This is a genomic window from Microbacterium sp. CSI-V, assembly GCF_001984105.1.
In the GTDB taxonomy this organism is placed as follows: Bacteria; Actinomycetota; Actinomycetes; order Actinomycetales; family Microbacteriaceae; genus Microbacterium.
The window spans coordinates 110,557-168,227 of sequence record NZ_MTQM01000006.1 but is presented as its reverse complement, the minus strand read 5'-3'; the positions used below and the strand labels follow the sequence as shown (position 1 = coordinate 168,227).

Here is a 57,671-nt window from a genome sequence, read left to right as displayed (position 1 = left end):
TCGGCGAAGTCGAGATCGATGCCGGGCCGCGGCGGGGTGTAACCGGTGTCGCCGATCTCGACCGCACGGGTCAGGGCGGCGGTGATCGCCGGCGCGAGCGGGAAGTCCGTCTCGGCCACGAACATCGGGATCACGTCGTCCCCGTACGATCGCCACTTCGTACTCGAACGCTGACGCAGCAGTTCGAGCGGCAGGGCTTGGAGAGGGGGGACGCTCATCCCGAAAGCCTAATGAGAGCCCCGGATGCCGGGGAATCCGGGCGTCAGAGAGGGAAACACGAACGCCCACCCCGTGTCGGGATGGGCGTTCAAGAAGTGTCAGATCGCGAAGCCGAGGGCGCGCATCATGTCGCGTCCGTCGTCGGTGATCCGCTCCGGACCCCACGGCGGCATCCAGACCCAGTTGATGCGGAACCGGTCCACGACGTTGTCGAGTGCCTGAGCGGTCTGCTCCTCGAGCACGTCGGTGAGGGGGCACCCCGCCGACGTCAGGGTCATGTGGATGACGAGCGCGTCGTTCTCGTCGTCCCACGCGAGGTCATAGATCAGCCCCAGGTCGACGACGTTGATCCCCAGCTCGGGGTCCATGACGTCTTTCAGGGCCTCGGTGACCTCGTCGTACTTCTCGGGCGCGAGCGTTGCGGTCATGTAACGATCTTACGCGTCGACCGGCGTACCGGCCTCGAGGAAGCGGTCGTAACCCTCTTCTTCGAGCCGGTCGGCGAGTTCGGGGCCGCCCTCTTCTACGATCCGGCCCTTGACCACGACGTGGACGAAGTCGGGGCGGATGTAGCGGAGGATGCGCGTGTAGTGCGTGATGAGCAGCACGCCGAGATCGGTGGTCTCCTTGGCGCGGTTGACGCCCTCCGACACGATCTTCAGCGCGTCGACGTCCAGCCCCGAGTCGGTCTCGTCGAGCACGGCGATCTTCGGCTTGAGCAGCTCGAGCTGGAGGATCTCGTGACGCTTCTTCTCGCCGCCCGAGAATCCCTCGTTGACGTTGCGCGACGCGAACTTGGCATCCATCCGCAGGTTCTCCATGGCGCCCTTGACGTCCTTGGTCCACGAACGGATCGCCGGCGCCTCGCCGTCGATCGCCGTCTTGGCGGTGCGGAGGAAGTTCGTCACGGTGACGCCGGGGATCTCGACCGGGTACTGCATCGCGAGGAAGAGTCCGGCGCGGGCGCGCTCGTCGACGCTCATCTCGAGGACGTCCTCACCGTCGAGGGTGATGGAGCCGCTGGTCACGGTGTACTTCGGGTGACCGGCGATCGTGTACGCCAGGGTCGACTTGCCGGACCCGTTGGGGCCCATGATGGCGTGGGTCTCGCCGGTGCGCAGCGTCAGCGTCACGCCGTTGAGGATCGGGGTCGTGCCGGCATCCGTCTCGACCGTCACGTAGAGGTCGCGGATCTCGAGGACAGACATGGTGTTCCTTACTCGGTAGTTCGGGGAGTCGATGGTGGCGCGGCGGTCAGGCCGACGCCTTGGTGACGGCGGGGTCGATGAGCACGTCGTCGCCGTCGATCACGACCTCGTACACGGGGACCGGCTCGAAGGCCGGCAGGTTCAGGGGGTGGCCGGTCTTCAGCGAGAACGCGGATCCGTGCGCCCAGCACTCGAGCGTGTCGCCCTCGACGAAACCGTCGGAGAGCGAGATGTCGCCGTGCGTGCAGACGTCGCCGATGGCGTGGACCTCGCCGTTGCCGTCGAGCACGACAGCCATGGCGATGCCGTCGACCTCGACCCGGCGGGCTTCGTCCTGCACGAGCTCGCTGAGGCCGCACACGCGGGACGCGCTCACGCCGCGGCCCCCTCGGCCAGCTCGCGCTCGATCGCCTCGATGAGCTCGGTCTCGAGCTCGGGGATGCCGATGCGCTGGACGATCTCGCTGAGGAACCCGAGCACGACGAGACGCCGCGCCTCGTCCTCGGCGATGCCGCGGGCCTGCAGGTAGAAGAGCTGCTCGTCGTCGAAGCGACCGGTCGCGCTCGCGTGCCCGGCGCCCTGGATGTCGCCGGTCTCGATCTCGAGGTTCGGGATCGAGTCGGCGCGGGCGCCGTCGGTCAGCACGAGGTTGCGGTTCGCCTCGTACGAGTCGGTCCCGGTGGCATCCGATCCGATGAGCACGTCGCCGATCCAGACGCTGCGGGCGCTCGCACCCTGCAGCGCGCCCTTGTAGAGGACGTCGCCGACGGTGTGGGGACCCTTGTGGTGCAGGTAGACCTGCGACTCCAGGTGCTGGCCGGCGTCGGCGAACGACAGGCCGTACAGCCGACCCTCGGCGCCGGATCCGGCGAGCTCCACCGACGGGTTCACGCGGACGACGCCGCCGCCGAAGCTCACCACCACGTGGGTCAGCTTCGCGTCGCGGTCGACCCGCGCCTGGTGCGACGCCGCGTGGATCGCGTCGTCGTCCCAGCGCTGCACCGACACGACCGTCAGCTCGGCGCCGTCGCGGACGAGGATCTCGACGTTCTGCGCGTGCTGCGCGCTGCCCTCGTGCCGCAGCACCACGGTGCCGCGGGAGTTCGGCTGCGCCTCGATGACGACGTGGGCGTGCGCGAGGCCGCCCGTGCCGGTCAACCGCACGACGATCGGCTCATCGAGCTCGACGTTCGCGGGGATGCGCAGCAGCGGCGCCTCGGGCTCGTGCACCCATGCCAGCGCTGCCGGGAGGTCTTCCGGTCGGAAGTGCTCGCCGCGCGGGGCGTCGCCGACGGCCAGGCGCAGCTGCTCGACCGCGTCGGGCGCGCTCACTTCGACGCGCATGATGCCCTCCGCGCCCGCCTCGTCCACGAAGAGCGGTGCGAGCCGGTCGACCGGGCTCAGCTTCCAGTTGACCTCGCGGCCGGTCGGGGTGCCGAAATCCTTCGGGTCGAACGACGTCGGACGCTCCGACCGCGTCTGGACGGGAACGACGGATGCCACGAGGGCGGCAGGATCGATGTGACCCTCCGCCGTGCCGGCGGGGGTCTGGGTCGCAGTCGTCATTTAACCGACGGATCCTTCCATGCCCATCTCGATGAGCTTGTTCAGTTCGAGGGCGTACTCCATGGGCAGCTCGCGGGCGATCGGCTCGATGAAGCCGCGCACGATCATGGCCATGGCCTCGTCCTCGGGCAGGCCGCGGGACTGCAGGTAGAACAGCTGCTCCTCGCTGACCTTCGAGACGGTGGCTTCGTGGCCGAGCTGCACGTCATCGACGCGGATGTCGATCGCCGGGTACGTGTCCGAGCGCGAGATGGTGTCCACCAGCAGCGCGTCGCACCGCACGGTGTTCGCGGAGTGGTGGGCATTGGCATCCACGCGGACCTCGCCGCGGTAGCCCGCGCGACCGCCGCCGCGGGCGATGGACTTCGACACGATCGAGGACTGCGTGTACGGAGCCATGTGGATCATCTTCGCGCCGGCGTCCTGGTGCTGACCGGGACCCGCGAAGGCGACCGAGAGCGTCTCGCCCTTGGCGTGCTCGCCCATGAGGTAGATCGACGGGTACTTCATCGTCACCTTGGAGCCGATGTTGCCGTCGACCCACTCCATCGTCGCGCCCTCGTGGGCCACTGCGCGCTTGGTGACGAGGTTGTAGACGTTGTTCGACCAGTTCTGGATCGTCGTGTAGCGTACGCGCGCGTTCTTCTTCACGATGATCTCGACCACGGCCGAGTGGAGCGAGTCGCTCTTGTAGATCGGGGCCGTGCAGCCCTCGATGTAGTGCACGTAGCTGTCTTCGTCCGCGATGATCAGGGTCCGCTCGAACTGGCCCATGTTCTCGGTGTTGATGCGGAAGTACGCCTGCAGCGGGATCTCGACGTGCACACCCTTGGGCACGTACACGAACGAGCCGCCCGACCACACGGCCGTGTTCAGCGCCGCGAACTTGTTGTCACCGGCCGGGATGACCGTGCCGAAGTACTCCTCGAAGAACTCGGGGTGCTCGCGCAGCGCCGTGTCGGTGTCCATGAAGATGACACCCTGCTGCTCGAGGTCCTCGCGGATCTGGTGGTAGACCACCTCGGACTCGTACTGCGCGGCGACACCGGCGACGAGACGCTGACGCTCAGCCTCGGGGATGCCGAGCTTCTCGTAGGTGTTGCGGATCTCCTCGGGGAGGTCCTCCCACGACTGCGCCTGCTTCTCGGTCGAGCGCACGAAGTACTTGATGTTGTCGAAGTCGATCTCCGACAGGTCGGCACCCCAGGTGGGCATGGGCTTGCGACCGAAGAGCTGATAGCCCTTGAGACGCGTCTTCAGCATCCACTCGGGCTCGGACTTGAGGGCGGAGATGCCCCGCACGACGTCTTCGTTGATGCCCCGCTGCGCGATCGCGCCCGCGGCATCCGTGTCGTGCCAGCCGAACTCGTATTGCCCCAGGCTTTCGAGCTCTGGTCGGTCGATGAGTACATCGGACATGGTGGTCACTCTCCTTCTCGGGCCTCAACGGTGTCATCCGCCCCAACATTCCGCGACGGACTCCGGTCGGAGTCACAGGAACGTCGCTGGTGGGCCCGCTCGAAGGCGCTGGCTGCGCGCCTAGACTGTCAGAGGTGCGAGACGCGCGAGCGCTGCACCGGAAGACCCTTCGATTCTACAGGCAACGCCCGCTCCCGGCACGGCACGCGCACCCCTCGCACCGGCCCGAGCGCCCCGCCGCCAGGAGGCTGCGCGCATGTCCACCGCTTCGTCCCCCCGCGCGCTCCGTCGCGTCCTCGACTGGCTGCCGGCCCGCATCGACCGCCGCATCCGTGTCTTCGCGTGGCTGTCGTTCGTCGCCGAGGTGCTCATCATCGGCACCGGCGGCGCGGTGCGCCTGACCGGTTCGGGCCTCGGCTGCCCCACGTGGCCGCGCTGCACGCCCGACTCGCTCGTGAACACCCCCGAGATGGGGATCCACGGGATCATCGAGTTCGGGAATCGGACGCTCACCGGCGTCGTCGGCATCCTGGCCCTGGCCGTCGTCGTCCTGATGTGGCGTCTGCGTCACGAGCGGCGCGTGATGTTCGTCCTCGCCGTCGTCGTGCTCGGCGGGATCGTCGCGCAGGCCGTCGTGGGCGGCATCACGGTCCTCACGGGCCTGAACCCCTTCATCGTGGGCTTCCACTACATCGCCTCGGTCGCCCTCGTCACCGTGTGCGCGGCGTTCCTGACCCTCATGTACCTGCCGGCGGGGCCGCGCGAGCGCGTCGTGCCCGCCTGGTTCGCGGGACTGGTGCATGCCACGACCGGCGTGCTCGCCCTCACCGTCGTCTTCGGCGTCCTCACCACCGGCGCCGGCCCCCACTCGGGCGACGCGGCGGCGGTGCAGCGCAACGGCTTCGACGCCGAAGTCCTCGAGCACGTGCACTCCTGGCCCGGCTACGCCCTGTTCGTGCTGACCACCGCCATCGTCGTGCTCGCGTGGCGCCTGCGGCTGCCCGTGCGCCGCTGGGCGACGGCGCTGCTGGCGGTCGAAGTGGTGCAGATCGCCGTCGGTCTGTACCAGGCCCGCAACGGCCTGCCCGAGCTCGCCGTCGGCGTGCACATGGTCCTGGCCGCCCTCGCCGCCGCGGCGATGACGGTCGTCGTCCTCCGACTCAAGGCCCCGGTCGCCGTCGGTTCCGTCGATCGGCTCGACGCCGTCGGAGCCGCGCGGCGCTGACCTTAGCGCGTTCATAGGGATTTCATCGAGAGCCCAGAGTCCCCGCACTGATGGGTGCGAGACTGTGGACGCTCCGGTGCCGACCGTGCCCGGAGATCGAAGGAGTTCTTCCATGCAGACCCGCCCCCGCCTGGTGACCAGCATCCCGTTCTGGGTGCTCCTGGTGCTTTCCCTGGCCTCCGTGATCGGCGGACTGGTCATCGTCTTCCAGCAGATCGACGCGATGCAAGCGGTGCTGAACGACCCGAACGCGACCGTCGTCACGGTCTACGTCGCCCAGTCGTGGGCGATCGTCGGTGCCGCGGTGCTCGGTGCCGGTGCCATCGGACTCGTCGCGACGCTCGCCGTCGCCACCGCGGTGTCCACGCGTCCGCGCCCCGATGTCGCCGTCGAGACGATCGACTGGAACAGCGACGACGAGAGCGCCCCGTTCGCGGCCGCCCCCACCGTCGCCGCCGCCGCGACGACCGCCCCCGCCGCACCCCTCGTGCTCGAGGACGCGGACGTCGAGACCACCTCCGACACCCCCGCCCCGCCGCAGGCGGCGCACGACGCGCCGAAGCTCGACACGGGTGACGAGCACCCGCGTTCCTGAGCACGGCCCGTAAGACGAAGAACGCCCGCTCCCGAAAGGGGGGCGGGCGTTCTTCGTGGAGTCGGCGACTCAGAACGGCAGGAGCGGGTCGACCGCGATGGCCACGAAGAGCAGCGTCAGGTAGGTGATCGACGCGTGGAAGACGCGCATCGGTCGAGGCTCGCCCCCCTGGACGGCCCGGGAGTACAGGCGGTGCGACTCGTAGACGAACCAGCCGCCGAACACGAGTGCCGACACGCTGTAGACGAGACCCATGGATGCCACGGGGATCAGCAGCAGGGAGCACGCGACGGTGGCCCACGCGTAGAGGATGACCTGGAGTCCGACCTGCGAGCCGCTGCGCGTGGCACCGAGCATCGGGACATCGACCTCGTCGTACTGGGCGGCGTACTTCATCGACAGCGGCCAGTAGTGCGGCGGCGTCCACAGGAAGACCAGCGCGAACAGGATGAGCGGCGCCCAGGAGAGCGAACCGGTCACGGCGGACCAGCCGATGAGCACCGGGAAGCAGCCGGCGATGCCGCCCCACACGATGTTCTGCTCGGTGCGGCGCTTGAGGATCATCGTGTAGATGACGACGTAGAAGAAGATCGCGATGGCCGAGAGGGCGGCGGCGAGCGGGTTGGTGAAGACCCACAGCCACACCGTCGACACGGCGGCGAGCGTCCACGCGAACGTGAGGGCGCCGCGGGGCGACACCTCGCCGGTGACCAGCGGCCGATTCTCGGTGCGCTGCATGTGCGCGTCGATGTCGCGGTCGAGGTACATGTTGAAAGCCGCCGCCGAACCGGCGCTCAGCGATCCGCCGATGACGGTGGCGAAGATCAGCCAGAGGTCGGGCAGGCCCCGCGCGGCGAGGATCATGACCGGAACGGTCGTGACCAGCAGCAGTTCCAGCACGCGCGGCTTCGTCAGCGCGACGTAGGCGCGAACCGTGCGTCCGAGAGAGCGCCGATCGGTCGTCGCAGTGACGTGCGACGTCGTCGAGATGTCCATCGTCCCCCGGGGTAGAGCGTGCGTATCCCTCCGATTCTATGGCATCCCGTACACACGCCCGGCCGCCTGTCGACCCCCTCGGGAACAGTCTCGGGCGCCGGCGCGTTCTCGCTATGCTGGCGATGAACGCGCGCCCCGCGCCGACCACCCCACCCCACTCCCGCCCCTACGGCGTCGAGTGCGGCGTCGGATCGTGACCCGGGCGCAAAGTGACGAGAAAGGCACCGTGTTGTCGGACTTCGAATGGGATGAGATCGATCGGCGCGCGGTGGACACCGCACGCGTTCTGGCGGCGGACGCCGTCGAGAAGGTGGGGAACGGTCACCCCGGCACCGCGATGTCTCTCGCACCGGCCGCTTACCTGCTGTACCAGCGCGTCCTGCGCCACGACCCGGCCGACACGCACTGGCCCGGCCGCGACCGCTTCATCCTCTCGGTGGGGCACTCCTCGCTCACCCAATACATCCAGCTCTACCTCGGCGGTTTCGGCCTCGAGCTGAGGGACCTCGAGGCGCTCCGCACGTGGGGCTCGCTCACCCCCGGCCACCCCGAGTACGGGCACACCGACGGCGTCGAGATCACGACGGGTCCGCTCGGTCAGGGCCTGGCCTCGTCGGTCGGCTTCGCCTATGCGGCGCGCTACGAGCGCGGCCTGTTCGACCCCGAGTCGCCCGCCGGCGAGAGCCCGTTCGACCACTACGTGTACGTCATCGCCGGCGACGGCGACCTGCAGGAGGGCGTGACCAGCGAGGCCTCCTCCCTCGCCGGCCACCAGGAGCTCGGCAACCTCATCGCGATCTACGACTCCAACCAGATCTCGATCGAGGACGACACCAACGTCGCCTTCACGGAGGACGTGCAGAAGCGCTACGAGGCCTACGGCTGGCACGTCCAGACCGTCGACTGGAAGAAGACCGGCCAGTACGTCGAGGACGTCGCCGAGCTCCACTCCGCGATCGAGGCCGCCCAGGGCGAGACGAGCAAGCCCTCGCTCATCATCCTCAAGACGATCATCGGCTGGCCCTCCCCCGGCAAGCAGAACTCGGGCAAGATCCACGGCTCCGCCCTCGGCGCAGACGAGCTGAAGGCCACGAAGGAGGTCCTCGGCTTCGACCCCGAGCAGCACTTCGCGGTCGCCGACGACGTCATCGCCCACACCCGCGAACTCGTGAAGCGCGGCGAGGCCGAGAAGGCCGCCTGGCAGCAGAAGTTCGACGCCTGGGCCGAGGCCCACCCCGAGCGCAAGCAGCTGTGGGACCGCCTGCAGGCCCGCGAGCTCCCCGCCGACATCGCCGAGGCGCTCCCCGCCTTCGAAGCCGGCAAGGATGTCTCCACCCGCGCCGCCTCCGGCACGGTCATCAACGCGCTGGCCGCGGAACTCCCCGAGCTCTGGGGCGGATCGGCCGACCTCGCCGAGTCCAACCTGACCACGATCAAGGACGCCAAATCCTTCATCCCCGAGTCGTGGTCCACGCACGAGTGGTCGGGCGACCCCTACGGCCGGGTGCTCCACTTCGGTATCCGCGAGCACGCGATGGGCGCGATCCTCAACGGCATCGTGCTGCACGGTCCGACGCGCCCGTTCGGCGGCACGTTCCTCATCTTCAGCGACTACATGCGGCCGCCGGTGCGTCTGGCCGCCCTGATGAACATCCCGACGATCTTCGTCTGGACGCACGACTCCGTCGCCCTCGGCGAAGACGGCCCGACGCACCAGCCGATCGAGCAGCTCGCCACGCTCCGCGCCATCCCGAACTTCGCCGTCGTGCGACCGGCGGACGCCAACGAGACCTCGGTGGTCTGGCTCGAGATGCTGCGTCGCACGGAGGGTCCCGCGGGCATCGCCCTCACGCGTCAGAACATCCCGGTGTTCGAGCGCGGCGCCGGCGAGGCCTCGGGCGAGGAGTTCGCCTCCGCGGCGAACGCCGTCAAGGGCGCCTACGTGCTGGCCGAGGCCGCGAACGGCGAGCCGGACGTCCTCCTCATCGCCACGGGCTCCGAGGTGCAGCTGGCCGTCCAGGCGCGCGAGACGCTCGCCGCCGAAGGCATCCACGCCCGGGTCGTGTCGGCACCGTCGCTCGAGTGGTTCGCCGAGCAGGACGAGGCCTACCGCGAGTCGGTGCTGCCCTCCTCGGTGAAGGCACGCGTGTCCGTCGAGGCCGGTTCGGCCCTCACGTGGGCGGGCATCGTCGGCGACGCCGGCCGCTCCGTCGCGATCGATCACTTCGGCGCCTCCGCCGACTACAAGACCCTCTTCCAGAAGTTCGGGATCACCGCCGAGGCCGTCGTCGCGGCCGCGCACGAGTCGATCGCCGCCGCGAAGTAAGAGACCAGGAGAACAGACATGAGCACTCCCACCGAACAGCTTTCCGCCGCAGGCGTCAGCATCTGGCTCGACGACCTGTCCCGTCAGCGCATCCAGTCCGGCAACCTCGCCGAACTCATCGAGAAGCGCAACGTCTCGGGCGTCACCACGAACCCGACGATCTTCGCCGGTGCCCTGTCCAAGGGCGAGGCGTACGAGGGCCAGGTCCGCGAGCTCGCCGCCCAGGGCGCCGGCGTCGACGAGGCGATCTTCTCGATCACCACCGACGACGTGCGCGACGCCTGCGACATCTTCCTCCCGGTCTTCGAGTCCACCGGGGGCGTCGACGGCCGCGTGTCGATCGAGGTCTCCCCCGACCTCGCGCACGACACCGAGGCCACCGTCGCGCAGGCGAAGGATCTGTCCGCGCGCGTCGACCGCCCGAACGTGCTGATCAAGATCCCCGCCACCAAGGCCGGGCTCCCCGCGATCACCGAGGTCATCGGCGCCGGCATCTCCGTCAACGTGACGCTGATCTTCAGCCTCGAGCGTTACGCCGAGGTCATCGACGCCTACCTCGCGGGCGTCGAGAAGGCCCACGCGGCCGGGCACGACATCTCGACCCTCCAGTCGGTCGCGTCGTTCTTCGTCTCGCGCGTGGACACCGAGGTCGACAAGCGCCTCGCCGCGATCGGCACCGACGAGGCGGCCGCGCTCAAGGGCAAGGCGGGCCTCGCCAACGCGCGTCTGGCGTACGAGCTCTACGAGCAGAAGTTCGCCGAGGACCGCGCGAAGGAGCTGCTCGCCGCCGGCGCCACCGTCCAGCGCCCCCTGTGGGCCTCCACGGGCGTGAAGGACCCGGCCCTGCCGGACACGCTCTACGTCACCGAGCTCGTCGCTCCCGGCACGGTCAACACCATGCCCGAGAAGACGCTCGAGGCGACCTTCGACCACGGCGTGATCACCGGTGACACCATCACCGGCGCCTACGCCGAGGCGCACGAGGTCTTCGACCAGCTCGCCGCCGCGGGCGTCGACTTCGCCGACGCGACCCAGGTGCTCGAGGACGAAGGCGTGGAGAAGTTCATCGCCTCGTGGCACGAGCTGCAGGACACCGTCGCCACGGCGCTCGAGGCCGGAAGCGCCCAGGCCGCGAAGTGACCTTCGCCGTCAAGGTCACCGGCCAGGTGAAGTCGGTCGTCGACTCGGAGCTGCCCGACCTGGTCGGCTCCCTGGTCGCGTCCGGCATCACGGCGGGCGACCCCACGCTGTGGGGTCCCGCGGCCGAGGAAGAGGCATCCCGTCGGCTCGGGTGGGTGCAGGCGGTCTCCGTCTCGCGCCCGCTCGTGCCCGAGATCACCGCCCTGCGCGACGAGCTCGTCGCGCAGGGCGTGACCCGCGTCGTCCTGGCCGGAATGGGGGGCTCCTCCCTCGCACCCGAGGTGATCGCCCGTTCCGCGGGCGTGCCGCTGGTGATCCTGGACTCCACCGCCCCCGGGCAGGTGCTCGCCGCGATCGACGGCGACGCCGAAGCCGGTGGCCTGCGCGAGACCGTCCTGGTCGTCTCGAGCAAGTCCGGCTCGACCATCGAGACGGATTCGGCCAAGCGCGCGTTCGAGGCCGCCTTCCGCGACCTGGGCATCGACCCGGCCGATCGCATCGTCGTCGTCACCGACCCCGGCTCGCCGCTCGATCAGGCGGCGCGCGCCGACGGCTACCGGGTGTTCACCGCCGACCCCACCGTCGGCGGCCGGTATTCGGCGCTCACCGCCTTCGGCCTCGTGCCGGCGGGCCTCGCCGGCGTCGACATCGACGACCTGCTCGACGAGGCGGATTCCACCCTCCTCGAGGTCGCGATCGACTCCCCCGAGAATCCGGCCCTGGTCCTGGCGGCGGCGATCGCGGGCGGCGGCGCGCAGCGCCGCGACAAGCTCGGCCTCGTCACCGACGGCAGCCACCTCCCGGGCCTCCCGGACTGGATCGAGCAGCTCGTCGCCGAGTCGACCGGCAAGGACGGCACGGGCATCCTCCCCGTCGTGCTGCTGCCCGTCTCGCCCGAGCTGGAGACCCGACCCACAGACCTGCAGGTCGTGAGGTTCGTCGACCACGCCGACGCGTTCCACCTGTTCGAGCGTCACGAGGGCGAGGTCCTGGTGAGCGGCTCCCTCGGTGCGCAGTTCATCGTGTGGGAGTACGCCACCGCCATCGCCGGACGCCTGCTCGGCATCGACCCGTTCGATCAGCCCGACGTGGAGTCGGCGAAGGTCGCCGCCCGCGGGCTGCTCGACGCGCGCCCGGAGGAGACCGCCCCGGCGCTCGTGTTCGACGGCGTCGAGGTTCGCGTTTCGGACCCCGCCCTGGCATCCGGTGGCACCCTGGCGAGCGTCCTGGACGCCCTGTGGGCGTCCGTGCCGGCCGACGGTTACGTGAGCATCCAGGCCTACGTGAACCGACTCGATCTGCCGCAGCTCGCGGGGCTGCGCGAACTGGTGGCCGCGGATTCCGGTCGACCCACGACGTTCGGATGGGGACCCCGGTTCCTCCACTCCACGGGCCAGTACCACAAGGGCGGACCCGCCACCGGTGTCTTCCTCCAGATCACCGAACGCACCGACGTCGACCTCGAGATCCCCGGTCGCCCGTTCACGTTCGGTCAGCTCATCAACGCACAGGCCGCGGGCGACGCGAGCGTGCTGGCGGAGGGCCACGGCCGCCCCGTCGTCACGCTCACGCTCACCGACCCGCAGGTCGAGGTGCTCTCACTCTTCGAGGCGGCGCAGTAGAAGCATGGTCGTAGAGATCACACCCGGTCACAATCCCCTCCGCGATCCCGAGGATCGCCGGCTCAACCGCATCGCGGGTCCCAGCGCGCTGGTGATCTTCGGCGTGACAGGAGACCTGTCGCGCAAGAAGCTCATGCCGGCCGTCTACGACCTCGCCAACCGCGGCCTCCTGCCCCCCGGATTCGCGTTGGTCGGCTTCGCCCGTCGCGACTGGGAGGACCAGGACTTCGCGAAGGTCGTGCACGAATCGGTCAAGCAGTACGCCCGCACCGAGTTCCGCGAGGAGACGTGGCAGGAGCTGCTCGAGGGCATCCGCTTCGTCCAGGGCGAGTTCGACGATCCCGAGGCGTTCCGTCGTCTGCGTGAGACCGTCGACAAGCTCGACGTCGAGCGCGGCACGATGGGCAACCACGCGTACTACCTCTCCATCCCGCCGAAGGCCTTCCCCCTGGTGACGACGCAGCTCAAGGCGTCCGGGCTCGTGGGCGAGGGCGATCAGAAGCCGGCCGGCTGGCGCCGTGTCGTGATCGAGAAGCCCTTCGGTCACGACCTCGCCTCCGCGCGCGAGCTGAACGAGGTCGTCGAGAGCGCGTTCCCCGCCGACTCGATCTTCCGGATCGACCACTACCTCGGCAAAGAGACCGTGCAGAACATCCTGGCGCTGCGTTTTGCCAACGAGCTGTACGAGCCGATCTGGAACCGCAACTACGTCGACCATGTGCAGATCACGATGGCCGAGGACATCGGCGTCGGCGGTCGCGCGGGCTACTACGACGGGATCGGCGCGGCTCGCGACGTCATCCAGAACCACCTGCTGCAGCTCCTCGCCCTCACGGCGATGGAGGAGCCGATCAGCTTCAACGCAGCAGACCTGCGCGCCGAGAAGGAGAAGGTGCTCGCGGCCGTCCGCCTGCCGGAGAACCTCGCCGAGGCGACCGCCCGCGGGCAGTACGCCGGCGGATGGCAGGGTGGCGAGAAGGTGCTCGGCTTCCTCGAGGAAGACGGCATGAACCCGGAGTCGGTCACCGAGACCTACGCCGCGATCAAGCTCGAGATCAACACGCGCCGCTGGTCCGGGGTGCCGTTCTACGTGCGCAGCGGCAAGCGGCTCGGACGCCGTGTCACCGAGGTCGCCGTGGTGTTCAAGCGTGCGCCGCAGCAGCTGTTCTCGCGCAGCCAGACCCAGGAACTGGGTCAGAACGCGCTCGTCATCCGCGTGCAGCCCGATGAGGGCGTCACCATCCGCTTCGGTTCGAAGGTCCCGGGCGACGGCACCCAGGTGCGCGACGTGACGATGGACTTCGGGTACGGCCACGCCTTCACCGAGGCCAGCCCCGAGGCCTACGAACGGCTCATCCTCGACGTGCTGCTGGGAGACCCGCCGCTCTTCCCGCGCCACGAAGAGGTCGAGCTCAGCTGGAAGATCCTCGACCCGATCGAGGAGTTCTGGGCGGCTCAGGGTGGCCCGCTCGAACAGTATTCACCCGGGTCGTGGGGGCCGGCATCCGCCGACGAGCTCCTCGCCCGCGATGGCCGCACGTGGAGGCGCCCGTGATCATCGATCTGCCCGACACCACCGTCAGCGCGATCTCGAAGAAGCTCGTCAGCGTTCGAGAAGAGGGCGGCGCCGTCGCCCTCGGTCGCGTGCTGACCCTCATCATCGTGACCCGCCACGGTGCCGAGGAAGAGGTCATCGAGGCCGCGAACGACGCCTCGCGCGAGCACCCGATGCGCGTGATCGCGGTGCTGTTCGGCGACGAGGGCGAAGAGCCGCGCCTCGACGCCCAGATTCGCGTGGGCGGCGACGCCGGCGCGAGCGAGGTCGTGGTGCTGCGGGCCCACGGAGCGGCCGGGTCCAACGCCGAGAGCCTCGTGACGGGTCTTCTTCTGCCCGACGCCCCCGTCGTGGCTTGGTGGCCCGCCGAGGCGCCGGAGGATCCCGCGCTCTCCGCGATCGGCCGGATCGCCCAGCGCCGCATCACCGACGCGTCGTCGCAGGCCGACCCGACGTCGTGGGTCGCCCACCTCGGCGAGCACTACGCGCCCGGCGACACGGACTTCGCGTGGACCCGCGTCACGCGGTGGCGCGAGCAGCTCGCGGCCGTGCTCGACCAGCCGCCGTACGAGCCGGTGACCTCCATCGAGGTCGCGGGTTCGAGCGACTCCCCCTCCACCGCTCTTCTCGCGGCGTGGCTGGGTCTCAAGCTCGAGGTCCCGGTCGCATACACGTACCTGCCGGAGGAGGAGTGGGCCGGCGGCATCAAGTCGGTGCGTCTGACCCGCGAGAGCGGCGACACGCTGCTGGAGCGCCCGGTCCCGGGCGTGGCGGTGCTCACCCAGCCGGGGCAGCCGACGCACGAACTCGACTTCCCGCGCCGGACTCTGCGCGAGTGCCTGGCCGAGGAGCTGCGTCGCCTCGACCCCGATGTGCTCTACGGCCGCGTCCTCACCCAGTGCACCGAGTTGCTCGGCACGCTCGACGAGCTGAGCACGCGATGACCGAGAACGGTGCGGCCAAGCAGGTCATCATCAAGAAGGATGCCGCGACCCTCGCCGACTACGTCGCGACGCGTTTCGTCAATCGCGTCGTCAAGCGCGTGGCCGAGGGCAAGCGCATGCACATCTGCCTGACGGGCGGAACGATGGGCGGCGCCGTGCTGCGCGCCGCGGCACTCGATCCGCGCGTTGCGGACATCGACTGGTCGCTCGTGCACTTCTGGTTCGGGGACGAACGGTTCGTGGCCCGTGACTCGGACGACCGGAACGACCGGCAGGCGCGTGCGGCTTTGTTGGATGCTCTGGCCGTCCCCGCCGAGAACATCCACACGGTCGCGTCGACCGACGACGGCCTCGACCTCGACTCCGCGGCCATCGCGTACGCCGATGAGCTGGCGCAGTTCGCTCCGTCGGATCGCAGTGAGACCGGCCCGTGGCCGTCGTTCGACATCTGCTTCCTCGGTGTCGGTCCGGATGCGCACATCGCGTCGCTCTTCCCCGACCGGCCCGAGATCTCGGTGACCGACCGGGCGACCGTGCCGGTGCGCGACTCCCCGAAGCCACCGCCCGAGCGCATCTCGCTCACGCGTCCGGTCATCAACTCGTCCAAGCGCGTGTGGATGGTCATCGCCGGGGCGGACAAAGCCGCAGCTCTCGGCCTCGCCCTCGCCGGTGCGAGCTATCAGAGCGTCCCCGCGGCCGGGGCGAAGGGGCGCCGTCGTACGGCGTTCTTCGTCGACGAGGCCGCGGCCGACCAGGTCCCGCCGCAGCTCATCGACCGCGAGTACTGACACCGGATTTCCATCGGGAATCCGAGGGGGCCACGTGCGATGCACGCGGCCCCCTCCGCCGTCAACGGGGAAAATCTCCTCTTGTCTTCGTCCGGCACCGTTGCTTACAGTGGCGGCCTGGGGGCATCCAGGACGGATGCGGCGAATCGCCCGCCGCGCCATCCACCGACGCAGTTGGGAGCGTTCGGATGCAGTTTTTTGGGCGCGAACGGGAAATCCAGGTCGCCGAGGCGATGATCGGCATGCGGGAGGGGGCCGCGTGCGTGTTCGTCGGCGACACCGGGGTGGGCAAGACGGCCCTCCTCAGGGAGATCGCCCGACGACACGACACCGCGGTCGTCGCGGTGAGTCCGAGCGAACGGATGTGGCCCCTGTCGGGTGTCTCCGCCTTCGCCGCCGGGCTGGCGGGGTCGCGGAGCAGCGCCCTCGACGCGGTTCTGTCCCGGGGACGCGATTGGCCGGAACACCTGCTGGCGGAGGAGATCAGCCGCACTCTCCACCTCGTTCAGGACGAGCCCCGCGTGCTGGTCATCGACGACCTGGACGAGATGGACGGCGCGAGCCTCAGCATCCTGGCGTTCGTGTGCGCTCGGCTCCGAGGTACCGGGGTCAGCGTGGTCGCGACCGTGCGAACCCCGGAGGGGCGCCACGATTTCGCCGGGGTGACCCACATCCACATCGAACGGCTCTCCTTCGACGAGTCGGTCGAGCTCGCCCGCGCGACGATCGGCGCGGGCACCAGCCCGGCCGTGACGCACATCGTGGCCGCATCGACGGGCGGTGACCCCGGGCTGATCGCGCGTGTCCGGCTGACTCCCGGCGAGGCGGCCGGCGACGCCGCGCTGCCGCTGCCTCTGCGCGTCGTCCGCCCCTCGGTCCGGCGCCAGCGCAGTATGCCGCGGTGCTCCGAGGATCCCCGGGTGTCGGCCGTCCTCGACCTGCTCTCGATGGGGCCCCTCTACGACTACGAGCACCTCCGATCGGCGGCCGCCGAGATCGGTATCGAGCTGGACGAGCTGATCGACCGCGGTCTCGTGAGCGTGCACGGCGACCGCGCGCGCGTCTCCGACCCCGCCCTCCGCCTCCGCCATCACGCGGCGCTGTCCCCCGACGAGCGTCGGCGGCTGCACGCCCGGTCGGCGAGCGACCACCGGCAGCAGGACCCGGCGACGTATCTGTGGCACGCCAGCTTCCTCGACCCCACGGGCGACCGGCTCCCGCTCCTCGCCGCCGCCGTCGAACTGTCCCGCGGGGGTGACACGTTCGCCGCGATCGAGTTCGCCGAGCGCGCCCTGGGCGGTGAGCTGGACCCGATCCAGCGGGATCGCGGACTCGTCGAGCTGGGCGACGCCCTCGTCCTCGGCGGACACGACCTGCTCGGACAGCACTATCTCGATCGCGCCCTCGACACGGCCGCGGCGGATGTCCGCGTGCGGGCGACGATCGCGGCTCTGCGTGCCGGCGCCCGCGTCGATCACGTCGTGCGCGACGCCCTTCCCGACTCCGTCGAATGGGAGGACGACGCCGTCTCCACCGAACGCCTCCTGTGCGAGAGCGCACGTCTGCATCTCTCCCGCGGGGAGCTGGATCAGGCGGTCGCGCGGGTCTCCGCGGTCGTCGAGCGCGGGGCCGCGTCCGAGGAGACACTGCTGCTTGCCGCGATCCTGCGGGGAATGGGGATGGAGGTTGCCGACGATCTCCCGGACACCGTCGACCTCGAGGTCGGGCTCAGCCCGGACGCTCCGATCGAACTCGCCAGCCTCGCGGTGACCGTGCTGCTCCTGGACGAACGGTACGCGGAGGTCCGGCGCGTCACGGAGACGCTGCTCAGCAGCATGCCGCGCCCTGCCCCGATGTGGCGGGAGCGTCTCCTGCGCATCGTCGTCGCCGCCGAGGTACGCGGAGGCGATCCCCTCGCGGCCCGGCACGCCGTGGCGGCGTGGCGACACGAATGGCTCCCCGGACGCGGACCGGATGCCGCCCGCACTCTGCTGCTGGCTCAGGCCGCCGCCATCGACCCGTCCGATCCGACGACCCACGACCTCGTGCGCCGCGGCAGGGAACTATGTCGGAGAGAGGGAACGCCGACGCTCCTGCCCTTCTTCGCGGCGATCGAGGGAGGCCTCGCTCTGACGGAGCGACGTTTCGACGACGCGGTCGGCAGTCTGCAGGCCGCGCGGGCCGCCGGACCGGGGAACGACCCGGCGCTGATGCGGACCGACGCCGACCTGATCGAAGCGCTGTGGCTGAGCGATCGGGTCGTCGAGGCCCGTTCCGAGACGGCGCGGTTGGAGATCGCGCTCGCGGCGCGCCCCCGCCGGTGGACGACGCTGGCGGTGGCCCGGTCCCGCGCCGTGTGCCGGTCGGGTCGAGAGGGCCGACTCGCCTTCGACGAGGCGCAGGCCCTCTATCGCACCGACGACTCGCCCCACGAGTACGCGCGCCTGCGCGCGGCTCGCGAGCGGTGCGTTCCGGCGGATGAGTACCGCGTCCTGCGCAGGGTCGGCTACGACGCTCGAGCCGACACCGTCCTCTCGCCCGACGAGCAGGAGGTCGTCGCCCTGGTCCAGCGGGGTCTGCGCAATCGCGAGATCGCCGCGACCCTGTTCATCTCCCTGCGATCCGTGGAGTTGCGTCTCACGCGCGTCTACCGGAAGCTCGGTGTCGGTTCACGCGCGCAGCTCGTCGCCCACCTGCACGGGGAGGCCTCCGCCTGACCTCGAACGAGCGGATGCCAGGGGCCCGGGTGCCGGCCCGGTCGCCCCGCCCCCGGCCGTCCGGCGGTCCGGGCTCTTCCATCGGCCGTCCGACGGCCGCCCGAGAGCGGCGACCAGGGCTCGCAGGCACAGCACCGCGTCCCAGACGCGCAGCAGCGGGAACAGGAGCATCGACACGCGCGGAGGCTGCCGCGTGACCGCGCACAGGAAGACCGTCATCACGGTGTCCACGAGGAGGAACCCCACCAGCAGAGGAACCGTCGGGATCGCCGCGGCCACGGCATCGGCGACGCCTGCCGCGCTCCCGCTCAACAGCCGACCGCCCAGGGCGGCGAGAGCCCCCACGACGAGCGCGGGCACGACCGCCGCGATCACCAGGCTCGCGACGGCGGTCTCGGCGGCGAAGACGCCCACGGACGTCCAGAACAGCCCGGGCCGGATGCCGTGCCGCCGCACGGTCTGCCAGAAGCCGAGGCTCCAGCGGCGCATCTGGGCCGAATAGTCGCGGAGGACGGCCGGATCCTGCGTCTCGGCGATCGCGCACTCCGGGTGGAAGGCGATCCGGCCGAGGCGCTTGGCGTGGACCTCGAAGGTCATGTTGAAGTCCTCGATCGACAGCCCGGGGGCGTCGATGTCGATCCGGTCCAGCACGTCCGTGCGATACAGGCTCGCGAAGCCGGGCACGATGGCGACGGCGTCTGCGGCGCGCGCCGCCTGGCCGAACTTGTGGAGGTACTGGGTGCACACGTACGTGCGTTCCCGGTAGGTCGTGAGCAGGCGCCCCGTGCGAGTCGCCGGGGCGTCCGCGGCGGTCGTCGCGCGTCCCGCCACGGCCACCACGTCCGGGTCGGTGAACAGCGGCAGGCCCGTGCGCAGGTAGTCCGGGCGCGGGCGGGAGTCGGCATCCAGGAGGAGCAGGAGGGGGAACCGCTCGGGGATCCGGAAGCGCTCGAGTCCCGCCCGGATGGCGCCCGCCTTGCCGCGATTCGGGAAGAGGTCCCACACCGACGCGCCCGCGTCGCGCGCCCGCTCCACCGTCGCGTCCCCCGACCCGTCCGACACCACGAACACGTTCCGGGCCGGCACGAGGGCCCGGGCGGCGCGCACCGCGTCGGCGATGACGAGCTCCTCGTCGTGCGCGGCGATGAGCACCGCGACCTCCGTCGACCGGAAGTACATCGACGGTGCGAGCAGCGACGGACGCGGGCGCCGCTCGCAGGCGAGGCGGCCGAGGGCGACAGTGCCCCACACGAGCGTGGAGACCCCGATCGTGCAGACGGCGACGAGGAGCGCGAGCGCGAGGGTCATGGCATCCCTTCGTCCGGAGGCGGTCAGTGCCACGACCGTACGCGTTCTCGGCTCCGCCGGCGCCCGCACGGCCCGCATGCGCGCTTGCGGTTTCCCGCACACCGGCGTGCGGGGCGCGGCATCCCGCAGGATCGGCCGCGATCGCTTGACCGCTCCCCCGGGCCCGGCGGAGGGTGGGCCCCGGATCAGCACCGACGCTCGTTCGGATGCCCCGCCCCGGATCACCCGAACGTCCCTCGCACGCGGCAGGTCGCCGTCTGTCACGGGACCTCCCCCTTGGAGGATGACGATGTCCACACTCGATGTCCGTGCGACCGCGCCGCTGTCGACGGCCGCGACGGAGCCGGCTGCTCCCCCACCGTTCGACTTCGACGTCGCGATCGTGGGACTCGGCTACGTGGGTCTGCCCACGGCTCTCGCCTACCGGGCGAGCGGCTCGCGGGTCCTGGCGCTGGATGCCTCGCCCCGGCGGCTGCGCACCATCGCCGCCCGCGGCGCCGACCTGATCGACTCCGACCGCGACCGCCTCGAAGCCGCCCTGCGCGCGCCGCGGGAGTTCCGTCTCACCAGCGACGTCTCGGAGCTCGCCCGGGCCGCCGCGATCGTCGTGTGCGTGCCGACCCCCGTCGACCACCAGCAGGTCCCCGATCTCGCCCCGCTGCGGGCGGCGTGCGCCACCGTCGTCGCCGCGGCTCGCCCCGGCCAGCTGATCATGCTGACCTCCACGACCTACGTCGGCTGCACCCACGACCTCGTCGAGCAGCCGCTTCGCGAGCGGGGGCTGGAGGTCGGCCGGGACGTCTTCGTCACCTTCAGCGCCGAGCGTATCGACCCCGGGAACGTCGGTTTCGCGCAGGAGGTGGTGCCCCGCGTCGTCGGCGGCGCCACGCCGCAGTGCCAGGAAGAGGGCGTGCGTCTGCTCTCGCGATACGCCGCGCGCGTGCACCCCGTGTCGAGTCTGGCGACGGCCGAGATGACCAAGCTGCTCGAGAACACCTTCCGCGCGGTGAACATCGCGCTCGCCAACGAGTTCGCCGACATCTGCGGGGCGCTCGACGTCCCCGTCACCGAGGTGATCGAGGCGGCCAGCACCAAGCCGTACGGCTTCATGGCCTTCTATCCCGGACCGGGGGTGGGCGGACACTGCATCCCGTGCGACCCGCACTACCTGCTGTGGCAGCTGAAGGCCCTCCACGTGGATGCCGGGGTGATCACCGAAGCGATGACCCGCATCGCCGCGCGACCCCGGCGCGTGGTCGACCGCGTGCGCGACGTCCTCGGCCGGGCCGGGAAGGGCACGCTCGGCGCCCGGGTGCTGATCGTCGGCGTCACGTACAAGCCCGACGTCGCCGACCTCCGCGAGTCCCCCGCGCTGGAGATCATCGACGGACTCATCGACGCCGGCGCGGAGGTGCAGTACGTGGACACCCACGCGCCGCACATCCATCTCGGCTCCGGACGCGAACGGGATTCGCTCACCGACCCGGCGGCCTTCCACCCCGACGTCGTCCTCGTCCACACGCGCCACCACGACTCCGATCTGAACTGGCTCGACGGCGACGCCGTCGTCCTGGACGGCACGTATCGCAGCTCCGACATCCCCGGGCGGGTGCTGCTGTGAGCGGGGTCCCGATCTACCCGTCGGGCGACCGCACGGCGCACCGCACCCTCGTCACCGGTGGCGCCGGCTTCGTGGGCAGCCACCTCGTCGAGCACCTGCTGGCCGCCGGGGACGAGGTCACCGTCCTCGACGACCTCTCGACCGGGTCGGCGCGCAACCTGGCCGGGGTCGCCGACAACCCGCGCCTGCAGATGATCCACGGCTCGATCCTCAACACCAAGACGGTCGGCCAGGCCATGGAATCCTGCGACCGGGTGTTCCACCTCGCGGCCGCCGTCGGCGTGAAGCTCATCGTCGAGCAGCCGCTGCGCGGCCTCCGTATCAACATCCACGGCACCGAGAACGTCCTCACCGCGGCGATCGAGCGGCAGGCGTCGGTCCTCCTGGTGTCCACGAGCGAGGTCTACGGCAAGAACACCGCCGACCGCCTGCGGGAGGACTCCGACCGCATCCTCGGCGACCCCCTCCTCTCGCGGTGGACGTACGCCGGCGCGAAGGGCATCGACGAGGCCTTCGCGAAGGCCTACTGCGATCAGGAGGGCCTCGACGTCGCGATCGTCCGACTCTTCAACACCGTGGGCCCGCGGCAGACCGGTCGATACGGGATGGTCTTCCCGAACCTCGTCGGCCAGGCGCTCAGGGGGCACCCGTTGACCGTGTTCGGCGACGGGCAGCAGACCCGATGCTTCTCGGCGGTGGAGGACGTCGTGCCCGCCATGGTGCGCATCGAACGCGATCCGCGCGCACGCGGGCAGGCGTGCAACCTCGGCGGGGCTCGGGAGATCTCGATCCTGGACCTCGCCCACGAGATCGTCCGCACGCTCGACAGCCGGAGCGAGATCCAGCTGATCCCCTACGACCAGGCCTACGCCCCGGGGTTCGAGGACATGCGTCGCCGGGTTCCCGACAACACCAAGGCCAACGACCTGGTCGGCTACGAGCCGCAGACGTCGCTGACCACGACGATCCTCCGGGTCGCCGCCGATCTGCTCGCCCGCGAGCGCCTCGCCTCCGACGCCATGCCCCTCGCCGGCACGGGATCCTTCCGCGGGGTGCTCTGATGTGCGGCATCACCGCGTTCCGGGGCCCGTCCGCGGCGACCCACGCGCGCGTGGCCCTCGCCCGACTGGAGTACCGCGGCTACGATTCCGCGGGCATCGCCGCCCGCCGCCCCGACGGAACGGCGATGCACGTGCGCACCCTGGACGGCGTGGAGGCGCTTGCCGACGCCGTCGAGTCGGACACGGATGCCACCACCGCGGCGATCGGCCACACCCGGTGGGCCACCCACGGCGGCGTGAGCGAACGCAACGCGCACCCCCTCGAGGATTGCGGGGGCCGTCTGTTCGTGGTCCACAACGGCATCGTCGAGAACGCGGGTGCGCTGCGGGAACGCCTGCGGTCGGCCGGCCACCGTCTCGCGACCGACGTCGACACCGAGGTCATCGTCCATCTGCTCGAGGAGGCGGTGAGCGTCGGCATGGATCTCGGTGAGGCGCTCGCGGACACGGCGACCCATCTGGTGGGGTCGTGGGCCGTGGTCGCGTTGGACTCCCGGACCGGTGCGCTGGCCGGAACCGCCCACGGATCGCCGCTGATCCTCGCGGACGGCGGCGACGGGGTGTATCTCGCGCGCGATGTCGGCGCGGTCGCGCCGTTCGTGTCCGCGTTCCGCGTGCTCGAAGACGACGACGTCGTCGACATCGACGCGGCCGGCGCGCACTGGCACCGTTCGGGCGGGAGCGACCGGCCGCGCGGACTCTGGCCGGTTCCCGAGGTGACGCTGCTGTCCCGCGGCGGCCGGCACGACGACCACATGGGCAATGAGATCGACGAGCAGCCGGTGGTCGCTCGACGCGTGCTCGACGCCCTGGCCCCGAGCATCCGCGACGGCGCCCTGTGGAACCGTCTGGGGCTCCCCCCGGTGGAGGAGATCGACCGGGTGGCGGTCCTCGGCTGCGGCACGTCGCTGCACGCCGGACGAGCGCTCGCCGGGGTGTTCGCGCGGGTGGGACGCATCCCCACGCGCGCACTGACGGCGAGCGAGGCCGCGCACGAGGTGTGGGAGCCGCGCACCCTCGTGGTGGCGATGAGTCAATCCGGCGAGACCGCCGACGTGCTGCGTGCGCTGGACGGACTGCCGTCCGGTCACGGCACGGTGCTGGCCCTCACCAACAACACCGCGTCGTCTCTGGCGCGTCGAGCGGACGCCGTGTTCGATTGTCTCGCGGGGCCCGAGATCGGTGTCGCAGCGACGAAGACGTTCGTGGCGCAGGTGCTCACGGGCGCGTGCGTAGCCCTGTCGGGGCTGTCCATGTCGGGGCGCGCGGATGCCGCCGTCCTCGACGCCGACCTGAACGCGCTGGCCGCGACGCCCGACGCCCTCTCGGGAGCCCTGCACGCCTGGCGCGATCGAGCCGCGGATCTCGCCGCCGATCTGGTGACGGCCTCCGGGTTCCTGTTCCTCGGTCGCGGCGCGGGTCTCGTGTACGCCGCCGAGGGCGCGCTGAAGCTGAAGGAGCTCTCGTACCGCTGGGCGGAGCATCACGCCGCGGGCGAGCTGAAGCACGGCCCGTTGGCCCTGGTGGATGCCGGGACCCCGGTGTTCGTCGTCGACGACGGCGACCCGCGCCTGGACGTCGACATCGCCGAGGTCGAGGCCCGCGGTGGGCGGGTGATCCGCGTGGGCGAACGGGCCCTGCGGGTGGGGGGCCTCCCGCTCCAGCTGCCGCGCACCGGCCCGTCCTGGGGGCCGTTGGAGACGGTCGTGCCGTTGCAGCTGTTCTCCCGCGAGCTGGCTCTGCGTCTCCAGCGCAACGTCGACAAGCCCCGCAATCTCGCCAAGTCGGTGACCGTCGCATGACGACGCCCCCGGCTCGGCTTCCCCTCCCGAGAAAGGCCGCCCGCATGGTCCCCGCTCCCCCCACTCCGAACCGACGACGGCGTCGCCTGCGTCTCACGATCGCCGCCGTCGCCCTCGCGGCGATCCCTCTCGCCGGTCTCGTCGCCGTCGCGCCGTCCCCCGCTCAGGCGGCCACGCGCACGGTCGTGAGTCTCACGTTCGACGACGCCAACGCCAACCAACTGAACGCTCTGCCGGCGCTGAAGGCGAACGGGATGAAGGCGACGTTCTACGTCCCGTCAGGCTTCATCGGCGCGGCCGGACATATGACCCGCGCCGACCTGACGAACCTCGCGAGTGCGGGGCACGAGATCGGCGGCCACACGGTGAACCACCCCGATCTCGCGCAGGTGAGCGTCGACGAGGCGAAGCGGCAGATCTGCACCGACCGGAAGAACCTGACGTCGTGGGGCTTCACGGTCCGCAGTTTCGCGTACCCGTTCGCCTCCAGCACTCCCGACGTCGAGAAGGCCGCGGCCGACTGCGGCTACAACAGCGCCCGGCTGCTGGGAGACATCCGCAGTCGCTTCGGGTGCCCGGACTGCGCGTACGCCGAATCGACCAAGCCCGCGGCTCCGTTCGCCCTCAAGGCGCTCGACCAGGTCGATGCGACCTGGACGCTCGACGATCTCAAGCAGGGGGTCACCAACGCCGAGAAGAACGGCGGCGGCTGGGTGCAGTACACGTTCCACGACATCTGCGCCGACGCGTGCAGCGATCTTGCCATCACCCCGACCGTGTTCTCGCAGTTCGTCTCGTGGCTGAAGACGCGGCAGGCTGCCGGAACCGTCGTCAAGACGATCGGCAGCGTCATCGGCGGGACGACCAAGCCGCTCGTCGACGGGCCGTCGGTGCCCGCCCCGACCGGTTCGACCAACGGCATCGTGAACCCCGGCATGGAGCAGGGGGCGCCGGACTGCTGGATGCGCGGCGGCTGGGGCACCAACACCCCCGCCTTCGAGACGGGATCGCCCGCGCACGGCGGCGCCATCTCGAGCGGGATCACCATGACCGGGTACGTCGACGGCGACGCGAAGCTGCTCCCGCAGTTCGATCTGGGCCAGTGCGCTCCGACGGTGACGCCGGGCCGCACGTACACGCTCCGCGAGTGGTACCGCGCCAGCGGCGTGACGCAGTTCGCCGTGTATCTGCGCTCGACCGCGGGGGCATGGTCGTACTGGACCTCGAGCCCCTGGTACGCCTCGGCGACCGACTGGACCGAGGCCGACTGGACGACGCCGGCGATCCCGGACGGGTACAACGGGATCAGCTTCGCGCTGACGATCTTCGGCAACGGGACGCTGCGCACGGACGACCTCGCGCTCTACGACAGCGCCGGGGCGCCACCCCTCTCCCCGGTCGCCGGCGTCAGCCGCGTCGCCCCCGACACGACGACGCCGCCCCAGGGTCCGGTCGAGCTCTTCCAGCCCACCGAGAGCGACGTCACCGGATGACACGCCGCGCGGCGGCGGCGGGTGCCCTCGGGGTGCTCGTCGCCGCCGGCGTCGTGGCATGCGCGCCCGCGACCGCGCCCGCTCCGCTTCCCGACACCGGGTACCCGTGGCACACCGACATCGTGGCGACGACCTTCTGGGTCGGCGAGGTGTTCGACCCGAGCGCGTCCGACGGCAGCCAGCGTCTGTCGACCTACGACTCGCGATGGCTGGCGTCGTACGGGGGCTGCGACGGGGTGTCCGAGGGCACGCAGTGCCGCACGGAACCGCGCACGGCGGAGAACGGGTACTTCCCGACGCGGATGACGCCCCTCGAGAACCCCTTCTACCTCGATCTGCCGTACGACGACGTCAACGACGACGTGGGCTTCGCCGAGCGCGGGAAAGTGATCCCGTGGGCTTCGGAGGCGCCGTACGCCGCCGACGTCGCCGACCCGACGGTCAGCCTGATGAAGAACCGTTGGGTGGTGCTGCGCAAGGGCGACCGGCTGTGCTACGGCCAGATCCAAGACGCCGGTCCCGGCGAGTACCGCGACGCCGCCTACGTCTTCGGCTCCGACGATCGTCGTCCGGACAACACGCGGTTCAACGGCGCCGGTCTCGATGTCTCCCCCGCGCTCAACGGTTGCCTGGGCTTCCGCGAGCTCGACGGCGAAGACGACCGCGTCGACTGGGCGTTCGTCGACGAGGACGACGTCCCGGACGGACCGTGGACCAGGATCGTGACGACCAGCCCGGTCCGGTGAGAACGGAAGGTCTTACTGGCCCCGGCGCTCGCGCAGCTGCTGCAGCGCGTCGTCGAGGAGCGACGCCGCTTCCTCGTCGGTACGGCGCTCCTTCACGTAGGCCAGGTGCGTCTTGTAGGGCTCGGTCTTGGCCAGGGCCGGCGGGTTGTTCTTGTCGCGGCCGGCGGGAAGACCGGAGTGCGGAGAGTCGATCGTCTCGGGGATCTCGTCGTCGGGGATGCCCGCCGCGAAGTAGCGGACGGTCTCGTTGCCGAGGGCGTCCCAGTACGAGACCGCGACGCGATCGGCGTGGAAGCCGTGGTCCTGTTCTCCCATCGGGCCCGCGCCGACGCGCGTGCCGCGGATGGCGTTGCCGCCAGTGGCCATGTCAGAGCTCCGCGAACTTGGTGAGGAGACCGAGACCGACGATGGTGATGAACCACACCAGGGCCAGGACGATCGTGAATCGGTTGAGGTTGCGTTCGGCGAGGCCCGACGAGCCGAGAGCCGAGCTCATGCCGCCGCCGAACATGTCGGAGAGGCCGCCTCCACGTCCCTTGTGGAGCAGGATGAGCAGGGTCAGCAGGAGGCTGGTCACGCCCAGGAACACCTGCAGGACGAACTCGAGAATCTGCACTGTCGAAAGCCTTTCGCGGCGGTCGGATCGGACCGCACAAGCGTCAAGTATACGGGGAGGCGGCCGGACACACGGGATGCCCGCGGCGCGAGGCCGCGGGCATCCCGTGTCGGTCAGACTCCGACGTGCTTCTGGTAGCGGATGATCGCCGCGAACTCGTCCACGACGAGGCTCGCGCCGCCCACCAGCGCACCGTCGACGTCGGGCTCGCGCATGAAGCCGGCGATGTTGCCCGACTTCACCGAACCGCCGTAGAGGATGCGCGTGCGCGCTGCCGCATCGGCACCGAGCTTGTCGGCCACGACGGCACGCAGCTTCGCGCAGACCTCCTGCGCCTGGTCGGGCGTGGCGGCCTGGCCGGAGCCGATGGCCCAGACCGGTTCGTACGCCACGACGATGTCGGCATCGGATGCCACGCCCTCGAGCGCGACCTCGAGCTGACCCACGGGAACGGCGCTGGCGCCGAACTTCTCGAGGTCTTCGGAGGTCTCACCGACGCAGATGACCGGGACCAGGCCGTGGCGGAGCGCCGCCTGGGTCTTGGCCGCGACGACCTCGTCGGTCTCGTGGTGGAACTGCCGGCGCTCCGAGTGACCGATGATCACGTAGCGCGCGTCGAGCTTGGCGAGGAACTGACCCGAGATCTCGCCCGTGTACGCGCCGGAGTCATGGGCCGAGAGGTCCTGACCGCCGAGGGCGAACTCGATCTTGTCGGCGTCGAGAAGCGTCTGCACGGTGCGCAGGTCGGTGAAGGGCGGGAAGACCGCCACCTCCACGCTGCCGCTCTCGTGCTTCGCATCCTTCAGCGTCCAGTGCAGCTTCTGGACGAACGCGACCGCCTGCAGGTGGTCGAGATTCATCTTCCAGTTGCCCGCGATGAGGGGGGTGCGGTTCAGGACCATCCGAGGACCTCCAGTCCGGGGAGCTTCTTGCCTTCGAGGAACTCCAGGCTGGCCCCACCACCGGTGGAGATGTGGCCGAACTGGTCGTCCGTGAAGCCGAGCTGACGTACGGCGGCCGCCGAATCGCCACCGCCGACGACGCTGAGGCCGTCGACCTCGGTGAGCGCCTTCGCGACGGTCTTGGTGCCCGCGGCGAACGCGGCCATCTCGAACACGCCCATGGGGCCGTTCCAGAAGACGGTGCGCGAATCGCGGATGGCCTCGGCGAACAGGTCCGCCGTGCGAGGACCGATGTCCAAGCCCAGACCCGAGGCACCGAACGGGGTGTCCTCGAGCGCCACGGCATCCGCGACGACGTGCTCCGCGTCGGCGGAGAAGGACGCCGCGACGACGGCATCCACGGGGAGGACGATCTCGACGCCGCGCTCCTTCGCCGTGGCGAGGTAGCCCTTCACGGTGTCGATCTGGTCCTGCTCGAGCAGGCTCGAGCCGACCTTGTTCCCCTCGGCCGCCAGGAACGTGAACATCATCCCGCCACCGACGAGGAGCTTGTCCACGCGCGGGAGCAGGTGCTCGATGACCCCGAGCTTGTCGCTGACCTTCGAGCCGCCGAGGACGACCGTGTAGGGCCGTTCGGGGTTCTCGGTCAGGCGGTCGAGGACCTCGAGCTCCTTCTGGATGAGCAGGCCGGCCGCCGACGGCACGATCTGCGCCAGGTCGTAGACGCTGGCCTGCTTGCGGTGCACCACACCGAAGCCGTCGGAGACGAGGGCGTCGCCGAGCTCGGCGAGGTTCCGCGCGAACTCCTGCCGCTCGGCCTCGTCCTTCGAGGTCTCCCCCGCGTTGAAGCGGAGGTTCTCGATGACCGCGACGTCGCCGTCCTCGAGCGAGGCGACGGCCTCGCGGGCGGACTCGCCGACCGTGTCGCGCGCGAACGCGACCGGCTGACCGAGGAGCTCGGACAGGCGCTGCGCGACCGGCTCGAGCGAGTACTTCGGGTCGGGCGACCCGTCGGGACGGCCCAGGTGCGAGCACACGACGACGCGGGCGCCGGCGTTGATCAGGGCGTTGAGAGTCGGCAGCGACGCGCGCACGCGGCCATCGTCCGTGATGACGCCGTCCTTCAGGGGGACGTTCAGGTCACAACGGACGATGACGCGCGTGCCGGCCAGCGACCCCAGCGTTTCGAGGGTGCGCAGAGCCATGGAGGGTCAGAGACGCTCGGCGACGTACTCGGTCAGGTCGACGAGACGGTTGGAGTAGCCCCACTCGTTGTCGTACCAGGACGAGACCTTGACGAGGTTGCCGGACACGTTGGTCAGCTCGGCGTCGAAGATCGACGAGTGCGGGTTGCCCTGGATGTCGCTGGAGACGATCGGGTCCTCGGTGTACTCGAGGATGCCGGCGAGGCGACCCTCGGCGGCGGCCTGCTTGTAGACCGCGTTGATCTGGTCGACGGTCAGGCCCTCGGTGGGGGTGACGATCGTGAGGTCGACGATCGAGCCGGTGGGAACCGGCACGCGGTACGACGAGCCGCTGAGCTTGCCGTTCAGCTCGGGCAGGACCAGGCCGATGGCCTTGGCGGCACCGGTGGAGGCGGGCACGATGTTGATCGCGGCGCCGCGCGCACGACGCAGGTCGCCGTGCGGGCCGTCCTGCAGGTTCTGGTCGGCGGTGTACGCGTGTGCGGTCATCATGAAGCCGCGCTCGATGCCGAAGGCGTCGTTGAAGACCTTCGCCAGCGGGGCGAGGCAGTTCGTGGTGCACGACGCGTTCGAGATGATGACGTCGGTCTCGGGGTTGTACGTCTCTTCGTTGACGCCCATGACGATCGTGGCGTCGTCCCCCGTGGCGGGAGCCGAGATGAGCACCTTCTTGGCACCACCCGCGACGTGCTTCTTGGCGTCCTCGGCCTTGGTGAAGCGGCCGGTCGACTCGATGACGATGTCGACGCCGAGCTCGCCCCAGGGGAGGTTCGCGGGGTCGCGCTCTTCGAAGACCTTGATGGTCTTGTCGCCGACGGTGATGGAGTCTTCGGTGTACGAGACGTCCTCGGACAGCACGCCGCCGACGGAGTCGTACTTCAGCAGGTGCGCGAGCGTCTTGTTGTCGGTGAGGTCGTTCACCGCCACGATTTCCAGGTCAGCACCCTGCGCGAGAGCCGCGCGGAGGTAGTTGCGTCCGATACGGCCGAAGCCGTTGATTCCGATCTTGACGGTCACGGAATATCTCCTGAATCAGTTGTGCGCGAGAAGCGCGTGATTGCGGTGTTCGCTGGCGGACAACGGCGTCCCGACGGGGTGTCCCGTCGGGACGCCCACGCCGTTTACGACAGTACCAGCAGACCCGTGGTCTTCTCACGGGCGGCCGCGAAACGCTCCTGCGCATCGGCCCAGTTGGCGATGTTCCAGAACGCCTTCACGTAGTCCGCGCGGACGTTCTTGTAGTCGAGGTAGTACGCGTGCTCCCAGACGTCCAGGAGCAGCAGCGGGACGGTGCCCGCGACGATCTGGCCCTGCTGGTCGAAGAACTGCTGGATGATCAGGTTCTGACCGATCGAGTCCCAGAACAGGCCGGCCCAGCCCGAGCCCTGCACGCCGAGCGCCGCGGCGGTGAACTGGCCACGGAAGGCGTCGAACGACCCGAACTGGTCGTCGATCGCGGCCTCGAGGTCGCCGGTGGGCTTGTCGCCGCCGTTGGGCGAGAGGTTCGTCCAGAAGATCGAGTGGTTCGTGTGGCCGCCGAGGTTGAACGCGAGGTCCTTCTGCAGGCGGTTGATGTTCGCGAAATCGCCCTTCTCGCGCGCCTCGGCGAGGAGGTCGAGCGTGGTGTTCGCGCCGTTGACGTACGTCTGGTGGTGCTTGCTGTGGTGCAGCTCCATGATGGTCGCGCTGATGTGCGGCTCCAGCGCGGAGTAGTCGTAGGGCAGTTCGGGCAGCGTGTACTTCGCCATGTTCTCTACTTCCGAATCGGCGCTGCACCGAAGCCTCGGCGCAGCGAGGGTGACGTGTTCATCCTACTGAGCGGCAACGCACGGACCACGGGGTTGCTTCCCCGAATGACGAGGGATAACGAAAACGGATGCCATAAACCATGGCATCCGTTCGTGATGGGGCTCGTGCGGGCTAGTCGTCGGCGCCGACCGGCACCGCGGACTCGGTGCCGGGGATGCCCTCGGCCTCGGCCTTCTTGTCGGCCATCGCCAAGAGGCGGCGGATGCGTCCGGCGACGGCGTCCTTCGTCAGCGGCGGATCGGCGTGGTGGCCGAGCTCGTCGAGGCTCGCGTCGCGGTGCGCCAGGCGCAGCTCGCCGGCCTGCTGCAGGTGATCCGGCACCTCGTCGCCGAGGATCTCGAGCGCGCGCTCGACACGGGCGCACGCGGCCACCGCGGCCTGGGCGGACCGGCGGAGGTTGGCGTCGTCGAAGTTGACCAGGCGGTTCACGCCCGCGCGCACCTCGCGGCGCTGGCGCATCTGGTCCCACTCCCCCGCGGTGCGGCGGGCACCCATCTCGTACAGGGCGCCGCGGATCGCCTCGCCGTCGCGCACGACGACGCGGGGCACACCGCGCACCTCGCGGGCCTTCGCCGGGATGCCGATGCGGTGGCCGGCGCCGACGAGCGCCATGGCCGCCTCCGACGAGGGGCACGAGATCTCCAGGGCCGCGGAACGGCCCGGGTCGCTGAGCGAACCGCTCGCGAGGAACGCGCCGCGCCAGATGGCGCTGAGGTCGGGGCGCGACCCGGTGGTGAGCTTGTTGGGGAGGCCCCGCACCGGACGGCGACGCTGATCGAGAAGTCCGGTCTGGCGCGCGAGGGTCTCGCCGGCCTCGATGACGCGAACGGCGAAGTGGCCGCCGGTGCGCCCTCCGGAGCCCTGCACGTGGTGCAGCTCGGGGCGCACGCCGTAGAGCTCCATGAGGTCGCGGGCGACGCGGCGGGCGAGGACGTCGGAGTCCAGCTCGGCCTCGACCGCCACGCGGTTCGCGATCGAGTGCAGGCCACCCGAGAAGCGCAGGATCGCCGTGAGCTCGGCGACGCGCGCCGTCGGACGCGGGTCGCGTACGGTGATCAGCTCGGCCTTCACGTCGGCGGTCAGCGGCACGGTTCTCCTCGGTTCAGGACGATGGGGCAACGCTCAGGACAGCACGGGGTGAGGCTATCGAAGCGGCGGGGACGAGGGTACAGCCTACTCGCGGCCGAGGTCGCGGTGAGTCACACGGACCGCGACGCCGGGCAGCTCGCCGAGGCGCGCGGCCAGTTCGCGGGCCATCACGACCGAGCGGTGCTTGCCGCCGGTGCAGCCGACCGCGACGACCGAATGCCGCTTGTTCTCGCGCTCGTACCCCGCGAGGACGGGCCGCAGCGCCGCCGCGTAGGCGTCGAGGAACTCCCGCGCGCCCTCCTGACCGAGCACGTATTCCCGCACGGACGGATCCTCGCCGGTCAGCGGCCGCAGCTCCTCGTTCCAGAACGGGTTCGGGAGGAACCGCATGTCGGCGACGAGGTCGACGTCGGTGGGCAGTCCGTACTTGAAGCCGAAGCTCATCAGTGTCACGGTGTGGCGGGCGGCCCCCTCTTCACCGAACAGCTCGACCGTGCGGATCGAGAGCTGATGCACGTTGTACGTCGAGGTGTCGATCACGACGTCGGCCGCTTCGCGCAACGGGGTCAATCGCTCGCGCTCGCGACGGATGCCGTCGAGGATCGTGCCGTCCCCCTGCAGCGGGTGCGGACGCCGCACGGCCTCGAACCGGCGTACGAGCACCGCGTCGGAGGCATCCAGGAAGACCACGCGCACCTGCCCGTCGGCCTGCAAAGACCGCATGGCCTCGGGCAGGTCGCCGAACAGCGAACGCCCTCGGACGTCCACGACGACCGCCACCCTCGGTACCGCTCCGCCCGCGCGCTCGGTGAGGTCGAGGAGCGGACGCAGCATCCGCGGCGGGAGATTGTCGACGACGTACCAGTCGAGATCCTCCAGGGCGTTGGCGACCGTGGAACGACCGGCCCCCGACATCCCGGTGACGATGAGCACCTCGCCGGGCGCACCCCGTGCCGCCTGCATGATTCGCCCTTTCGTCGGGGTTCCAGCCTACCGAGCCAAGCGGGTGTGAATGGCCTCGGCGAGGGTCGGACCGATGCCGGGCAGCTCCATGATCTCGTCGGGCGACGCGTTCTTCAGCGCCGTCACCGAACCGAAGTGCCGCAGCAGCGCCTTGATGCGCGCGTCGCCGAGGCCCGGGACCTCCGTGAGCACGCTCGAGATGTCGCGCTTGCGACGCTTGCGCTGGTGCGTGATCGCGAACCGGTGGGCTTCGTCGCGGAGCCGCTGCAGCAGGTACAGCGCCTCCGACGTGCGCGGGAGGATGACCGGGTAATCCTCCCCCGGCAGCCACACCTCCTCGAGCCGCTTCGCGATGCCGCACAGCGCGATCTCCTCGTGGCCCGCGTCCGCCAAGGCGCGTGCGGCGGCCGCGACCTGCGGCTGACCGCCGTCGACGACGAGCAGCTGCGGGCGGTAGGCGAAACGCGGGCGCTTGCGCGTGGTCACGACCTCGCCGTCGGCCGTCGCCTCCGGGCTCTCGGCATCCGCGACGATCGCGCCGCCCAGGGTTTCGCGTTCGTCGTCCTCGGGCCTGTCGAGGTGGGCCAGCCGGCGTGTGAGCACCTGGTACATCGAGTCGGTGTCATCGGTGGTCTCGGCGACGCCGAACGAGCGGTACTGGTCCTTGCGCGGCAGCCCGTCCTCGAAGACCACCATGGATGCCACGACGTTGGTGCCCGAGAGGTGCGAGACGTCGTAGCACTCGATGCGCAGGGGCGCCTCCGCGAGTCCGAGGGCCTCCTGCAGGTCGGTGAGGGCCTGCGAGCGCGCGACGTAGTCGCTGGTGCGGCGCGTCTTGTGGAGCATGAGCGCCTGCTGCGCGTTGAGCGTCGCAGTCTTCAGCAGGTCGGCCTTCGACCCCCGCTGCGCGACCTGCAGCGACACCGGCCGACCCCGTCGGTCGCGCAGCCACGCCTCGAGTTGATCGGCGTCGTCGGGCAGCTCGGGCACCAGCACCTGCCGGGGGATGTCGGCGGGCGCCGCGTCCCCGTACGTGCGCTGCAGCACCTGGTCGACCAGATCCGCGCCGGAGATGTCGATCTCCTTCTCGATCGTGGTCGCCCGCACCCCCCGGACACGGCCCCCGCGCACGACGAAGTGCTGCACGGTCGCCGCGAGCTCGTCCTCGGCGATGCCGAACAGGTCGGCATCCGTGTCGGCCGGCAGGACCAGGGCGCTCTTGCCGAGGACGGCGTCGATGGCCTGCAGCCTGTCGCGGTAGCGGGCCGCCGCCTCGTAGTCCATGGCGGCCGAGGCCTCCATCATGCGAGCCGTGAGCGCCTTGGTGAACCTCTGATCGCCGCCCGACATGAACGCGACGAAATCGTCGACGATCGCGCGGTGCTCCTCGATCGTGACCTTCATCGAGCACGGCCCGCCGCAGCGCCCGATCTGCCCCGGGAAGCACGGCCGACCCGACTGCATCGCCTTCTTGTACGACGCATCGCTGCACGTGCGGATCGGAAAGACCTTGATCATGAGATCGATCGTGTCGTGCACCGCCCAGACCTTCGGGTACGGCCCGAAGTACTTGGCCCCACGGATCTTGGGGTTGCGCGTGACGATCACGCGGGGGGCTTCGTCGGCGAGGGTGATCGCCATGAACGGGTACGACTTGTCGTCGCGGTAGCGGACGTTGAACGGCGGATCGAACTCCTTGATCCACATGTACTCGAGCTGCAGCGAGTCGACGTCGCTGGGGACGACGGTCCACTCGACCGAGGCCGCGGTCGTCACCATCCGGCGGGTGCGCTCGTGCAGCGAGTACAGCGGAGCGAAGTAGTTCGACAGCCGCGCGCGGAGGTTCTTGGCCTTGCCGACGTAGAGCACCCGCCCTTCGGCATCCCGGAAGCGGTAGACCCCCGGATTGGTGGGGATCTCCCCCGCCTTGGGACGATAGGGCAGGTGCGACACCCGCTCTCGGGATGCCACGGCTCAGGCTCCCGCGCGGGCCAGTTCCGGCTCGCGCTCGGCGGTGTTGCGCTGCGTGCCGGTGCGACCGGTCTCGAGGAGTTCCGCGAGGAAGGCTCCCGTGTGGCTCCCCGACACCGCCGCGACCTGCTCGGGCGTTCCGGTCGCGACGATCGTTCCACCACCGGCACCGCCCTCGGGGCCGAGGTCGATGACCCAGTCCGAGCTCTTGATGACGTCGAGGTTGTGCTCGATGACGATCACGGTGTTGCCCTTGTCGACCAGGCCGTTGAGCACCTTCAGCAGCAGCGAGACGTCCTCGAAGTGCAGACCCGTCGTCGGCTCGTCGAGCACGTAGATCGAACGGCCGTTGCTGCGCCGCTGGAGCTCGGTCGCGAGCTTGACGCGCTGCGCCTCGCCGCCCGACAGCGTCGTCGCCGACTGGCCCAGACGCACGTACCCCAGCCCCACGTCCACGAGCGTCTTGAGGTACCGGTGGATCGCCTGGATCGGCTCGAAGAACTCCGCCGCCTCGGAGATCGGCATCTCGAGCACCTCGGCGATGTTCTTGCCCTTGTAGTGCACCGACAGCGTGTCGCGGTTGTACCGCTTGCCGTGGCACACCTCGCAGTCGACGTAGACGTCGGGGAGGAAGTTCATCTCGATCTTGAGCGTGCCGTCGCCCGAGCACGCCTCGCAGCGGCCGCCCTTGACGTTGAAGCTGAATCGCCCGGCCTGGTAGCCGCGCACCTTCGCTTCGGGCGTCTCGCTGAACAGCGTCCGGATGCGGTCGAACACACCGGTGTAGGTCGCCGGGTTCGAGCGCGGCGTGCGGCCGATCGGGGCCTGGTCGACGTGCACGACCTTGTCGAGGTTGTCGAGACCCGTGACGCGCGTGTGCTTGCCCGGCACGCGGCGTGCGCCGTTGAGCTTGGACGCGAGGACTTCGTACAGGATGCCGTTGACCAGCGTGGACTTCCCCGAACCGCTGACGCCCGTCACGGCCGTCAGCACCCCCAGCGGGAAGTCGACGGTCACGTTCTGCAGGTTGTTCTCGCGCGCGCCGACGACGGTGACCTGACGCTTCTTGTCGATCTTGCGCCGCTTCTTCGGCGCTTCGATCGACCGCCGACCCGAGAGGTACGCGCCGGTCAGCGACCGGTCGTCGTCGAGGAGCTGGGCGAGCGGACCGGAGTGCACCACGTTGCCGCCGTCGACGCCCGCGCGGGGTCCGATGTCGACGACCCAGTCGGCCGCGTGGATGGTCTCTTCGTCGTGCTCGACCACGATGAGGGTGTTGCCGAGGTCGCGCAGGGTCTCGAGGGTCTGGATCAGACGGCGGTTGTCGCGCTGGTGCAAACCGATCGACGGCTCGTCCAGCACGTACAGCACGCCGGTCAGGCCGGACCCGATCTGCGTCGCGAGACGGATGCGCTGCGCCTCGCCGCCCGAGAGCGTGCCGGCGGCGCGGCCGAGGCTGAGGTAGTTGAGCCCGACCTGCAGCAGGAAGTCCAAGCGCGCGCGGATCTCGCGCAGGACGGCCGCGGCGATGGTCGCCTCGCGGTCGGTGAGCGTGAGCTTCGTGAAGAACTCGCGCGCGTCCGCGAGACTCAGGCGGGATGCCGCGGCGATCGAGGTCCCGTCGACGAGGACGGCCAGCACCTCGGGCTTCAGCCGGTCGCCGTCGCACACGGCGCACGGCACCTCGCGCAGGTACTCCGACCAGCGCTGGCGTTGCGCGTCGGATTCGGCCTGGAGGTACTGACGCTCGATGTAGGGCACGACGCCCTCGAAACCGGAGGAGTACCGCATCTCGCGCCCGTACCGGTTCTTCCACTTGACGGTGACCTTGTAGTTCTCACCGCGGAGCACCGCGTCCTGGACGTCCTTCGAGAGGTCGCGCCACGGCGTGTCGAGCGAGAAGTCCAGGTCGCGCGCAAGACCCTCGAGCAGCCGCTCGTAGTACTGGAAGAGGCCCTTGCCCTGCGTCGTCCACGGCAGGATCGCGCCGTCGCGGATCGAGAGTTCTTCGTCGCCGAGCATGAGGTCGACATCGACCGACATGCGGGTACCGAGGCCCGAGCACACCGGGCAGGCGCCGAACGGTGCGTTGAACGAGAAGGTCCGCGGCTCGATCTCGGTCAGCTGCAGCGGGTGTCCGTTGGGGCACGCGAGCTTCTCGGAGAACGACTGCCAGGCGGCATCCCCCTCTTCGTCGACGAAGTTCACCTGCATGATGCCGCCGGCGAGTCCGAGGGCCGTCTCCACGGAGTCGGTGACGCGGCTGAGGATGTCGCCCGAGGCCACGAGACGGTCGACCACCACGGCGATGTCGTGCTTGTAGCTCTTCTTCAGCGTCGGCGGCTCGGCGAGCTGCACCAGCTCACCGTCGACGACGGCGCGCGCGTACCCCTTCGCGCTGAGCTCCTTGAAGAGGTCGACGAACTCGCCCTTCTTCTGCGTCACCACCGGCGCGACGATCTGGTAGCGGGTCCGCTCGGGCAGCTCCATGAGCTGATCGGCGATCTGCTGCACCGTCTGACGCTGGATGGGGGCGCCGCAGTCGGGGCAGTGCGGCACGCCGATACGCGCCCAGAGCAGACGCATGTAGTCGTGGATCTCGGTGATCGTGCCCACGGTCGAGCGGGGGTTGCGGTTGGTCGACTTCTGGTCGATCGAGACCGCCGGGCTCAAGCCCTCGATGAAATCGACGTCCGGACGGTCGACCTGGCCCAGGAACTGACGCGCGTACGCGCTCAGCGATTCGACGTAGCGGCGCTGGCCCTCGGCGAAGATCGTGTCGAACGCCAGGCTCGACTTCCCCGACCCCGAGAGGCCGGTGAAGACCACGAGCGAATCACGCGGAATGTCGAGGTCGACGTTCTTCAGGTTGTGGACGCGGGCGCCGCGAACACTGAGCTTTCCGCTGGTGTTTCCGGGAGACAAGACAGGAACGATGGGCACTCGTCAAGTCTAGGTTCCCCCTCCGACATCGGTCCCGGGTTCGCCTCCGGCGCACATGTGTGCGAGGGTGCGGGTCCGCGTCACGCGGGCCGAGGCTTCCTCGCGGACGCGCCCTCGCCCGCTCGGGCCGAATCGGGATCCGGGGACTCAGCCGTTCGGGTCGAATCTCCCCGCGAACGGTGCGAGGCCGTCACGCAGTGCGATGAGCGCGCGCTCGTCGATGCCGACGCGCTCCATGATCCGCGCGGGCACCTCGATCGCCCGTTCGCGCAGCGCGCGACCGTCGGCGGTGAGGTCGATGTCCAGGACGCGCTCGTCGTCGACGCGCCGCGTGCGCCTCACCCGCCCCTGCGCTTCGAGTCGCTTGACCAGGGGCGAGAGGGTGGCGGGCTCCATCGCGAGCTCGCCGGCGAGGGCGCTCAGCGACCGGGGCGCCTGCTCCCACAACGCCAGCATCACGAGGTACTGCGGATGAGTGAGCCCCAGCGGTTCGAGCACGGGACGGTAGATCGACACCACGTTGCGCGCGGCGGTGACGAGCGCGAAGCACACCTGATTCTCCAAGCGCAGCGGATCGTCCACGCACCCTCCTCAAATACTTAGTACACTAATGATCATGGCACAAAAGGATGCCGACCGGCCCCCGCTGCGCGAACGCGTGCGGGCCGCCGGCGGGTGGTACCAGTACATCAACACACGCCTGATCCGCGTCGCCGGACCCGCATCGGTCGGCCCGTACGAGACGACACCCGAACCGGTGCGCACCGGACGCCCGTGCCCCCTGTGCGGTCACCCGATGTCCGAGCACAGCGTCGACCGGTCGGGCGTGAAGCCGCTCCTGCACTGCCCGTGACGGCTGCGCGGCCGTGGGGCTGTGTTGACCCCGGGGCCTGAAGCCGCTCCTGCACTGCCCGTGACGGCTGGGCGGCCGTGGGGCCGCGTTCGTCACCGGGCTCGATGTCGCGTCACGGCAGCCGCGGTCGTCCATCGGAATCGAGGGGCCACCCCGGGTTGACCGCGATCTCCCACGGATGACCGTCCGGATCGACGAAGACGCCCGAGTAACCGCCCCACTCCGTCGGGGCCCCCGGCCGGCCGAGCGCCGCACCGGCAGCAACGGCCTCCGCCAGGACGGCATCCACCTCGTCGGGCTCGCGCACGTTGTGAGCCAGGGTCACGCCGCCCCATCCGCGCCCGTCGGTCACGGTCGAGTCGGCCGCGAGCGTCTCCCGCGACCACAACCCGAGGACCATGCCCCCCAGATCGAAGAAGGCGACCTCCCCTTCGACCGAACTCGGCGACCGCTGCCAGCCGAGGCGCTCGTAGAAGGCGACCGATCGCCGAAGATCGGCGACGCCGAGGGTGATCAGCGAGATCCTCTGCTCCATGATCGCGTCCCGTCGCTCCCCGCCGTCGGCCGCTCAGGCGTGTCCGGCGCGCTCCATCGCGCGGAGCTCCTTCTTCAGGTCCTGCACCTCATCGCGCAGGCGTCCCGCGAGCTCGAACTTCAGCTCGCCCGCAGCCGCGAGCATCTGCTGGGTGAGGTCGGCGATCGTCGACTCCAGCTGATCGGCGCCTTCGGCGGCGATCCCGGTGCGACGCAGCTGCGGTGTCGGCGACTTGCCCTTCCCCGCCTTGTCGTTGCGGGACAGCAGGCTCCGGGTGTCGGAGGCCTCGCGTGCGAGCACCTCGGTGATGTCGGCGATCTTCTTCCGCAGCGGCTGCGGGTCGATGCCGTTCGCCGTGTTGTAGGCGATCTGCTTCTCCCGGCGTCGCTCGGTCTCCTCGATGGCGTTCCGCATCGAGTCGGTCATCTTGTCGGCGTACATGTGCACCTCGCCCGACACGTTGCGGGCGGCGCGACCGATCGTCTGGATGAGGGAGGTCCCGCTGCGCAGGAACCCTTCCTTGTCGGCATCCAGGATCGCGACGAGAGACACCTCGGGCAGGTCCAGACCCTCGCGCAGCAGGTTGATGCCGACGAGCACGTCGTACACCCCGGCGCGGAGTTCCGTGAGCAGTTCCACGCGCCGAAGGGTGTCGACGTCGGAGTGCAGGTACCGCACGCGCACACCGTGCTCCCCCAGGAAGTCGGTGAGCTCCTCCGCCATCTTCTTGGTCAGTGTCGTCACCAGGACGCGCTCGTCGCGTTCGACGCGCACGCGGATCTGCTCGAGCAGGTCGTCGATCTGTCCCTTCGAGGGCTTCACGACGATCTCGGGGTCGACGAGGCCGGTCGGGCGGATGATCTGCTCGACCACGCCGTCGGCGATGCCCATCTCGTAGCGCCCGGGCGTCGCCGACAGGTACACCGTCTGCCCGATGCGGTTCTTGAACTCGTCCCAGCGCAGCGGGCGGTTGTCCATCGCGCTCGGCAGACGGAAGCCGTGCTCGACGAGCGTCCGCTTGCGGGACGCATCGCCCTCGTACATCGCCCCGATCTGCGGGACGGTCACGTGAGACTCGTCGATGACGAGCAGGAAGTCGTCGGGGAAGAAGTCCAGCAGCGTGTGCGGCGGATCTCCCGGATTGCGCCCGTCGAGGTGCCGCGAGTAGTTCTCGATGCCCGAGCAGAAGCCCAGCTGCTGCAGCATCTCGAGGTCGAACGTGGTGCGCATCCGCAGCCGCTGCGCCTCGAGGAGCTTGTTCTGCGACTCGAGTTCCTTGAGCCGTTCGGCCAGCTCGTGCTCGATGGTGCCGATCGCGCGCTGCACGGTGTCGGTCCCGGCGACGTAGTGAGAGGCGGGGAAGATCGGCACGGAGTCCATCTTCTGCACCACGTCGCCCGTCAGCGGATGCAGCATGTACAGCGCCTCGATCTCGTCACCGAACATCTCGATGCGGATCGCGTACTCCTCGTACACCGGGATGATCTCGATCGTGTCGCCGCGGACGCGGAAGTTGCCGCGCGAGAAATCGACGTCGTTGCGGTTGTACTGCATCGCGATGAACTTGCGGATCAGAGCGTCGCGGTCGTACCGCTCCCCCACCTGCAGCGCGACCATGGCCCGCAGGTACTCCTCGGGCGCGCCGAGGCCGTAGATGCAGGACACCGTGGACACCACGACGACGTCGCGACGCGACAGCAGGGAGTTCGTCGTCGAGTGGCGAAGACGCTCGACCTCCGCGTTGATCGAGGAGTCCTTCTCGATGAACGTATCGGTCTGCGGGACGTACGCCTCCGGCTGGTAGTAGTCGTAGTACGAGACGAAGTACTCGACGGCGTTGTTGGGCATGAGTTCGCGGAACTCGTTGGCGAGCTGGGCCGCGAGCGTCTTGTTGTGGGCCAGGACGAGCGTCGGGCGCTGGACGGCCTCGACGAGCCAGGCGGTCGTCGCCGACTTTCCGGTACCGGTGGCGCCGAGCAGCACGACGTCGGTCTCGCCGGCGTTGATCCGCGCGGCCAGGTCGGCGATCGCCTGCGGCTGATCACCGGACGGGGAGTACTCGCTGATGACCTCGAAGGGGCGGACGGAACGCGTGGCCTGCATGATTCCAGCGTAGGCGGGGCCTCCGACATCGGGGGCGGCACGCTGTTCGCCATGCGCGAGCGGAATGGTCGACGGACCGACGCCCGGCGACGCGTTCGTCGACTCTCCGAAGGGATCGCCGCCCGGGGGCGGGACCGTGACGGCTCAGTCCCGCGAGACGCGGTCCCACAGTTCGTCGATCTGGCGTCGCGTGGCATCCATGTCGCCGGCCGTGTCGATCACGACGTTCGCGAGCGCCAATCGTTCGTCGTCGCCGGCCTGGGCCGCGACCCGGGCGCGGGCCTCCGCCTCGGAGAGCCCGCGCTGATCGACGAGCCGCCGCACGCGCAGCTCGGCCGGAGCGTGGGCCACGACGACGAGGTCCCATTCGCCGGTCCCGCGGGATTCCGCGAGGAGCGGGACGTCGTAGACGACCAGGGCGCCGGGATCGGCGGAGAGCGCCGCACGGAATCGCCGCTGCGACTCCTCCCGCACCGCGGGGTGCACCAGCGCGTTCAGCGCGGCGAGCCGCTCGGGATGACCGAAGACCCGTGCTCCCAGCGCGGGCCGGTCGAGCGATCCATCGGGCCGCAGCACCTCGGGTCCGAACTCTGCGGCGATCGCGGCGAGCACCGGCGAACCGGGCGCCTGCACCTCGCGGACGATCGCATCCGCATCCACGATCACCGCGCCCTTCTCGGCGAGCATCCGGGAGATCGTGGACTTTCCGGACGCGATTCCGCCGGTCAGCGCGAGGAGGGTCACTCCTCGAGGATGCCACAGCCGCCAGGCCCGGGTCCGGTGCCATCCGGGGTGGTCTACCATTCGATCAAGGCCGCATCCGCGCCCTCCGACCGGTTGGCGAGAGTGTCATCATGCCGAATCCGAACGTCGTGGTCGTCATCGAGGACGACGTCGACATCCGCTCGCTGCTCACGGCGACCCTCGAACCGGTGGGCTTCGTCGTGCACACCGCCGTCGACGGTCTCACCGGCATCGAGACGGTCCGGCGCACCGACCCCGCGGTCACCACGCTCGATGTCAGCATGCCCGGACTCGACGGTTTCGAGACGGCTCGGCGCATCCGGGAGTTCAGCACGACGCGCATCCTCATGGTGAGCGCCCGAGTGGATGCCACGGAAGAACGGCTCGCGCGCGAGGCCGGCGCCGACGACTACCTCACGAAGCCGTTCCGCCCTCGTGAGCTCCGCGCCCGTGTGCACGCCCTCGTGTCCGCGGACGACGAGGACTGATCGCCCCGCCCTCAGTCGGTCGCGAGGCCGAAGGGCTGCTCGCCCGTCGACGCGGCGTGGCTCGCGTTCGCATCCGCTCGGTCGACGAGGATCGGACCGTCCGCGCCGTCGACAGAGGCGAGCGCCACGCCGATCCCCACCACCGGCACGACGGAGGTCCCGAGGTCCGAGAGGTCGGCGACGAGCCGCTCGTGAAGCACACGGACGATCCGTCGATGGTCGGTGGCCCCCGCCGTCGAGAAGGCGACCGCGAGGCCGGTCGCGTCCGTCTCCCCCACGAGTGCCATCGTCGGGGCGTGCCGCCGCACGGACGCGCGGAACGCCCGCGCCATCTCCTCCGCCTCTTCGGGACCGAAGGCGGTGGCCACCCGCCGCAGATCGTCCACCCGGATGCCGATGACGCACAGGTCTTCTCCGGCTGCTCGGGCGCGCGCCACGAGGATGGTGAGGACCGCACCGAACGACTCGCGGAGCAGGACTCCGTTGCGGTCGACGATGAGCTGTCGCGTCTCGGGGTTGCCGCGCAGGGCGGATTCGCTCGTGCGCAGGACGGAGGTGACCACGACGGCGGCCACCACGAGGGACATCGTGAGGAAGGCGGAGACGCTGGTACCGAAGTAGGTCAGGAATACCGGGCTGTCCGGGCCCTGGGACACGAACACGATCGTGCGGACGAAGAACCAGGCGGCCTCGATGGCCAGGATCGTCGTCAGAGCCGCCGCGCTCCATCGTCGTCCGATGGCGCCGCGTCGCGTCTCGATCGCCCCGAGCACGGCGAACAGCGCATTGGCGAGGAACAGGGCCACCGCTCCCGCCCAGTCGCCCGCCGAAGGCCCGTCGACGAGGGCGAGCACCACGACGACGGCGAGACCGACCGCGGTGATGATGAGCGGGATCCGCAGCGGTCGCCCGTTGAAGGCCACACTGCCCAGCCAGATGAACGCCGTCGCCGCGACGAACGCCCCGTTGCCGAGGGCGAGGGCGACGAAAGCCCCGGGCACCGAGACCCACACCAGGTAGCACACCGCGGAGAAGACCCCGGCGAGGAAGGCCGTCGCCCAGAGCCGCCCCGGGAGAGCGTCGCGCAGCATGAGGGTGTCGAGCAGGTACAGCACGGCCGACACCAGGATGACGAGGGACGAGGCCGTCTGCAGGCTCAGGACGTCGAAGACCATGACGCCGCTCCTTCCTTCTGCGGCAGATGCACGGTGAAGACCGACCCTGCCCCGGGCTCGGTCGTCATCGTGATGTCGCCGCCGTGGGCACGCGCGATGTCCCGGCTGATCGCCAGGCCCAGGCCGCTGCCGTGGACGCTGGAGTTGCGCACGGTGTCCGCGCGGAAGAAGCGCTCGAAGATGCGCCCCTGCTCGCTCGGCGAGATTCCGGGCCCGTCGTCGGCGACCGTGATGAGGACGGTGTCGGCCTCGCGCGCGACGGAGACGAGCACGACCCCGCCGCTGGTGTTGTACTTCACGGCGTTGGACAGGAGGTTGTCGACGACTTGCCGCAGACGGTGCGCGTCGACGACGGCCGGGCAGGAACGCACACCGGAGGCGTCGACCCGGATGCCGTGCGCCGCCGCGCGCGGCGCCACCGAGGTGACGGCACTCGCGACGATGTCGGCGACGTCGGTCGCGGCCGGTTCGAGCGCGAACCCGACCCCGTGCCGGGAGGCCGCCGACATCGCGAGGATGTCGGCCACCAGTTCGCGAAGACGCGTGGCGTTGCGCTCGGCGATCTCCAGTTGCTCACGCGTCGCGCCCGCCAGGGCATCGTCGTCGAGGGCGAGTTCGAGGTAGCCGATGATCGAGGTGAGGGGCGTGCGCAGCTCGTGCGAGACGCTCGCCACCAGGTCCTCGCGGGCTCGGAGCGCCAGTTCCTCGGCCGTCACATCGCGCGAGACGACGACGGTGCCCGCGCCGACGCCGTCGCGCGCGGGGAGGTGCCGCGCCGTCACGTTCAGAGCGCGGCGGTCGTCGCCCGGCATCCCGAACCAGACGAGCTCCCCCTCGAATGCCTCCCCGGCGCGAGCGCGCGCGAACGGCGTCTCGCTCGCGACGAGCGGGGTGATGCCGTCTGCGGCGTACACCGCCGGCGCGGGGCCGAGCGATCCCGCTCCGGCCTGCAGCCGTGCGTGCGCCTCGTTGCTCACCGAGTACTCGCCCTCCGCGGTGATGCGGATGACGCCGAAGTCGACCGCGTCGAGCACTTCGGTGACCAGGTCCTCCTGCCGACGGGACCGCTCGAGCGAACGCCGCAGCTCCGCCGACTGCTTCTCGAGCAGGGCTCGCTGCGCACGGGTCCGCTTGGCTGCGAAGTGCGACATCGTCGCCAGCGCGGCGAGCGTGAACGGGAGCACGAAGGTCGACGCCGCGACGCGCTGCGACCCGTCGAATGTCTGATAGGCGATGATGGCCGACACGGTCGCCGTCACGCCCACGACCCCGCGCACCCCGAAGGCCGAGCCGATCCAGATGGCCGGGAAGGCCCACAGCAGTCCGATGCCCGCAACCGGGGCGCTCTGGCGCATGAGCCCGATCGCGGCGACGTCGACGACCGGAGCGACGAGGATCAGCCACGACGGCAGATCGTCCCGGGGCGAGAGGACGACGATCCCCGCGCACACGAAGATCATCCCGGCACCCGCCACGAACAGCGTCACGTCCTCGATCTGCCCGAGGACGAGTGTCGCCACGGCCGCGAGTACCGTGGCGGCCGCCTGCAGCAGCTGACTGGTCAGCAGGCTGCGGTGGAGACCGAGCCGCTCGCTCGGCGACGGGCCGGACATGGCCTCGACCCTAGCGCGCAGGACCCCCGCACGCGCGATCCCCACGCGGCACGCGGGAGGAGTCGACCCTCCGCCCCCGAGCGCGCGGCGGGACGGCCCGCGGCTGCGGCGTCAGAATCCGAAGTCTCCGCCGAAATCCCCGCCGAAATCCCCGAATCCCCCGACGTCGGATGCACCCGGATCGTCGAAGGATGCCGCATCGCCGCTGTCGGCCGCCACCCCGTCCTCGAAGCCGGCGGCGTATCCCGGGTCGAACAACGCTCCGACCAGCGCGGACCCGATCACGTAGCCGCCGATCGTTCCGAGCATCGAGGCGCCGAGCATAGATCCGAACCCCGGTGCTCCCCCACCGCCACCGAAGGAGCGTCCGCCGAACGTGCGCTCCATGAACCCCGGACGCGTGTACTCCGCCCGTGTCGCCGCGCGGGCCAGCGAGGCCGGGTCGTCGCCGACCGGCCGTTCCGACGCCGGGAGCCCGGAAGAGAGCTCGTGCAGGACCTGCTGCCTCTGGCCGGGCGTCAGCCGGGCGAACGCCTCGGCGTGAACCTGCTCGACGGTTTCGGGCGGCGCCGTCCGCAGGAGGTAGCGATACCGCTCCAGCGCCTGTGCGTCGTCGCCCGCCGGGTCGGATGCCGGGCCGGCGGCGCCGGGCGGGGGCGGCGGGGCGTAGCGCCCCTCGGCGTCGCGGGTACCGCTCGCGGACCCGGATGCCGACGGCGTCGGGATCGACGACGGGCGACGCTGATCCTCGCCGCCGCCGAAGAGTCGATCGAGGAAACCCATGAGTGCCTCCCTGTGGCTGGGGACATCACGCTAGGACCGCGGGCTTTGAGTCCCCTGTGACGCGCGGCCGGTCAGCCCTGCCGCGCGAAGGCCTCGCTCGTCCACCGCGCGAACAGGTCCCAGGGATCGTCCACGCCGTCGGAGAGGGCGGCGATGTGGGCGTCGAGGACGTCGGTACGGGCGAACCACTCCGATCCGCCGAACCGCTCGGCGGCGAACTGCGCATGGCGCCGCCGCTCCACCGACCGGTCGCCCCGTTCGAATGCGAGGAGCTCGTCGTGACGGATCGCCCGCAGTCGCTGCCGCGGCCGGGCGCTCGTACCGATCTTCACGCGATCACGGAAACGCAGGTAGTAGACCACGTCGATGCGGGGCGGGGGCAGCTCGCCGTCCACGGGCTCGCCGTGCCGCCATTCGCACACGGCGCACAGCCAGCCGCTCGGCCAGCGGACACCCAACCGTGAGCCGCAGAGGAGACACGGCGTGGGCAGGACATCGGCGACGCCGTCACGGCGGCCGACCCACTCCGCCGCGGTCATCAGGTGCTCACCGCACAGACCGAGCGGCGCGTCCGGCGCGACGGCGTCGCCGCATCCGGGCACGAGACATCGGACCGATTCGTTCACACGCCGAAGCGTACGCACGACCTCCGACACGACCGTCCGCTAGTCCTCCGCGGCGTCGGGCCCCTGCAGCCGGAGAAAGAGCCCGGCGTACGGGCCCAGCTCGAGTGCGAAGCTCTGCAGCTCATCGACCCGGCCGACGACGTCGCCCGTCGCGGCATCCACGGCGGTGCTCTGAGGAACGAGCCACTCCGAACGCACGGTTCCCTCGATGCTCTCGCCGGAGAAGTTGAGCACGGTGATCTGCAGCGGCGCATCCTCGAGGCGGCGGTCGCCGCCGTCCAGCCGGTGCACCATCACGAGCATGCTGGGGTGCCCGACCTGCGGGATGTCGACCTGGGAGGCCACGGCGATCTCGTTCTCACTGCGGATCCGCAGGATGTCGCGGAGACCGGCGAGGAAGGAGTCGGGATCGGCCTGCTGCCGGGCGAGCGATCCGTAGAGCGACCGCGCGCGCGGCATCCCCGAGGCGGAAGTGGACGCGTCGGGTGCCACGTCGAGAAGATCGTGGGCTCCGCGCTCGATCCACCGGGTGTCACCGGAGGAGATCAGGTGACGCACCTCTTCGGCGGGAACGGTGAGCGACCCGGTGAGGTCCCACCCCGAGAGCGCGAAGACACCGGGCTGCCACGAGTTGTACTTCGCGAGCAGCAGGTGAGCGTCGCGGATCGCGGGGACGTCGGCCTCGGTGATGTCGTCCAGGGTGGCCTTGCCCTGCGTCGCGGCGATCAGGGACGCCGTCGTGCAGGCGATGCCGTTCTGCGTGAAGACGAGGTTGTAGTCGGCGTCGACGGTCAGGGCCTGCGTGAGTTCGGCCCGCACGGTCTCCGCGATCTCCCCGCCGGTCGACTCGCCGTGGCGGAACGGGTAGACGGTGTCGCGGTGCGTCGTGGCCCAGTGCACCAGCTCGTACGTCAGCTCGTCGTGGTTCTGCATGCCGTGGACCAGTTGCACGGGCTCGACGCCGGTCTCGAGCGCCGTCGTGAGCGCGAGCCGCAGGAACTCGGTGTTCGCCGTCGCGAGGGCGTGGTGGTACCCGGGGCGCGTCACGAAGTCGTACGACAGATCGGCCCCGACGGCCCCGGTGTCCCGGATGTCCTCCATCGTCAGGTTCAGCTCCTGGAACGTGAAGCCGCCGACCTTGCGCACCATGCCCGCGATGATGTGGTTCGCGGCGTGCGAGAGCGGATGGCCCTCCGACCACGCCGGCAGCCCCTCTGCGCTCTTCTCGACGCCGAGGAACCCGTTCGCGTCCAGGCGCAACGCGCTCGTGCCGAGATCGCCCAGCGAGTGGAGCGCGTCACCGATCACCAGGCGCATACCGGCGAAGGTGGGATCCAGCCAGTTGATCGAGGGCTGCCCCTCCTTGAAGTAGTGGAGGTACACCCAGCGGCGCTCGAGTCCGTCCGTGCCGACGACGGGTGCGGTGGCACTCCAGTTCGTCTCCTTGACCCCGGGAGTGAAGAAGATGACGCGCTGGAGCTCGCCGATGATGTATCCGCGGGCGCTGAGCTCGCGCTCCGTCTCGGCGTCGAGGTTGACCGAGTCGCGGCCCGCGGGCACCTCGGGCAGGAGCCCCCAGTCCTCGCGCGGGATCTCGACCATGTGGTAGATCCCGGGGTAGTCCTTGTAGGCCATCTCCGCCAGCCGGAAGTCGGCGCCCTTGCCGGTGTGTCCCGGCACGATGTCGTCGATCACGCTTCCGCCGTGCGCATCGGCCATGTCGGCGATACGACGGAAGGCGTTCTCGTCACCGAACTCCGGGTCGATCTGCGTGCTGATGCGGTCGAAGTGACCATCGACGCTGGGCGTCTCCTGCCACCCGCTGATTCCACCCGCGCGCTTGACCGGACCGGTGTGGATGCCGTTGATCCCGACCCACTCAAAGGCCTCCCACAGCGCCTCATCGCCCAGAGCGTCGAGGAAGGACTCCCCCGGGCGCGCCATGAGCGAGATCGGGTAGGCCGTGAACCACACGTCGGTGGACTCGATCGCGCGACGCGCGTCGGGGCGCGCATAGGGGTTCCGCCACATCGAGGGCTGACCCGACAACTGTCGGCTCAGAACGTCGGCATCCTTCAGCATCGACTGCCGCACGAGCCATTCGACGTACGACGGATTCGCGCCGTTCGCATTGCGGGGATCCGTGAGGAAGCGCCGCAGCGTGCCACCCCGGAACTGCTCGCGCGGACGCAGACGTCGAGGGCGGGCCGGGTAGCGCTGTTCGTCGTAGCTGATCTCAGCGACCGGCTCCCCGGCATCGTCGCCCGTGGCGCTGCTGTCGATACCGTCCTCCGGCGTCCGTGCTGTCGTCAGCTCGTCGGCGTCGTCCACTCGCGACCTCCTCATGTCGTCGTACCGACGGTAGTCGTCATGAACGACATCGTGGTGAGGGATTGACCCGGAGTCGGCAGAACCTCGCCTCACCGATCACCACCGGGACGCAGAGCCACCCACGCGACGGCTGCCGAGATCGCACACATGCCGACGACGGCGCCGATGAACCACGTCCACCCGACCGTGCTGAAGACGAGGCCGAGCAGCCAGCCGAACAGACTGGACCCGCCGTAGTAGCCGAGGTAATACAGCGAAGACGCCTGCGCGCGCGCCTCGGGCACCGCCGCAACCGGAGTCCACCCGGATGCCACGGCATGCGCAGCGAAGAACCCCGCCGTGAACACGATGAGCCCGAGGATGACGACGAAGGTCGACGGCACCGCCATCAGAACCGCACCGGCCGCGGTGATGCCGATCGAGGCTTCCAGGACCGGGAACCGTCCGCGCCGGACGGCCACCGCGCCCGCGCGGGGCGACGACACCGTCCCGGCGAGGTAGGCGAGGAACAGCAGCGTCACGACAGCGGGGGCCAGCGAGAACGGGGGCTGCGCGAGATGGAACCCGAGGTAGTTGTACACCGCGACGAACGCGCCCATGAGGAGGAACCCCTGGGCGTACAGGGCCAGTTGGACACGTGAACGGAGATTCACGCGAAGACGCGCCAAGACCGCGGGGCCGGGGAGCGCACGCGCCCGACCAGGAACGAATCCCCGTGCGGGCGGGACGAGAGTCAGGAAGATCGCGGCAGCCACCGCGCAGAGGAGGATCACCGCGGCCACGCCCCACCGCCAGCCGGCGAGCTCCCCGATCGGGCCGGAGACGAGCCGACCACTCAGTCCGCCCACGGTGGTGCCGGCGATGTAGGAACCTGCGGCTGCCGCGACATGCCGCGGGCTCACCTCCTCGCTCAGGTACGCGAGAGCGACGGCCGGCACGGCTCCCAGTGCGACCCCTTCCAGGAGCCGCAGCGCGAGGAGCACGGTGATGTCCTGCGAGAACGCGGCGGCTGCACCCAGGAGGGTCGCCGCGATCACGCCGATCGCCATCGCGGGGATCCGCCCGACGCGGTCCGCGACCAGAGACCACGGAAGCACGGCGACGGCCAGCCCGAGAGTGGATGCGGACACGGTGAGAGCCGCAGTCGCGGGATCACTTCCTGTGTCGATGGCGACCTGCGGGAGGACGGCCTGTGTCGCGTACAGCTGCGCGAACGTCGCCACGCCCCCGAAGAACAGCCCCACGAGAAGACGGCGATACGCCCGACTTCCGGGGATATGTCCTGAGAAGCCGCTCACGTAGCGACCCTATCCGTTCGCCACGCACCCAGAGCGAACGCAAAAAAGGCGCCGATCTCCCCTCCGTGGAGGGTCGATCAACGCCTGAAAGCAAATGTGTCCGTATATGCGAAATGGCCACCCAGCGCTGGGTGGCCATTTCGTCTTAGAAGAAGTCCGGCGGTGTCCTACTCTCCCACAGGGTCCCCCCTGCAGTACCATCGGCGCTGAGAGGCTTAGCTTCCGGGTTCGGAATGTAACCGGGCGTTTCCCTCTCGCTATGGCCGCCGAAACACTATTGATGTTTCAAAAACCAACAACGATCATGTCATTGTCGTGTTCCCGACCGTACATCGAGAACCACTCAGTGGACGCAAGCACCAAAAACGGTGTGTTATCAAGTCATCGGCTTATTAGTACCGGTCAGCTTCACGTATTACTACGCTTCCACATCCGGCCTATCAACCCAGTAGTCTGGCTGGGAGCCTCTCACCATAAATGGTATGGAAGTCTCATCTTGAGGCCGGCTTCCCGCTTAGATGCTTTCAGCGGTTATCCATCCCGAACGTAGCTAATCAGCGGTGCTCCTGGCGGAACAACTGACACACCAGAGGTTCGTCCAACCCGGTCCTCTCGTACTAGGGTCAGATCCTCTCAAACTTCCTACGCGCGCAGCGGATAGGGACCGAACTGTCTCACGACGTTCTAAACCCAGCTCGCGTACCGCTTTAATGGGCGAACAGCCCAACCCTTGGGACCTACTCCAGCCCCAGGATGCGACGAGCCGACATCGAGGTGCCAAACCATGCCGTCGATATGGACTCTTGGGCAAGATCAGCCTGTTATCCCCGAGGTACCTTTTATCCGTTGAGCGACAGCGCTTCCACAAGCCACTGCCGGATCACTAGTCCCGACTTTCGTCCCTGCTCGACCTGTCAGTCTCACAGTCAAGCTCCCTTGTGCACTTACACTCGCCACCTGATTGCCAACCAGGTTGAGGGAACCTTTGGGCGCCTCCGTTACATTTTGGGAGGCAACCGCCCCAGTTAAACTACCCACCAGGCACTGTCCCTGAACCGGATCACGGTCCTAAGTTAGATATCCAGAGTGACCAGAGTGGTATTTCAACAATGACTCCACGAACACTGGCGTGTCCGCTTCACAGTCTCCCACCTATCCTACACAAGCCACACCGAACACCAATACCAAGCTGTAGTAAAGGTCACGGGGTCTTTCCGTCCTGCTGCGCGTAACGAGCATCTTTACTCGTAATGCAATTTCGCCGAGTTCGCGGTTGAGACAGTTGGGAAGTCGTTACGCCATTCGTGCAGGTCGGAACTTACCCGACAAGGAATTTCGCTACCTTAGGATGGTTATAGTTACCACCGCCGTTTACTGGGGCTTAAATTCTCAGCTTCGCCTTGCGGCTAACCGGTCCTCTTAACCTTCCAGCACCGGGCAGGCGTCAGTCCGTATACATCGTCTTGCGACTTGGCACGGACCTGTGTTTTTAGTAAACAGTCGCTACCCACTAGTCTCTGCGGCCACCACACCCTTTCGGAGCAAGTCCTAATAAGTGGATGGCCCCCCTTCTCCCGAAGTTACGGGGGCATTTTGCCGAGTTCCTTAACCACGATTCTCTCGATCTCCTTGGTATTCTCTACCTGACCACCTGAGTCGGTTTGGGGTACGGGCAGCTAGAACCTCGCGTCGATGCTTTTCTCGGCAGCATAGGATCACCCACTTTTTATCCGCATCGTGTCTCAGCCTCAATGAGTGACGGATTTGCCTATCACTCGGCCTACGCACTTGCACCAGGACTACCATCGCCTGGCTTGGGCTACCTTCCTGCGTCACACCTGTTAATACGCTAGCCGCACCAGCATGGGGTCGAGCGTTCACACAGACAACCATCACCCCGAAGGGATCCGGAAAATTCCATGCTAGGACTCTTAGCACCACTGGATTAGCTTGGGCGGTTCTTCGCCGGTACGGGAATATCAACCCGTTGTCCATCGACTACGCCTGTCGGCCTCGCCTTAGGTCCCGACTTACCCAGGGAAGATTAGCTTGACCCTGGAACCCTTGGTCTTTCGGAGGACGTGTTTCTCACACGTCTTTCGCTACTCATGCCTGCATTCTCACTCGTGTCGCGTCCACGGCTGGGTCACCCCGCCGCTTCACTCGCGACACGACGCTCTCCTACCCATCAACACGGCTGGACCACGAAGGCCTACCAAAAATGTCAATGCCACAACTTCGGTGGCGTGCTTGAGCCCCGTTACATTGTCGGCGCGGAATCACTTGACCAGTGAGCTATTACGCACTCTTTCAAGGGTGGCTGCTTCTAAGCCAACCTCCTGGTTGTCTAAGCAACTCCACATCCTTTCCCACTTAGCACGCGCTTAGGGACCTTAGATGGTGGTCTGGGTTGTTTCCCTCTCGACTATGAAGCTTATCCCCCACAGTCTCACTGCTGCGCTCTCACTTACCGGCATTCGGAGTTTGGCTGACGTCAGTAACCTTGTAGGGCCCATCGGCCATCCAGTAGCTCTACCTCCGGCAAGAAACACGCAACGCTGCACCTAAATGCATTTCGGAGAGAACCAGCTATCACGAAGTTTGATTGGCCTTTCACCCCTATCCACAGCTCATCCCCTCAGTTTTCAACCTAAGTGGGTTCGGTCCTCCACGACGTCTTACCGTCGCTTCAACCTGGCCATGGATAGATCACTTCGCTTCGGGTCTAGGACACGCGACTGAATCGCCCTATTCAGACTCGCTTTCGCTACGGCTACCCCACACGGGTTAACCTCGCCACGTATCGCTAACTCGCAGGCTCATTCTTCAAAAGGCACGCTGTCACCCCTACTAAGGAGGCTCCAACGGTTTGTAAGCAAACGGTTTCAGGTACTATTTCACTCCCCTCCCGGGGTACTTTTCACCTTTCCCTCACGGTACTTGTCCGCTATCGGTCATCTGGGAGTATTTAGGCTTATCAGGTGGTCCTGACAGATTCACACGGGATTTCTCGGGCCCCGTGCTACTTGGGATACTCTTCACGCCAAGAACAGGCATTTCGACTACGGGGTTCGCACCCTCTATGACCGGCCATTCAAAACCGTTCGTCTATACCCTCTTGTCACGTCGACTGCTCGGCAGAACAATCAGAAAAGTCCCACAACCCCCAACATGCAACGCCTGCCGGCTATCACACACGCTAGGTTTAGCCTCTTCCGGTTTCGCTCGCCACTACTCACGGAATCGCTGTTGCTTTCTCTTCCTGTGGGTACTGAGATGTTTCACTTCCCCACGTTCCCTCTACCCGCCCTATATATTCAGGCGGGAGTCACCAGGTACGCACGCGCCCTGGCGGGGTTTCCCCATTCGGACACCCTCGGATCAAAACTCGCTTATCAGTTCCCCGAGGCTTATCGCAGATTGCTACGTCCTTCTTCGGCTCCAGATGCCAAGGCATCCACCGTTTGCTCTTAAAGACTTGAAATCACATGAGTTGAATCGTCAAAAAATTGACTAATGATCTTTAAGATCATCTACACCACACAACCCCGAAGAGTTGCATGGAAGATGCTCGCGTCCACTGTGTAGTTCTCAAAGTACGGGCGGTACCCTTCCCGCATGCCACAACCGTGACACCAGAAAAGGCCCTAGAGGAACAGCCACCAACCAGATCCGAAAACCCGATCAGCGCCCGGCCCCTCAGGACCCAACAGCGTGCATGTGCCAGACACTCCCACCCCGAACCGTTCCTGCAGCAAGCTGCGTACTAGACCCGAGACCATCGTCTCCGACACCTCGTCAAATGTTCCACCCATGAGCTAACCGGCAAGACACATTCGGTCTCGATCCGGCGCCTGGACACCACCAGGAAAACCCGACGGTGCCAGATGCTCCTTAGAAAGGAGGTGATCCAGCCGCACCTTCCGGTACGGCTACCTTGTTACGACTTAGTCCTAATTACCGATCCCACCTTCGACGGCTCCCTCCACAAGGGTTGGGCCACCGGCTTCAGGTGTTACCGACTTTCATGACTTGACGGGCGGTGTGTACAAGACCCGGGAACGTATTCACCGCAGCGTTGCTGATCTGCGATTACTAGCGACTCCGACTTCATGAGGTCGAGTTGCAGACCTCAATCCGAACTGGGACCGGCTTTTTGGGATTCGCTCCACCTCACGGTATTGCAGCCCTTTGTACCGGCCATTGTAGCATGCGTGAAGCCCAAGACATAAGGGGCATGATGATTTGACGTCATCCCCACCTTCCTCCGAGTTGACCCCGGCAGTATCCCATGAGTTCCCACCATTACGTGCTGGCAACATAGAACGAGGGTTGCGCTCGTTGCGGGACTTAACCCAACATCTCACGACACGAGCTGACGACAACCATGCACCACCTGTTCACCAGTGTCCAAAGAGTCCCGTATTTCTACGGTGTTCTGGTGTATGTCAAGCCTTGGTAAGGTTCTTCGCGTTGCATCGAATTAATCCGCATGCTCCGCCGCTTGTGCGGGTCCCCGTCAATTCCTTTGAGTTTTAGCCTTGCGGCCGTACTCCCCAGGCGGGGAACTTAATGCGTTAGCTGCGTCACGGAAACCGTGGAATGGTCCCCACAACTAGTTCCCAACGTTTACGGGGTGGACTACCAGGGTATCTAAGCCTGTTTGCTCCCCACCCTTTCGCTCCTCAGCGTCAGTTACGGCCCAGAGATCTGCCTTCGCCATCGGTGTTCCTCCTGATATCTGCGCATTCCACCGCTACACCAGGAATTCCAATCTCCCCTACCGCACTCTAGTCTGCCCGTACCCACTGCAGGCCCGAGGTTGAGCCTCGGGATTTCACAGCAGACGCGACAAACCGCCTACGAGCTCTTTACGCCCAATAATTCCGGATAACGCTTGCGCCCTACGTATTACCGCGGCTGCTGGCACGTAGTTAGCCGGCGCTTTTTCTGCAGGTACCGTCACTCTCGCTTCTTCCCTGCTAAAAGAGGTTTACAACCCGAAGGCCGTCATCCCTCACGCGGCGTTGCTGCATCAGGCTTCCGCCCATTGTGCAATATTCCCCACTGCTGCCTCCCGTAGGAGTCTGGGCCGTGTCTCAGTCCCAGTGTGGCCGGTCACCCTCTCAGGCCGGCTACCCGTCGACGCCTTGGTGAGCCATTACCTCACCAACAAGCTGATAGGCCGCGAGCCCATCCCAGACCGAAAAATCTTTCCAACCCCCACCATGCGATGAGAGCTCATATCCAGTATTAGACGCCGTTTCCAGCGCTTATCCCAGAGTCCAGGGCAGGTTGCTCACGTGTTACTCACCCGTTCGCCACTGATCCACCAAGCAAGCTTGGCTTCACCGTTCGACTTGCATGTGTTAAGCACGCCGCCAGCGTTCATCCTGAGCCAGGATCAAACTCTCCGTAAAAGAAAAATGCCCACCCAACCGGAATAAGGTCGGGACAAGCGAGTTCAATCTGACCAAACAGGAAGTCAAAACTGACTATCCAGATGCCAACCCCAAAGGGTTGGACTTTGATCCAAAGGAATTTCTCGCAATCCACCAAACGATGGACCGACGAGGAATAAATTGGCATTTGACAAGTGCACGCTGTTGAGTTCTCAAGGAACGGACGCACCCACAGAAACGATCTCTCGACCTACCCGCGAGGCAACTTCACTACCTTATACGACCCCCAACCCAACCTCACACAGTGGGACCCACCAAGGGATCAACGTCGTGGAAGCCGGTCGAAGACCAGAACCAAAACTCTACACCATCCGGCGCGAGCTTTGGGATTCGTTCACCGCTTGAGAGGACGCGGGGCCTTTCGGCCGCTCCGCTCTCCCCTGTGGGGCGAACAAGTAATAACTTACGCGGATCCCGCCCACCCGTCCAATCCATACCGCAGCCCGGGCGTGTCGCACCCCCGAAACCGCGGAAAAACGCGGAACTTCGACGTTCGGGGCTCAGACGGCGTCGTGGCCCCCCACAGGGTCACATCCGGACGGGGATCCACGGCAGCGAGGCCGCGGCATCCACTGTTCCCCCGGTGAACTGGATGCCGCCGAAGAACAGGGCGCCGATCACCAGGACGTACACGAACGCGATCGCGAGGAAGAGAACCGCGGCGCCGGCGATGGCGAGGAGCAGGGGAAGTCGAGAGATCATGCGCCCATCCTCCCGAACCGCGTCACGGGAGGTCGGGGGGTTGCGCAGGAACGACCGAAGGCCGGCACCTCCGCAGAGGTACCGGCCTTCGGTGAGGACGAGAGGATCAGCGACCGCTGAGCTTCTCCCGCAGTGCGGCGAGGGACTCGTCGTCCGCGAGCGTGCCCTGGGCGGGCGACTCGGACGAGAAGGATCCACCGAACGAACCCGAGTCGATCGGGTTGGCTGCCTCGGCCTCGAGGGCCTTGGCGACGGCGGCCTTGTGAGCCTCCCAGCGACCCTGGGCAGCGGCGTACTCCTGCTCCCACTGCTCGCGCTGAGCGTCGAAGCCCTCGAGCCAGGCTCCCGACTCGGGGTCGAAGCCCTCGGGGTACTTGTACTCGCCACGCTCGTCGTACTCGGTGACCATGCCATACAGGGCCGGGTCGAACTCGGTGCCGTTGGGGTCGACCGACTCGTTGGCCTGCTTGAGCGACAGCGAGATGCGGCGACGCTCGAGGTCGATGTCGATGATCTTGACGAAGACCTCTTCGCCGACCGACACGACCTGCTCGGCGAGCTCGACGTGCTTGCCCGACAGCTCGGAGATGTGCACGAGGCCCTCGATGCCGTCGGCCACGCGGACGAACGCACCGAAGGGAACGAGCTTGGTGACCTTGCCCGGAGCGATCTGACCGATCGCGTGGGTACGGGCGAAGACCTGCCACGGGTCTTCCTGCGTCGCCTTGAGCGAGAGCGACACGCGCTCGCGGTCGAGGTCGACCTCGAGGATCTCGACGGTGACCTCCTGGCCCACCTCGACGACCTCGGACGCGTGCTCGATGTGCTTCCACGACAGCTCGGAGACGTGGACGAGACCGTCGACGCCACCCAGGTCGACGAACGCACCGAAGTTGACGATCGACGACACCGTGCCCTTGCGGACCTGGCCCTTGTGGAGGTTGTTGAGGAACGTGGTGCGCGACTCGGACTGCGTCTGCTCGAGCAGAGCGCGGCGGGAGAGCACGACGTTGTTGCGGTTCTTGTCGAGCTCGAGGATCTTCGCCTCGATCTCCTGACCCAGGTAGGGCGTGAGGTCGCGCACGCGGCGGAGCTCGATGAGCGAAGCC

Annotated in this window: 46 protein-coding genes and 3 rRNA genes (2 of these 49 only partly in view); 16 read left to right on the top strand and 33 right to left on the bottom strand. The window is 68.5% G+C overall.

Translation table 11 applies throughout. The annotated features are described in order from the left end of the window. The 6 genes from CSIV_RS03365 to sufB all read right to left on the bottom strand — a co-directional run. Positions 1–218 carry the beginning of a MalY/PatB family protein gene (locus CSIV_RS03365; RefSeq protein ID WP_077050005.1) on the bottom strand. The gene continues 940 nt to the left of window position 1, outside the view, so the window shows 218 of its 1,158 coding nt (coding positions 1–218); it begins with the start codon at positions 216–218; the stop codon falls past the left edge of the window. Positions 219–317: 99 nt separating this feature from the next. Beyond that, on the bottom strand, positions 318–647 hold the full coding sequence (locus CSIV_RS03360; RefSeq protein WP_013586729.1) for a metal-sulfur cluster assembly factor: 330 nt from the start codon (positions 645–647) through the stop codon (positions 318–320). Positions 648–656: 9 nt separating this feature from the next. Beyond that, positions 657–1,427, bottom strand: coding sequence for a Fe-S cluster assembly ATPase SufC (gene sufC, locus CSIV_RS03355; RefSeq protein ID WP_077050004.1), 771 nt, complete (start codon positions 1,425–1,427; stop codon positions 657–659). A gap of 46 nt (positions 1,428–1,473) precedes the next feature. Next, positions 1,474–1,803 carry a non-heme iron oxygenase ferredoxin subunit gene (locus CSIV_RS03350; RefSeq protein ID WP_077050003.1) on the bottom strand — a complete coding sequence of 110 codons (330 nt, stop codon included), beginning with the start codon at positions 1,801–1,803 and terminating at the stop codon, positions 1,474–1,476. After that, a complete protein-coding gene (sufD, locus tag CSIV_RS03345) occupies positions 1,800–2,993 on the bottom strand; it encodes a Fe-S cluster assembly protein SufD (protein ID WP_077050002.1) in 1,194 nt (397 codons plus the stop codon). The genes CSIV_RS03350 and sufD overlap by 4 nt, the downstream gene beginning before the upstream one ends. Continuing rightward, positions 2,994–4,412 carry a Fe-S cluster assembly protein SufB gene (gene sufB / locus CSIV_RS03340; RefSeq protein ID WP_077050001.1) on the bottom strand — a complete coding sequence of 473 codons (1,419 nt, stop codon included), beginning with the start codon at positions 4,410–4,412 and terminating at the stop codon, positions 2,994–2,996. It lies immediately after the preceding gene. A gap of 256 nt (positions 4,413–4,668) precedes the next feature. Between sufB and CSIV_RS03335 the strand changes: the two genes are divergently transcribed. Further along, complete coding sequence (locus CSIV_RS03335; RefSeq protein ID WP_077050000.1) at positions 4,669–5,637, top strand: COX15/CtaA family protein; 969 nt, start codon at positions 4,669–4,671, stop codon at positions 5,635–5,637. A gap of 112 nt (positions 5,638–5,749) precedes the next feature. Beyond that, the gene (locus CSIV_RS03330) at positions 5,750–6,232 is read left to right on the top strand and encodes a hypothetical protein (protein WP_077049999.1); all 483 of its coding nucleotides are present in this window, start codon (positions 5,750–5,752) and stop codon (positions 6,230–6,232) included. Between the two features lie 69 nt (positions 6,233–6,301). Here the strand turns inward: CSIV_RS03330 and CSIV_RS03325 are convergent, their stop codons facing one another. Continuing rightward, entirely contained in the window at positions 6,302–7,228 is a 927-nt protein-coding gene (locus CSIV_RS03325) for a heme o synthase (protein WP_077049998.1), read from the bottom strand. A 229-nt stretch (positions 7,229–7,457) separates the two neighbouring features. Between CSIV_RS03325 and tkt the strand changes: the two genes are divergently transcribed. The 7 genes from tkt (at position 7,458) to CSIV_RS03290 (ending at position 18,320) form a co-directional block, all read left to right on the top strand. Next, the gene (gene tkt, locus CSIV_RS03320) at positions 7,458–9,554 is read left to right on the top strand and encodes a transketolase (protein WP_077050127.1); all 2,097 of its coding nucleotides are present in this window, start codon (positions 7,458–7,460) and stop codon (positions 9,552–9,554) included. A gap of 18 nt (positions 9,555–9,572) precedes the next feature. Beyond that, positions 9,573–10,694 (top strand): transaldolase, encoded by a 1,122-nt coding sequence (gene tal / locus CSIV_RS03315; RefSeq protein ID WP_077049997.1) that lies wholly within the window; start codon positions 9,573–9,575, stop codon positions 10,692–10,694. Next, positions 10,691–12,316 carry a glucose-6-phosphate isomerase gene (locus CSIV_RS03310; protein ID WP_077049996.1) on the top strand — a complete coding sequence of 542 codons (1,626 nt, stop codon included), beginning with the start codon at positions 10,691–10,693 and terminating at the stop codon, positions 12,314–12,316. The genes tal and CSIV_RS03310 overlap by 4 nt, the downstream gene beginning before the upstream one ends. 4 nt (positions 12,317–12,320) lie before the next feature. Next, entirely contained in the window at positions 12,321–13,871 is a 1,551-nt protein-coding gene (gene zwf, locus CSIV_RS03305; protein ID WP_077049995.1) for a glucose-6-phosphate dehydrogenase, read from the top strand. Further along, entirely contained in the window at positions 13,868–14,815 is a 948-nt protein-coding gene (locus tag CSIV_RS03300) for a glucose-6-phosphate dehydrogenase assembly protein OpcA (RefSeq protein WP_077050126.1), read from the top strand. The genes zwf and CSIV_RS03300 overlap by 4 nt, the downstream gene beginning before the upstream one ends. Beyond that, positions 14,812–15,603 (top strand): 6-phosphogluconolactonase, encoded by a 792-nt coding sequence (pgl, locus tag CSIV_RS03295; protein ID WP_077049994.1) that lies wholly within the window; start codon positions 14,812–14,814, stop codon positions 15,601–15,603. The genes CSIV_RS03300 and pgl overlap by 4 nt, the downstream gene beginning before the upstream one ends. A 188-nt stretch (positions 15,604–15,791) precedes the next feature. Next, positions 15,792–18,320: a helix-turn-helix transcriptional regulator gene (locus tag CSIV_RS03290; RefSeq protein WP_077049993.1), complete on the top strand. Its 2,529-nt coding sequence runs from the start codon at positions 15,792–15,794 to the stop codon at positions 18,318–18,320. Here CSIV_RS03290 and CSIV_RS03285 read toward each other — a convergent pair. Beyond that, positions 18,273–19,628, bottom strand: a complete 1,356-nt coding sequence (locus CSIV_RS03285) for a glycosyltransferase (RefSeq protein ID WP_077049992.1) — start codon at positions 19,626–19,628, stop codon at positions 18,273–18,275. The genes CSIV_RS03290 and CSIV_RS03285 overlap by 48 nt on opposite strands. Before the next feature lie 289 nt (positions 19,629–19,917). Between CSIV_RS03285 and CSIV_RS03280 the strand changes: the two genes are divergently transcribed. The 5 genes from CSIV_RS03280 to CSIV_RS03260 are packed head-to-tail and all read left to right on the top strand — an operon-like array spanning position 19,918 to position 26,351. After that, positions 19,918–21,249, top strand: coding sequence for a nucleotide sugar dehydrogenase (locus CSIV_RS03280; protein ID WP_083734971.1), 1,332 nt, complete (start codon positions 19,918–19,920; stop codon positions 21,247–21,249). Then, positions 21,246–22,310 carry an NAD-dependent epimerase/dehydratase family protein gene (locus tag CSIV_RS03275; RefSeq protein WP_238592327.1) on the top strand — a complete coding sequence of 355 codons (1,065 nt, stop codon included), beginning with the start codon at positions 21,246–21,248 and terminating at the stop codon, positions 22,308–22,310. The genes CSIV_RS03280 and CSIV_RS03275 overlap by 4 nt, the downstream gene beginning before the upstream one ends. Beyond that, positions 22,310–24,112, top strand: a complete 1,803-nt coding sequence (gene glmS, locus CSIV_RS03270) for a glutamine--fructose-6-phosphate transaminase (isomerizing) (protein ID WP_077049991.1) — start codon at positions 22,310–22,312, stop codon at positions 24,110–24,112. The genes CSIV_RS03275 and glmS overlap by 1 nt, the downstream gene beginning before the upstream one ends. Positions 24,113–24,156: 44 nt before the next feature. Next, complete coding sequence (locus CSIV_RS03265) at positions 24,157–25,605, top strand: polysaccharide deacetylase family protein (RefSeq protein ID WP_077049990.1); 1,449 nt, start codon at positions 24,157–24,159, stop codon at positions 25,603–25,605. Further along, positions 25,602–26,351, top strand: coding sequence for a hypothetical protein (locus tag CSIV_RS03260; protein WP_077049989.1), 750 nt, complete (start codon positions 25,602–25,604; stop codon positions 26,349–26,351). The genes CSIV_RS03265 and CSIV_RS03260 overlap by 4 nt, the downstream gene beginning before the upstream one ends. 12 nt (positions 26,352–26,363) lie before the next feature. Here the strand turns inward: CSIV_RS03260 and CSIV_RS03255 are convergent, their stop codons facing one another. The 11 genes from CSIV_RS03255 to CSIV_RS03205 form a co-directional block, all read right to left on the bottom strand. Continuing rightward, positions 26,364–26,717, bottom strand: a complete 354-nt coding sequence (locus CSIV_RS03255) for an RNA polymerase-binding protein RbpA (RefSeq protein ID WP_063257886.1) — start codon at positions 26,715–26,717, stop codon at positions 26,364–26,366. A 1-nt stretch (position 26,718) separates the two neighbouring features. Next, the gene (secG, locus tag CSIV_RS03250; protein ID WP_077049988.1) at positions 26,719–26,967 is read right to left on the bottom strand and encodes a preprotein translocase subunit SecG; all 249 of its coding nucleotides are present in this window, start codon (positions 26,965–26,967) and stop codon (positions 26,719–26,721) included. Positions 26,968–27,080: 113 nt separating this feature from the next. After that, on the bottom strand, positions 27,081–27,869 hold the full coding sequence (tpiA, locus tag CSIV_RS03245; protein ID WP_077049987.1) for a triose-phosphate isomerase: 789 nt from the start codon (positions 27,867–27,869) through the stop codon (positions 27,081–27,083). Further along, complete coding sequence (locus CSIV_RS03240) at positions 27,860–29,074, bottom strand: phosphoglycerate kinase (protein WP_077049986.1); 1,215 nt, start codon at positions 29,072–29,074, stop codon at positions 27,860–27,862. The genes tpiA and CSIV_RS03240 overlap by 10 nt, the downstream gene beginning before the upstream one ends. 6 nt (positions 29,075–29,080) lie before the next feature. Further along, the gene (gene gap / locus CSIV_RS03235; protein WP_077049985.1) at positions 29,081–30,091 is read right to left on the bottom strand and encodes a type I glyceraldehyde-3-phosphate dehydrogenase; all 1,011 of its coding nucleotides are present in this window, start codon (positions 30,089–30,091) and stop codon (positions 29,081–29,083) included. A 104-nt stretch (positions 30,092–30,195) separates the two neighbouring features. Further along, positions 30,196–30,822, bottom strand: coding sequence for a superoxide dismutase (locus tag CSIV_RS03230; protein ID WP_077049984.1), 627 nt, complete (start codon positions 30,820–30,822; stop codon positions 30,196–30,198). A 172-nt stretch (positions 30,823–30,994) separates the two neighbouring features. Then, complete coding sequence (whiA, locus tag CSIV_RS03225; protein ID WP_077049983.1) at positions 30,995–31,972, bottom strand: DNA-binding protein WhiA; 978 nt, start codon at positions 31,970–31,972, stop codon at positions 30,995–30,997. An 84-nt stretch (positions 31,973–32,056) separates the two neighbouring features. Further along, the gene (gene rapZ, locus CSIV_RS03220; protein ID WP_077049982.1) at positions 32,057–32,935 is read right to left on the bottom strand and encodes an RNase adapter RapZ; all 879 of its coding nucleotides are present in this window, start codon (positions 32,933–32,935) and stop codon (positions 32,057–32,059) included. Between the two features lie 27 nt (positions 32,936–32,962). Beyond that, positions 32,963–34,906 carry an excinuclease ABC subunit UvrC gene (gene uvrC / locus CSIV_RS03215; protein ID WP_175627544.1) on the bottom strand — a complete coding sequence of 648 codons (1,944 nt, stop codon included), beginning with the start codon at positions 34,904–34,906 and terminating at the stop codon, positions 32,963–32,965. Positions 34,907–34,909: 3 nt separating this feature from the next. After that, complete coding sequence (gene uvrA, locus CSIV_RS03210) at positions 34,910–37,849, bottom strand: excinuclease ABC subunit UvrA (protein ID WP_077049980.1); 2,940 nt, start codon at positions 37,847–37,849, stop codon at positions 34,910–34,912. 147 nt (positions 37,850–37,996) lie between these two features. Then, a complete protein-coding gene (locus CSIV_RS03205; protein WP_077049979.1) occupies positions 37,997–38,431 on the bottom strand; it encodes a MarR family winged helix-turn-helix transcriptional regulator in 435 nt (144 codons plus the stop codon). Between the two features lie 34 nt (positions 38,432–38,465). Here CSIV_RS03205 and CSIV_RS03200 point away from each other — a divergent pair, with 34 nt between their 5' ends. Then, positions 38,466–38,702: a hypothetical protein gene (locus tag CSIV_RS03200; protein ID WP_077049978.1), complete on the top strand. Its 237-nt coding sequence runs from the start codon at positions 38,466–38,468 to the stop codon at positions 38,700–38,702. A 112-nt stretch (positions 38,703–38,814) separates the two neighbouring features. Here the strand turns inward: CSIV_RS03200 and CSIV_RS03195 are convergent, their stop codons facing one another. The 3 genes from CSIV_RS03195 to coaE all read right to left on the bottom strand — a co-directional run bounded on the left by CSIV_RS03195 (position 38,815) and on the right by coaE (position 42,084). Then, the gene (locus CSIV_RS03195; protein ID WP_077049977.1) at positions 38,815–39,237 is read right to left on the bottom strand and encodes a VOC family protein; all 423 of its coding nucleotides are present in this window, start codon (positions 39,235–39,237) and stop codon (positions 38,815–38,817) included. Positions 39,238–39,270: 33 nt separating this feature from the next. Beyond that, positions 39,271–41,340: an excinuclease ABC subunit UvrB gene (gene uvrB, locus CSIV_RS03190; protein WP_077049976.1), complete on the bottom strand. Its 2,070-nt coding sequence runs from the start codon at positions 41,338–41,340 to the stop codon at positions 39,271–39,273. Positions 41,341–41,484: 144 nt separating this feature from the next. Then, entirely contained in the window at positions 41,485–42,084 is a 600-nt protein-coding gene (coaE, locus tag CSIV_RS03185) for a dephospho-CoA kinase (RefSeq protein ID WP_077049975.1), read from the bottom strand. Positions 42,085–42,194: 110 nt separating this feature from the next. Between coaE and CSIV_RS03180 the strand changes: the two genes are divergently transcribed. Continuing rightward, positions 42,195–42,572 carry a response regulator transcription factor gene (locus CSIV_RS03180; protein WP_077049974.1) on the top strand — a complete coding sequence of 126 codons (378 nt, stop codon included), beginning with the start codon at positions 42,195–42,197 and terminating at the stop codon, positions 42,570–42,572. Positions 42,573–42,583: 11 nt separating this feature from the next. Here the strand turns inward: CSIV_RS03180 and CSIV_RS03175 are convergent, their stop codons facing one another. From CSIV_RS03175 to rpsA, 11 genes are all read right to left on the bottom strand, one after another. Next, positions 42,584–43,747, bottom strand: coding sequence for a GGDEF domain-containing protein (locus CSIV_RS03175; protein WP_077049973.1), 1,164 nt, complete (start codon positions 43,745–43,747; stop codon positions 42,584–42,586). Continuing rightward, entirely contained in the window at positions 43,729–45,360 is a 1,632-nt protein-coding gene (locus CSIV_RS03170; RefSeq protein WP_077049972.1) for a sensor histidine kinase, read from the bottom strand. Before CSIV_RS03170 ends, CSIV_RS03175 begins: the two co-directional genes overlap by 19 nt. A gap of 111 nt (positions 45,361–45,471) precedes the next feature. Continuing rightward, on the bottom strand, positions 45,472–46,143 hold the full coding sequence (locus tag CSIV_RS03165; RefSeq protein WP_077049971.1) for a hypothetical protein: 672 nt from the start codon (positions 46,141–46,143) through the stop codon (positions 45,472–45,474). A 71-nt stretch (positions 46,144–46,214) separates the two neighbouring features. Continuing rightward, a complete protein-coding gene (locus CSIV_RS03160; RefSeq protein WP_175627543.1) occupies positions 46,215–46,769 on the bottom strand; it encodes a GIY-YIG nuclease family protein in 555 nt (184 codons plus the stop codon). A 39-nt stretch (positions 46,770–46,808) separates the two neighbouring features. Further along, positions 46,809–49,115 carry a maltose alpha-D-glucosyltransferase gene (gene treS, locus CSIV_RS03155; RefSeq protein ID WP_077049969.1) on the bottom strand — a complete coding sequence of 769 codons (2,307 nt, stop codon included), beginning with the start codon at positions 49,113–49,115 and terminating at the stop codon, positions 46,809–46,811. Between the two features lie 74 nt (positions 49,116–49,189). Then, positions 49,190–50,398, bottom strand: a complete 1,209-nt coding sequence (locus CSIV_RS03150) for an MFS transporter (RefSeq protein WP_077049968.1) — start codon at positions 50,396–50,398, stop codon at positions 49,190–49,192. A 154-nt stretch (positions 50,399–50,552) separates the two neighbouring features. Next, positions 50,553–50,669: ribosomal RNA gene (rrf, locus tag CSIV_RS03145) — 5S ribosomal RNA — on the bottom strand. A 101-nt stretch (positions 50,670–50,770) separates the two neighbouring features. Continuing rightward, positions 50,771–53,882 (bottom strand): 23S ribosomal RNA (locus CSIV_RS03140). A 414-nt stretch (positions 53,883–54,296) separates the two neighbouring features. Beyond that, positions 54,297–55,818 (bottom strand): 16S ribosomal RNA (locus CSIV_RS03135). Together the 16S, 23S and 5S rRNA genes form the textbook arrangement of a ribosomal RNA operon. Positions 55,819–56,388: 570 nt before the next feature. Continuing rightward, a complete protein-coding gene (locus CSIV_RS18225) occupies positions 56,389–56,562 on the bottom strand; it encodes a hypothetical protein (protein WP_160897373.1) in 174 nt (57 codons plus the stop codon). 106 nt (positions 56,563–56,668) lie between these two features. Next, positions 56,669–57,671, bottom strand: partial view of a 30S ribosomal protein S1 gene (rpsA, locus tag CSIV_RS03130; protein WP_077049967.1) — the 3' portion only. Its footprint extends 452 nt past the window's final position; only the last 1,003 of its 1,455 coding nucleotides appear in the window; its start codon lies beyond the right edge, outside the window; the stop codon is at positions 56,669–56,671.

Coding starts and splice junctions, on each gene's coding strand:
- rapZ (WP_077049982.1), bottom strand. CDS start 32,935: ATGCAGGCGGCACGGGGTGCGCCCGGCGAGGTGCTCATCGTCACCGGG.
- CSIV_RS03240 (WP_077049986.1), bottom strand. CDS start 29,074: ATGGCTCTGCGCACCCTCGAAACGCTGGGGTCGCTGGCCGGCACGCGC.
- sufB (WP_077050001.1), bottom strand. CDS start 4,412: ATGTCCGATGTACTCATCGACCGACCAGAGCTCGAAAGCCTGGGGCAA.
- sufD (WP_077050002.1), bottom strand. CDS start 2,993: ATGACGACTGCGACCCAGACCCCCGCCGGCACGGCGGAGGGTCACATC.
- pgl (WP_077049994.1), top strand. CDS start 14,812: ATGACCGAGAACGGTGCGGCCAAGCAGGTCATCATCAAGAAGGATGCC.
- CSIV_RS03360 (WP_013586729.1), bottom strand. CDS start 647: ATGACCGCAACGCTCGCGCCCGAGAAGTACGACGAGGTCACCGAGGCC.
- zwf (WP_077049995.1), top strand. CDS start 12,321: ATGGTCGTAGAGATCACACCCGGTCACAATCCCCTCCGCGATCCCGAG.
- CSIV_RS03290 (WP_077049993.1), top strand. CDS start 15,792: ATGCAGTTTTTTGGGCGCGAACGGGAAATCCAGGTCGCCGAGGCGATG.
- CSIV_RS03175 (WP_077049973.1), bottom strand. CDS start 43,747: ATGGTCTTCGACGTCCTGAGCCTGCAGACGGCCTCGTCCCTCGTCATC.
- CSIV_RS03230 (WP_077049984.1), bottom strand. CDS start 30,822: ATGGCGAAGTACACGCTGCCCGAACTGCCCTACGACTACTCCGCGCTG.
- CSIV_RS18225 (WP_160897373.1), bottom strand. CDS start 56,562: ATGATCTCTCGACTTCCCCTGCTCCTCGCCATCGCCGGCGCCGCGGTT.
- CSIV_RS03330 (WP_077049999.1), top strand. CDS start 5,750: ATGCAGACCCGCCCCCGCCTGGTGACCAGCATCCCGTTCTGGGTGCTC.
- CSIV_RS03165 (WP_077049971.1), bottom strand. CDS start 46,143: ATGGGTTTCCTCGATCGACTCTTCGGCGGCGGCGAGGATCAGCGTCGC.
- CSIV_RS03170 (WP_077049972.1), bottom strand. CDS start 45,360: ATGTCCGGCCCGTCGCCGAGCGAGCGGCTCGGTCTCCACCGCAGCCTG.
- CSIV_RS03200 (WP_077049978.1), top strand. CDS start 38,466: ATGGCACAAAAGGATGCCGACCGGCCCCCGCTGCGCGAACGCGTGCGG.
- CSIV_RS03285 (WP_077049992.1), bottom strand. CDS start 19,628: ATGACCCTCGCGCTCGCGCTCCTCGTCGCCGTCTGCACGATCGGGGTC.
- CSIV_RS03180 (WP_077049974.1), top strand. CDS start 42,195: ATGCCGAATCCGAACGTCGTGGTCGTCATCGAGGACGACGTCGACATC.
- sufC (WP_077050004.1), bottom strand. CDS start 1,427: ATGTCTGTCCTCGAGATCCGCGACCTCTACGTGACGGTCGAGACGGAT.
- CSIV_RS03335 (WP_077050000.1), top strand. CDS start 4,669: ATGTCCACCGCTTCGTCCCCCCGCGCGCTCCGTCGCGTCCTCGACTGG.
- CSIV_RS03260 (WP_077049989.1), top strand. CDS start 25,602: ATGACACGCCGCGCGGCGGCGGCGGGTGCCCTCGGGGTGCTCGTCGCC.
- CSIV_RS03325 (WP_077049998.1), bottom strand. CDS start 7,228: ATGGACATCTCGACGACGTCGCACGTCACTGCGACGACCGATCGGCGC.
- tpiA (WP_077049987.1), bottom strand. CDS start 27,869: ATGGTCCTGAACCGCACCCCCCTCATCGCGGGCAACTGGAAGATGAAT.
- treS (WP_077049969.1), bottom strand. CDS start 49,115: ATGAGGAGGTCGCGAGTGGACGACGCCGACGAGCTGACGACAGCACGG.
- CSIV_RS03265 (WP_077049990.1), top strand. CDS start 24,157: ATGGTCCCCGCTCCCCCCACTCCGAACCGACGACGGCGTCGCCTGCGT.
- uvrB (WP_077049976.1), bottom strand. CDS start 41,340: ATGCAGGCCACGCGTTCCGTCCGCCCCTTCGAGGTCATCAGCGAGTAC.
- CSIV_RS03195 (WP_077049977.1), bottom strand. CDS start 39,237: ATGGAGCAGAGGATCTCGCTGATCACCCTCGGCGTCGCCGATCTTCGG.
- CSIV_RS03255 (WP_063257886.1), bottom strand. CDS start 26,717: ATGGCCACTGGCGGCAACGCCATCCGCGGCACGCGCGTCGGCGCGGGC.
- CSIV_RS03280 (WP_083734971.1), top strand. CDS start 19,918: ATGTCCACACTCGATGTCCGTGCGACCGCGCCGCTGTCGACGGCCGCG.
- tal (WP_077049997.1), top strand. CDS start 9,573: ATGAGCACTCCCACCGAACAGCTTTCCGCCGCAGGCGTCAGCATCTGG.
- glmS (WP_077049991.1), top strand. CDS start 22,310: ATGTGCGGCATCACCGCGTTCCGGGGCCCGTCCGCGGCGACCCACGCG.